54 protein-coding genes and 2 riboswitches (1 of these 56 only partly in view) are annotated in these 57,671 nt (G+C 34.4%); of the genes, 38 read left to right on the forward strand and 16 right to left on the reverse strand.

Annotation, left to right across the window (positions count from 1 at the left end):
* The 23 genes from ABJD27_RS22645 to metF all read left to right on the forward strand — a co-directional run.
* Positions 1-1,216, forward strand: the 3' portion of a protein-coding gene (locus tag ABJD27_RS22645; protein WP_348169279.1) for a pyridoxal-dependent decarboxylase. The gene continues 182 nt to the left of window position 1, outside the view; 1,216 of the gene's 1,398 nt are visible here — the last part of the coding sequence; its start codon lies beyond the left edge, outside the window; it ends in the stop codon at positions 1,214-1,216.
* 740 nt (positions 1,217-1,956) lie between these two features.
* Positions 1,957-2,154 carry a hypothetical protein gene (locus ABJD27_RS22650; protein ID WP_348169276.1) on the forward strand — a complete coding sequence of 66 codons (198 nt, stop codon included), beginning with the start codon at positions 1,957-1,959 and terminating at the stop codon, positions 2,152-2,154.
* Positions 2,155-2,321: 167 nt separating this feature from the next.
* The gene (locus ABJD27_RS22655; RefSeq protein WP_348169273.1) at positions 2,322-2,498 is read left to right on the forward strand and encodes a hypothetical protein; all 177 of its coding nucleotides are present in this window, start codon (positions 2,322-2,324) and stop codon (positions 2,496-2,498) included.
* Positions 2,499-3,068: 570 nt separating this feature from the next.
* On the forward strand, positions 3,069-4,022 hold the full coding sequence (locus ABJD27_RS22660) for a hypothetical protein (protein ID WP_348169270.1): 954 nt from the start codon (positions 3,069-3,071) through the stop codon (positions 4,020-4,022).
* A 327-nt stretch (positions 4,023-4,349) separates the two neighbouring features.
* A riboswitch (SAM riboswitch) is annotated at positions 4,350-4,474 on the forward strand.
* A 122-nt stretch (positions 4,475-4,596) separates the two neighbouring features.
* Positions 4,597-4,758: a hypothetical protein gene (locus tag ABJD27_RS22665; RefSeq protein ID WP_348169267.1), complete on the forward strand. Its 162-nt coding sequence runs from the start codon at positions 4,597-4,599 to the stop codon at positions 4,756-4,758.
* Positions 4,759-4,764: 6 nt separating this feature from the next.
* Entirely contained in the window at positions 4,765-5,748 is a 984-nt protein-coding gene (locus ABJD27_RS22670) for an alpha/beta fold hydrolase (protein WP_348169264.1), read from the forward strand.
* Entirely contained in the window at positions 5,733-6,800 is a 1,068-nt protein-coding gene (locus ABJD27_RS22675) for an aspartate kinase (RefSeq protein WP_348169261.1), read from the forward strand. The genes ABJD27_RS22670 and ABJD27_RS22675 overlap by 16 nt, the downstream gene beginning before the upstream one ends.
* An 89-nt stretch (positions 6,801-6,889) precedes the next feature.
* Positions 6,890-8,065 carry an aminotransferase class I/II-fold pyridoxal phosphate-dependent enzyme gene (locus ABJD27_RS22680; protein WP_348169258.1) on the forward strand — a complete coding sequence of 392 codons (1,176 nt, stop codon included), beginning with the start codon at positions 6,890-6,892 and terminating at the stop codon, positions 8,063-8,065.
* Positions 8,066-8,184: 119 nt separating this feature from the next.
* On the forward strand, positions 8,185-8,451 hold the full coding sequence (locus tag ABJD27_RS22685; RefSeq protein ID WP_348169255.1) for a DUF2061 domain-containing protein: 267 nt from the start codon (positions 8,185-8,187) through the stop codon (positions 8,449-8,451).
* Between the two features lie 20 nt (positions 8,452-8,471).
* Entirely contained in the window at positions 8,472-9,092 is a 621-nt protein-coding gene (locus ABJD27_RS22690; RefSeq protein ID WP_348169252.1) for a phosphoadenosine phosphosulfate reductase family protein, read from the forward strand.
* 34 nt (positions 9,093-9,126) lie between these two features.
* Positions 9,127-10,059 carry a sulfate adenylyltransferase subunit CysD gene (gene cysD, locus ABJD27_RS22695; protein WP_348169249.1) on the forward strand — a complete coding sequence of 311 codons (933 nt, stop codon included), beginning with the start codon at positions 9,127-9,129 and terminating at the stop codon, positions 10,057-10,059.
* 62 nt (positions 10,060-10,121) lie between these two features.
* Positions 10,122-11,369 (forward strand): GTP-binding protein, encoded by a 1,248-nt coding sequence (locus ABJD27_RS22700; RefSeq protein WP_348169246.1) that lies wholly within the window; start codon positions 10,122-10,124, stop codon positions 11,367-11,369.
* 81 nt (positions 11,370-11,450) lie between these two features.
* Complete coding sequence (locus tag ABJD27_RS22705) at positions 11,451-13,538, forward strand: HEPN domain-containing protein (protein WP_348169243.1); 2,088 nt, start codon at positions 11,451-11,453, stop codon at positions 13,536-13,538.
* Positions 13,539-13,709: 171 nt separating this feature from the next.
* A complete protein-coding gene (gene cobA, locus ABJD27_RS22710) occupies positions 13,710-14,489 on the forward strand; it encodes a uroporphyrinogen-III C-methyltransferase (protein ID WP_348169240.1) in 780 nt (259 codons plus the stop codon).
* Complete coding sequence (locus ABJD27_RS22715) at positions 14,482-15,099, forward strand: bifunctional precorrin-2 dehydrogenase/sirohydrochlorin ferrochelatase (RefSeq protein WP_348169236.1); 618 nt, start codon at positions 14,482-14,484, stop codon at positions 15,097-15,099. The genes cobA and ABJD27_RS22715 overlap by 8 nt, the downstream gene beginning before the upstream one ends.
* A gap of 2 nt (positions 15,100-15,101) precedes the next feature.
* The gene (locus ABJD27_RS22720) at positions 15,102-16,157 is read left to right on the forward strand and encodes an NAD(P)/FAD-dependent oxidoreductase (RefSeq protein WP_348169233.1); all 1,056 of its coding nucleotides are present in this window, start codon (positions 15,102-15,104) and stop codon (positions 16,155-16,157) included.
* Between the two features lie 11 nt (positions 16,158-16,168).
* Positions 16,169-16,498 (forward strand): 2Fe-2S iron-sulfur cluster-binding protein, encoded by a 330-nt coding sequence (locus ABJD27_RS22725; protein ID WP_348169231.1) that lies wholly within the window; start codon positions 16,169-16,171, stop codon positions 16,496-16,498.
* 24 nt (positions 16,499-16,522) lie between these two features.
* A complete protein-coding gene (gene epsC / locus ABJD27_RS22730; RefSeq protein ID WP_348169228.1) occupies positions 16,523-17,269 on the forward strand; it encodes a serine O-acetyltransferase EpsC in 747 nt (248 codons plus the stop codon).
* A complete protein-coding gene (cysM, locus tag ABJD27_RS22735) occupies positions 17,259-18,149 on the forward strand; it encodes a cysteine synthase CysM (protein ID WP_348169225.1) in 891 nt (296 codons plus the stop codon). The genes epsC and cysM overlap by 11 nt, the downstream gene beginning before the upstream one ends.
* A gap of 342 nt (positions 18,150-18,491) precedes the next feature.
* Positions 18,492-19,256, forward strand: coding sequence for a GDSL-type esterase/lipase family protein (locus ABJD27_RS22740; protein WP_348169222.1), 765 nt, complete (start codon positions 18,492-18,494; stop codon positions 19,254-19,256).
* 208 nt (positions 19,257-19,464) lie between these two features.
* Positions 19,465-19,567: riboswitch (SAM riboswitch) on the forward strand.
* 130 nt (positions 19,568-19,697) lie between these two features.
* Positions 19,698-20,693: a homocysteine S-methyltransferase family protein gene (locus ABJD27_RS22745; protein ID WP_348169219.1), complete on the forward strand. Its 996-nt coding sequence runs from the start codon at positions 19,698-19,700 to the stop codon at positions 20,691-20,693.
* The gene (metH, locus tag ABJD27_RS22750; protein ID WP_348169216.1) at positions 20,690-23,413 is read left to right on the forward strand and encodes a methionine synthase; all 2,724 of its coding nucleotides are present in this window, start codon (positions 20,690-20,692) and stop codon (positions 23,411-23,413) included. Before ABJD27_RS22745 ends, metH begins: the two co-directional genes overlap by 4 nt.
* Positions 23,414-23,459: 46 nt before the next feature.
* Entirely contained in the window at positions 23,460-24,422 is a 963-nt protein-coding gene (gene metF / locus ABJD27_RS22755) for a methylenetetrahydrofolate reductase [NAD(P)H] (protein ID WP_348169213.1), read from the forward strand.
* Here the strand turns inward: metF and ABJD27_RS22760 are convergent, their stop codons facing one another.
* Complete coding sequence (locus tag ABJD27_RS22760; protein ID WP_348169210.1) at positions 24,423-25,061, reverse strand: carboxypeptidase-like regulatory domain-containing protein; 639 nt, start codon at positions 25,059-25,061, stop codon at positions 24,423-24,425.
* 178 nt (positions 25,062-25,239) lie between these two features.
* Here ABJD27_RS22760 and ABJD27_RS22765 point away from each other — a divergent pair, with 178 nt between their 5' ends.
* On the forward strand, positions 25,240-26,853 hold the full coding sequence (locus ABJD27_RS22765; RefSeq protein ID WP_348169207.1) for a class I SAM-dependent methyltransferase: 1,614 nt from the start codon (positions 25,240-25,242) through the stop codon (positions 26,851-26,853).
* A 236-nt stretch (positions 26,854-27,089) separates the two neighbouring features.
* Positions 27,090-28,508 (forward strand): hypothetical protein, encoded by a 1,419-nt coding sequence (locus ABJD27_RS22770; RefSeq protein ID WP_348169204.1) that lies wholly within the window; start codon positions 27,090-27,092, stop codon positions 28,506-28,508.
* 170 nt (positions 28,509-28,678) lie between these two features.
* Here ABJD27_RS22770 and pruA read toward each other — a convergent pair whose 3' ends face one another.
* Positions 28,679-30,304, reverse strand: a complete 1,626-nt coding sequence (gene pruA / locus ABJD27_RS22775) for an L-glutamate gamma-semialdehyde dehydrogenase (protein ID WP_348169201.1) — start codon at positions 30,302-30,304, stop codon at positions 28,679-28,681.
* Positions 30,305-30,456: 152 nt separating this feature from the next.
* Here pruA and ABJD27_RS22780 point away from each other — a divergent pair, with 152 nt between their 5' ends.
* The gene (locus ABJD27_RS22780) at positions 30,457-31,173 is read left to right on the forward strand and encodes an NRDE family protein (protein WP_348169198.1); all 717 of its coding nucleotides are present in this window, start codon (positions 30,457-30,459) and stop codon (positions 31,171-31,173) included.
* A complete protein-coding gene (locus tag ABJD27_RS22785; RefSeq protein ID WP_348169196.1) occupies positions 31,170-32,180 on the forward strand; it encodes a DUF6695 family protein in 1,011 nt (336 codons plus the stop codon). Before ABJD27_RS22780 ends, ABJD27_RS22785 begins: the two co-directional genes overlap by 4 nt.
* Here the strand turns inward: ABJD27_RS22785 and apaG are convergent.
* The 3 genes from apaG to ABJD27_RS22800 all read right to left on the reverse strand — a co-directional run bounded on the left by apaG (position 32,149) and on the right by ABJD27_RS22800 (position 35,031).
* Complete coding sequence (gene apaG / locus ABJD27_RS22790) at positions 32,149-32,535, reverse strand: Co2+/Mg2+ efflux protein ApaG (protein ID WP_348169193.1); 387 nt, start codon at positions 32,533-32,535, stop codon at positions 32,149-32,151. The two genes, ABJD27_RS22785 and apaG, sit on opposite strands and share 32 nt — an antisense overlap.
* A 4-nt stretch (positions 32,536-32,539) precedes the next feature.
* Positions 32,540-33,694, reverse strand: a complete 1,155-nt coding sequence (locus ABJD27_RS22795; RefSeq protein ID WP_348169190.1) for a DUF3667 domain-containing protein — start codon at positions 33,692-33,694, stop codon at positions 32,540-32,542.
* A 77-nt stretch (positions 33,695-33,771) separates the two neighbouring features.
* Positions 33,772-35,031, reverse strand: coding sequence for a DUF5103 domain-containing protein (locus ABJD27_RS22800; protein ID WP_348169187.1), 1,260 nt, complete (start codon positions 35,029-35,031; stop codon positions 33,772-33,774).
* Between the two features lie 301 nt (positions 35,032-35,332).
* Here ABJD27_RS22800 and ABJD27_RS22805 point away from each other — a divergent pair, with 301 nt between their 5' ends.
* Genes ABJD27_RS22805 through nqrF form a run of 6 tightly spaced genes read left to right on the forward strand, consistent with a single transcriptional unit; the run spans position 35,333 to position 41,394 of the window.
* Entirely contained in the window at positions 35,333-36,679 is a 1,347-nt protein-coding gene (locus ABJD27_RS22805; RefSeq protein ID WP_348169184.1) for a Na(+)-translocating NADH-quinone reductase subunit A, read from the forward strand.
* Positions 36,680-36,682: 3 nt separating this feature from the next.
* Positions 36,683-37,888, forward strand: coding sequence for an NADH:ubiquinone reductase (Na(+)-transporting) subunit B (locus ABJD27_RS22810; RefSeq protein ID WP_348169181.1), 1,206 nt, complete (start codon positions 36,683-36,685; stop codon positions 37,886-37,888).
* A gap of 2 nt (positions 37,889-37,890) precedes the next feature.
* Positions 37,891-38,640 carry a Na(+)-translocating NADH-quinone reductase subunit C gene (locus tag ABJD27_RS22815; protein ID WP_348169178.1) on the forward strand — a complete coding sequence of 250 codons (750 nt, stop codon included), beginning with the start codon at positions 37,891-37,893 and terminating at the stop codon, positions 38,638-38,640.
* Between the two features lie 4 nt (positions 38,641-38,644).
* Positions 38,645-39,307: an NADH:ubiquinone reductase (Na(+)-transporting) subunit D gene (locus ABJD27_RS22820; protein ID WP_348169175.1), complete on the forward strand. Its 663-nt coding sequence runs from the start codon at positions 38,645-38,647 to the stop codon at positions 39,305-39,307.
* Positions 39,308-39,359: 52 nt separating this feature from the next.
* The gene (nqrE, locus tag ABJD27_RS22825; protein WP_348169172.1) at positions 39,360-40,082 is read left to right on the forward strand and encodes an NADH:ubiquinone reductase (Na(+)-transporting) subunit E; all 723 of its coding nucleotides are present in this window, start codon (positions 39,360-39,362) and stop codon (positions 40,080-40,082) included.
* Positions 40,083-40,086: 4 nt separating this feature from the next.
* Positions 40,087-41,394 (forward strand): NADH:ubiquinone reductase (Na(+)-transporting) subunit F, encoded by a 1,308-nt coding sequence (nqrF, locus tag ABJD27_RS22830; RefSeq protein WP_348169170.1) that lies wholly within the window; start codon positions 40,087-40,089, stop codon positions 41,392-41,394.
* A 103-nt stretch (positions 41,395-41,497) separates the two neighbouring features.
* On the opposite strand, the gene ABJD27_RS22835 is transcribed toward nqrF, so the two are convergent.
* The 4 genes from ABJD27_RS22835 to ABJD27_RS22850 form a co-directional block, all read right to left on the reverse strand.
* Positions 41,498-42,667, reverse strand: coding sequence for a hypothetical protein (locus ABJD27_RS22835; RefSeq protein ID WP_348169167.1), 1,170 nt, complete (start codon positions 42,665-42,667; stop codon positions 41,498-41,500).
* A 1-nt stretch (position 42,668) separates the two neighbouring features.
* On the reverse strand, positions 42,669-43,115 hold the full coding sequence (locus tag ABJD27_RS22840; protein WP_348169164.1) for a hypothetical protein: 447 nt from the start codon (positions 43,113-43,115) through the stop codon (positions 42,669-42,671).
* An 88-nt stretch (positions 43,116-43,203) separates the two neighbouring features.
* Positions 43,204-43,818, reverse strand: coding sequence for a hypothetical protein (locus ABJD27_RS22845; RefSeq protein WP_348169161.1), 615 nt, complete (start codon positions 43,816-43,818; stop codon positions 43,204-43,206).
* A 211-nt stretch (positions 43,819-44,029) separates the two neighbouring features.
* Entirely contained in the window at positions 44,030-44,665 is a 636-nt protein-coding gene (locus tag ABJD27_RS22850; RefSeq protein WP_348169159.1) for a hypothetical protein, read from the reverse strand.
* A gap of 269 nt (positions 44,666-44,934) precedes the next feature.
* Between ABJD27_RS22850 and ABJD27_RS22855 the strand changes: the two genes are divergently transcribed.
* The 5 genes from ABJD27_RS22855 (at position 44,935) to ABJD27_RS22875 (ending at position 49,460) form a co-directional block, all read left to right on the forward strand.
* The gene (locus ABJD27_RS22855) at positions 44,935-46,641 is read left to right on the forward strand and encodes a helix-turn-helix domain-containing protein (RefSeq protein WP_348169156.1); all 1,707 of its coding nucleotides are present in this window, start codon (positions 44,935-44,937) and stop codon (positions 46,639-46,641) included.
* Positions 46,642-46,760: 119 nt separating this feature from the next.
* Positions 46,761-46,949 carry a class I lanthipeptide gene (locus tag ABJD27_RS22860; protein ID WP_348169153.1) on the forward strand — a complete coding sequence of 63 codons (189 nt, stop codon included), beginning with the start codon at positions 46,761-46,763 and terminating at the stop codon, positions 46,947-46,949.
* A 136-nt stretch (positions 46,950-47,085) separates the two neighbouring features.
* The gene (locus ABJD27_RS22865; protein ID WP_348169150.1) at positions 47,086-47,958 is read left to right on the forward strand and encodes a DUF4846 domain-containing protein; all 873 of its coding nucleotides are present in this window, start codon (positions 47,086-47,088) and stop codon (positions 47,956-47,958) included.
* Positions 47,959-48,028: 70 nt separating this feature from the next.
* On the forward strand, positions 48,029-48,391 hold the full coding sequence (locus ABJD27_RS22870; protein ID WP_348169147.1) for a Na(+)-translocating NADH-quinone reductase subunit F: 363 nt from the start codon (positions 48,029-48,031) through the stop codon (positions 48,389-48,391).
* 58 nt (positions 48,392-48,449) lie between these two features.
* Entirely contained in the window at positions 48,450-49,460 is a 1,011-nt protein-coding gene (locus ABJD27_RS22875; protein WP_348169144.1) for an FAD:protein FMN transferase, read from the forward strand.
* A gap of 6 nt (positions 49,461-49,466) precedes the next feature.
* Here the strand turns inward: ABJD27_RS22875 and ABJD27_RS22880 are convergent, their stop codons facing one another.
* The 7 genes from ABJD27_RS22880 to gpmI all read right to left on the reverse strand — a co-directional run bounded on the left by ABJD27_RS22880 (position 49,467) and on the right by gpmI (position 57,619).
* A complete protein-coding gene (locus tag ABJD27_RS22880; protein ID WP_348169141.1) occupies positions 49,467-49,931 on the reverse strand; it encodes a hypothetical protein in 465 nt (154 codons plus the stop codon).
* 68 nt (positions 49,932-49,999) lie between these two features.
* Positions 50,000-53,248 (reverse strand): PDZ domain-containing protein, encoded by a 3,249-nt coding sequence (locus ABJD27_RS22885; RefSeq protein ID WP_348169138.1) that lies wholly within the window; start codon positions 53,246-53,248, stop codon positions 50,000-50,002.
* A 125-nt stretch (positions 53,249-53,373) separates the two neighbouring features.
* Positions 53,374-54,138 carry a methyltransferase domain-containing protein gene (locus ABJD27_RS22890; RefSeq protein WP_348169135.1) on the reverse strand — a complete coding sequence of 255 codons (765 nt, stop codon included), beginning with the start codon at positions 54,136-54,138 and terminating at the stop codon, positions 53,374-53,376.
* Positions 54,139-54,141: 3 nt separating this feature from the next.
* On the reverse strand, positions 54,142-54,960 hold the full coding sequence (gene map / locus ABJD27_RS22895) for a type I methionyl aminopeptidase (RefSeq protein ID WP_348169132.1): 819 nt from the start codon (positions 54,958-54,960) through the stop codon (positions 54,142-54,144).
* The gene (locus tag ABJD27_RS22900) at positions 54,957-55,400 is read right to left on the reverse strand and encodes a hydrolase (RefSeq protein ID WP_348169129.1); all 444 of its coding nucleotides are present in this window, start codon (positions 55,398-55,400) and stop codon (positions 54,957-54,959) included. The genes map and ABJD27_RS22900 overlap by 4 nt, the downstream gene beginning before the upstream one ends.
* Positions 55,401-55,496: 96 nt before the next feature.
* Entirely contained in the window at positions 55,497-56,093 is a 597-nt protein-coding gene (locus ABJD27_RS22905; RefSeq protein WP_348169126.1) for a thioredoxin family protein, read from the reverse strand.
* Positions 56,094-56,104: 11 nt separating this feature from the next.
* Positions 56,105-57,619, reverse strand: coding sequence for a 2,3-bisphosphoglycerate-independent phosphoglycerate mutase (gene gpmI / locus ABJD27_RS22910; RefSeq protein WP_348169123.1), 1,515 nt, complete (start codon positions 57,617-57,619; stop codon positions 56,105-56,107).
* Positions 57,620-57,671: the final 52 nt, after the last annotated feature.

A 57,671-nucleotide genomic window follows, 5' to 3' on the forward strand; every position in this document is an offset into this window, starting at 1 on the left:
GCTTATTTCTACTCCAAAAACAGCTACCAATTTATTTTTCAATCAACTTTTTGGAGGAAGACAAGGCAAAGCAGTTATAGGAGACTTACTTGCTGTACTACTTAATAATAGTATGTATACCTACAAAGTTGCAGGACCACAAGTTGGGATTGAACAAGAAATCATCAGACAATCTTGTGATTTAGTCGGTTATGGACCACAAAGTAATGGTACATTTCCAACAGGAGGCTCCATGAGTAACTATATGGCATTGGTTATGGGACGTGATGCAAAAGATCCTAGTTGTAGGTTAAACGGAATGTCTAAACCAATGGTAATTTATACATCCAAAGAATCGCATTATTCAAATGCAAAGAATGCTAGTTTTGCTGGTATTGGAAGAAAAAATATCCGCTACATACAAGCCGATTCAAAAGGAAGAATGATTCCAGAAAAATTGGAAGAACAAGTTCTCGATGATATTAGTAATGGGTTTATTCCTACCTATGTAAATGCGACCGCGGGAACAACCGTTTTAGGAGCCTTTGATCCAATTGATAAAATTGCCGATATTACCGAGAAGTATGCCATGTGGCTTCATGTTGATGGCGCATATTGCGGAAGTGTCATTTTCAGCGATACCTATAAACACCTTATAAAAGGAGTTGAAAGATCAAATTCATTTAGTTATAATGCACACAAAATGCTTGGAACACCTTTAACCTGCTCCATCATTTTAGTGAATGATAAAAAACAATTGCACGATTCGTTTAGTAATGATGCAGATTATTTATATCAAACAGATGGAGATGACTTTAACTTAGGTAAAACGTCATTCCAATGTGGAAGAAGAAATGATGCCTTAAAATTTTGGACACTATGGAAATCTGTAGGAACAACTGGTTTAAAGGAGATTGTAGATCAGCAATTTGAATTGGCAAATGTTGCTCTTGATTACGTAAGAGCCCATCCAGATTACACTTTGTATAGTTTTGATGATTCAATTTCTATTTGTTTCAATTATAAGGATATTGACCCAACGACACTTTGTACTGCATTGTATGAACACCAAATTACGGTGGTAGGATTTGGATCTTTTAATGAAGATACATTTATCAGATTGGTCACAATTAATGCAAATAATGAAAAACAAGACATCTTAAATTTCTTTAAAGTCCTAGAAGAATTTGTAGAGAAGACACCCAACTTAACAAAAATAAAGGAACTGAGTATTTAGATATATAAGAGCTTCTGAGAGGAAACTGTTACATCATACATATAATGTCTTTTTACGCTTTCGCGAAAAATAATACAATGACATTATGACTAAATACAAAAAGCCGAACGTAATATACGTTCGGCTTTTTATATTTTCACTCCTAGCGGTATCAACCAAAGATAATCACTAGTAGGAAATTTTAATCACAATTAAAGTTTGTATTGCATTCGCATGCGGAATTTCTTGGATCGCAAGTTTCCCCATCGTCAGTTAAAAAAATTGGACCATCAGAATCTGTACCTGGACTTATAGGCCCGGCTCCTTTGATATATAATGCATTTAAACGTGAAATAGCATACTTATTTAAGGATAATTTTTTCATTGATTTTTTCATGATTATTTAAATATTAAGATTGATTATTCTTAGAGAATTAGTTGATTGAAAATTTTATATGTAATAGTATATAAACAATTTTAGGACGAGATATGATCCGATAAACATTTACCAATTTGCTTATTAATAGTTGTTTATGGCGAGTTGTGAAAATGCTTTAAATAAAAGCGATACATAGTATAACGTATATCTTTTATCTATAATTAGATTCTACTCTTAACAACGTCTGTTACAAACTAGTGCTAACAGAAAGTTTATTGACATTTTAAACTATTAATTATTTAGAATTACGGTTTCACCGTAACATGCTGATAATCAACTATTTTTATTAACTTAGACATATTATTAATTTAAAAATAAAACTATGTTAAAAAACATTTTAAGTTTAGGTACGACTCTAAACAAAACGGAACAAAAATCTATTCAAGGAGGATTTGGACCTACTGAATATTTAGAACATTGCGGTCCAGGAACAAACGGCTATGCTTGTTTGACTGGATTACCACACTGCCCAACTGGTCATTGCTCAGGCGGTATTTGCTCACCAGATACAAATGGTTAATTTGAGTAGATGTTGAAATTCTTTGACATCTATCTTTTTAAGCTTAATATTCAAAATTTAGCAAAAGAGATGAACCTTTCAAATAATGATATTTTGTGGAGATAGACACAAACCATGAGTGTCTTTAAATGATCAAGGATTTTATTATTTTTTAAATATTATTTATTATGGAAAAATTAATTTTAAATATTGGAAAAGTTAGAATTTTAAATAATGTAGAACAAAAATCAATTAATGGGGCAAGTCAGTGCTATTTTGGTTGCCATGAAAGTTGTTTAGCTAGTTCTAATGGATGTCGATCACATTATGCCGCTTGTATGGATATTTGCACTCTTGATTGTTAAGGTAATTTGTATAGTAATAGATCAGAATAGAACTTTTAAAAGTAATGACGCTCATTTACAATGGGTATTATACATATAACTTGTTTTATATAATCCTATATAATCATACAGATTTAAAATAATTTTAAAAAGCTCAAAGATGATATCATCTTTGAGCTTTTTTGATGCATAGGTTTTGTTTGACAACATATTCAATACAATAGCAGAAACAGCCGAAGACAAATGCAAGCGAAAATATAACCTCTTGTATACGAAATAATAATAGTGTTTTATTATATGTCGTCTTGGAACACTTATAAAACCTTTAGTAGTCTCAACCCAAATGCTACTCCTTTCTTGTGAAAACTTAATGAGTAGAAATTAATACCATCAAGATATACTTGATTTGAAGAAGAATTTTGAATTCATCTATCGAAGCTTTTATAATAACAGATTTGAATCTTAAAAAAATAGTGTTTTAACTTGCTAATTAATAGTGTTTTAACTCATTTGTTCTTGATATTAACGTACTATATTAGACTAGATATTAAGTTGAAAACGATTAGAACTGTATCATTAAAAACATATATTATGGAAGCAAATAGACAAAAGGTAGAGACACTTTTACAGTATTTCAATCAACCTTCACTAACTCCAAAAATGATTGATGAAGAATTTGAGCGACAAGGTCGAGATATTGGTATCAAGACAGCCAAGAATATTATAATGACTAGAGATCAGTTGTTAAATCAAAATGGAGTGGGATTTACTGACCTTGATGAGATTGATCAGGTTTCTGGAGTTGGATTAGTCAAATTTCAATTGATTCTGGAACATTTTAACCTAGGAGAACCATCATCAAGTGACTCTCAAAGCCCTAACAATGCTATTTGTATTAATCCAGATGATCTTCGTTATGAGATTAAAGACGTTCTGAGAACTGAACTTAATAATTTCCAATATTTACAAGGACAAGGACAAGGACAAGGACAAGGACAAGGACAAGGACAAGGACAAGGACAAGGACAAGGATCCTTAGGTTCTGGACCTGATTTTGGAGATTCGCTTTTTACACATCAAGCAAATCTAATAGGAATACAAGTTCCTATTCTTGCTGATGCAAGAGCAGAAGCCGCAAAGTGGATTCTAGATCAAATCATAGAAAATCTTAAAGATAAAGGAGGTGATGATGGGAAAACCACTGCCGATTCGAGTGTGACCTTTCCATGTGAAGCTAAGTATTCGGCTTCGGTAAATGGAATGGGCTTTAATAAAGAAAAATTCTATTGGAACGTGACTACTGCAGAGCGGAATAAATATGATCCCGTACAAAAAAAAGCAGCAAAGAAAGCAGCCGAAGCAGCACTCGAAGTACGGTTAAGAATGTTAAAAGCCTTTAATTGTGAACCTAAATGCAAGAAGTTTTTTGAGGTTACTTATGGAGAGCCAACGTACTCTCCTTTTGTATGGAAGGGGAACTTTAATACTTATGTCACTTGGAAATGTGTTATCAAGGCTACCGTAAAATATGGTTGCAAACTTTAAGTTGTAAAGTAAATACATTGCCCATTATGAGTATTCGCTTATAACGAATATTTACAGGACCTCTTAAAAACACAAAAGCCATGCGTAATAATATGTGTGGCTTTTTGTATTAAATACAATATCATTTATTGTAGACCAGTAGTAACAGAGTGATATATTAAGTAAAAATACAACTGTAAATATTTCTTAAATAATCAGTTTATAAAGAAAATAATATGGTAAAAATTGAAATAATTAATTTTTATAGAAAATTTTTCATAAAAAATTTGGATACTAATATTTTCTGTTGCAATATTTGCACTCAGAAAGTTCAATGATTTATTGAAAATGTTATCAAGAAAGGCTGAGGGATTAGACCCATTGAAGCCTTAGCAACCCTTTCACTTAGAAAGTAGGTGCTACGTTCTACCCTGAGTATGTTAGTCATTTTTGACATCAAGGATAGATAACATCGAGTACATACAGCAGTATGTAGGCATGTAATTTCTTATAATATTTTTCTTTTAGATATTTCGCGCAAGCGAAGTGTTTGACTTTTGTTTTTAATCTTTTATTAAACTCAAAAATTAGAAAAATGAGTACACAAAATCTAGTAACCTATAAGTTACACACAAGGGAAGCAGTAGCCATAGGGCAAAATAGTTTAGATCCTATATTGCAATCTATAGTCTATCAGCCAGAAAGTAGAAGCACTTTAAAGCAGTTGTTTACGATATCCAATATCTCAAACTCGTAAAAAGAAATGCTTACTACGTACACCATCCAAGATTTTACAACCCGATCAGGATACACCTGTGATCTGGAAGTTACTTATCAGCTCTTTGGAAAACCACTGGGAACTGCTCCCGTAGTATTGGTTACCCACGCACTTACAGGAAATTCTTCTGTGACTGGACCAGAAGGATGGTGGAATGCTTTGATAGGACCAGAAAAAGCAATCGACACTCAAGAGTATACAGTACTGGCTATTGATATTCCAGGAAATGGATATGATAATCATCTAGATCATTTAGTTACAGATTATAAAGAGTTTCATAATCGAGATATTGCAATAATACATTATAAAGTAATTCAAGAATTAGAAATTACAACGCTCTTTGCAGCAATAGGAGGTTCATTAGGCGGGCAGATTATTTGGGAATTAGCGATAGAACAACCAGACCTTATAGAACATTTGATCCCAGTAGCCACCGATTGGAAAGCGACCGATTGGGTCATCGCACAATGTAGTGTACAAGAACAAATCCTGACACATTCAGATCGCCCTATCCATGATGCGCGTATGCATGCAATGACATTTTACCGCACAGCAGCCTCTTTTACTGCAAAGTTTAATAGGTCAAAAAACAGCGAGAAGGAAATCTATAATGTCCAGAGTTGGCTGTTACATCACGGAGAGCGTCTAGAAGAACGTTTTGAACTTGCTACCTATAAACTGATGAATCATTTACTAGGATCTGCTTCTATTATAGAGGGAAGAGATGAGATTCATACAGTTTTTAAAACCATAAAAAGTACGGTACATCTTGTCGCAATAGATTCTGATGGATTGTTTTATCCAGAACCTATACATAACACGCATCAATTATTAAAAAGTGTTGGTGTACAAAGTCATTACCATGAGATACATTCTATTCATGGGCATGATGCTTTTCTAATAGAATACGATCAATTATCAGCTATTGTTAAACCTATATTTTCAAACATATTATGTCATCAACTATAAATATTGCCATTTTTGGTATTGGTAATGTAGGGAGTACGCTCATTGCACAAATCGCCGATTTTAATACTAAAACAAAAGGCACAAAAATCAATCTTTTTGCTATTGCAAACTCTAAACAGGTCTTGTTAGATCATGACATTGCAAGTTTTTCTTGGGAAGATCAATTTAAAGCAAAAGCAACTTCATATGAGATAGATGATGTATTCGCTTTCGCGAAAGCGAACTCCTTAGAAAACCTATTGGTTGTAGATGTGACAGCAAGTGCCATTTTTGTAGAGAATTACCTGCTGTTTATTCAGGAAGGGTTTCATATCGTGACGGCAAATAAAATAGCCAATACATTGTCTTTTGATTTTTATCAAGAACTACGTAACTCACTTATCACGCATAAGAAACAGTTTTATTACGAGACCAATGTTGGTGCTGGATTACCTGTGATAGAAACAATTAAAAACCTACACCATAGTGGTGAAGAGATATATAAAATACGTGGAGTATTTTCAGGTTCTTTGAGTTACCTGTTTAATACTTTTTCAAAAGAAGAAAAAGCTTTTTCAGAAATCCTACTAGAAGCAGATGCCTTAGGGCTTACAGAGCCAGATGCGCGTGAAGATCTTTCAGGGAAAGATGTAGCGCGCAAATTGCTCATTTTAGGAAGAGAGTTAGGTCTTGATAAAGAAGTGCAGGATGTAAAAGTACAATCACTCGTCCCAGCTACTTTAAACGGAAAAACGACAGTAAAAGAATTTCGTCAAAACATAAAAAAGTTAGATCCCGTTTTTAAAACGAGTAAAGATGAGCTAGGAAAAGGAGAAGTACTGCGTCACGTGGGAGAGTTAGATTTGAAGACCCGTAATCTTGAAGTAAAACTTATTCAAGAACCTAGAACGACAGCTCTTGGTCAAACAAAAGGAGCCGATGCCATTTTTGAAATTTATACCAAGTCTTATGGAGAACATCCACTAGTTATTCAAGGAGCTGGTGCAGGAAAATCAGTAACCGCCAGAGGTGTCTTAAGTGATATTTTAAAGGTAGCACAAAGCTTGAATTAATACTATATACAAATACATACAAGGAGAAGATATAACTTCTCTTAGAGAGTGATAGAATCAAATAAATTAATGTTGAAAAGGAAATAATAATGAGTTATAATAACCCAGAAACCCAAGCGATACGACTGCAAACAGAACGCTCGCAACATAGAGAACACTCTACGGCAGTGTACCTCACATCAAGTTTTGTTTTTGATGATGCAGAGGAGATGAGAGCTTCATTTGCAGAGGAGAAACAACGTAATATTTACAGTAGATATACCAATCCTAATAATCATGAACTCGTACAAAAGATATGCGCCTTAGAGGGAGCAGAAGCAGGACATGCATTTGCTACAGGAATGTCCGCAATCTTTAGCACATTTGCAGGGTTGCTAGATAGTGGAGATCATGTACTCTCGGCGCGATCTATTTTTGGAAATACACACACCTTATTTACAAAATATCTCCCTAAATGGAATATCACGCATACCTATTTTGATGTCAATGACCTAGATACTTTAGAGGCGCTTGTACAGCCAGAAACAAAGATTTTATATATCGAGTCCCCTACAAATCCTGCTACCGATATTGTAGATCTAGCGTTGTTGAGTACGTTTTCGCGTAAGCATAACCTTATTTTTATTGTAGATAATTGTTTTGCAACACCATATTTACAGCAACCTATAAAATTTGGAGCCGACATTGTGATCCACTCAGCTACAAAATTGTTGGATGGACAAGGACGTGTGATGGGAGGAATTGCTGTGGGAAATGCAGACTTGATAGATACGGTGTACCGTTTTGCTAGAATTACAGGACCCGCATTATCACCTTTTAATGCTTGGACGTTGTCTAAAAGTTTGGAAACATTGGCTGTACGTGTAGAAAAACATTGCGAAAATGCACATAAACTTGCCACATGGTTAGAAAAACACCCAAAAATACGGCAAGTGAGGTATCCATTTTTAGAATCGCATCCGCACTATGAACTTGCAAAAAAACAAATGAAATTGGGAGGAAATATCGTAACGATAGAAGTAGAAGGAGGATTGCAAAGTGGGCGTGTATTTTTAGACAATGTTAGGATGTGTTCATTAACAGCAAACCTAGGAGATACAAGGACTATCGTGAGTCATCCTGCGAGTACTACACACGGAAAATTGAGTGCCGAAGAGCGTCTGGATGTAGGGATTACTGATGGCCTTATTCGTATTTCTGTAGGGCTTGAACATATAGATGATATCATTCAAGATCTGGAGAATTCTTTAGAGGCAATTCAATAAATTTTTAAACTTTAACATAAAAATCGCAAGTTTTAAGATAGACGTATGACTATAAATTTTAAATTTGCTGTTCTATTATCCTAGTAATCCTATAGGATAATAGGTTATTAAAATAAATTATGATTTTAGATCAACTTATTCTTACAAAAAGTAAAGCAAAAGAGACTTCATATAAAGAAGTGAAGTCTTCAGAAAAACCTATTCGTAGTGTTGTAAAGGCATTGAGTTGGAGGTTAATAGGGACGTTAGATACACTTATTGTGTCTTATGTATTTACAGGAGAAATTGGGATAGCGACCTCTATCGCGTCTATTGATTTTGTAACAAAAATGATCCTATACTTTTTTCATGAACGCATCTGGAATATCGTAAAATGGGGAAAATAAACACATGTAAAGACACAGGTATGACACAAGAAGAAATACTAAAAATAAATAAAGAACTGAGTGATAAAACACCGCTAGAGATTTGCAAATGGGCTGTTGCTTATGGTAAGAACCCTATCGTGACAACAAATTTTAGACCCTATGAAGCGGCCATTTTATATGCGTGTGTGAGTGCAAGTACAACAATTCCTGTTGTCTGGTGTGATTCTGGATATAATACTGCAGCTACGTATACACATGCAGAAGAGTTAATACAAAAACTAGACTTGCAAGTGCAATTATATGTTCCTAAACAAACGGTAGCACATCGTGCTGTTACTCTAGGAATTCCAAATATAGATGATCCTGCGCATGCTGTTTTTACAGAGCAAGTAAAACTAGAGCCCTTTAAAAGAGCGATGAAAGAATTACAACCTGATGTATGGTTTACAAATCTAAGACAAGGACAAACGGCGCTTAGAAATACATTAGATATTGTAAGTCAAGATAAAAATGGTGTGCTTAAAGTAAGCCCATTTTATTACTACAGTGATACAGAACTTGACGTATATCTAGAAGAAAATGCACTCCCTAATGAGTTTGACTATGTAGATCCTACCAAGGTGTTAGAGCATCGTGAATGTGGATTACATAGTAATTAAATAAAAATTGAAGGAAATTAATAATCATACGAACATGATTGATACTTTAGGAACAAATACAATTCTTGATCAAGCAGCACTACAGGTAAATCCCTTAGAGAGTGAAGCGATATATATATTTAGAGAAGTAGTCGCACAATTTGAAAAACCAGTGTTACTCTTTTCTGGAGGCAAAGACTCTATAACACTTGTGAGACTTGCTCAAAAAGCATTTTATCCAGGTAAAATACCATTCCCATTACTACATGTAGATACGGGACATAATTTTCCTGAGACGATTGCTTTTAGAGATAAACTTGTAAAAGAATTAGGTGTAGAACTCATTGTGCGTTATGTACAAGACGCTATAGATCAAGGAAAAGTAATCGAAGAAAAAGGGAAGTATGCAAGTCGTAATAGTTTGCAAACAACAACACTTCTTGATGCTTTAGAAGAATTCAAATTTGATGCAGCTATTGGAGGTGCTCGTAGAGATGAAGAAAAAGCCAGAGCCAAAGAACGTATTTTTTCTGTACGTGATGATTTTGGACAATGGGATGAAAAAAACCAACGTCCAGAGCTTTTTGATCACCTTAATGGGAGGATTAGTTTGGGGCAGAATGTACGTGTATTTCCTATAAGTAACTGGACAGAACTTGATGTTTGGAGTTATATCGCAAAGGAGAAAATCGAAATTCCTTCTATTTATTTTGCTCATAAACGTGAGACATTTATACGTGATGGTATGATCTGGTCATCAGATGATGCAGTATATAGAGAAGAAGATGAGGTAGTAGAAGAACGTCTGGTACGATTTAGAACCGTAGGAGATATGTCGTGTACAGCAGCCGTACTTTCTGATGCAGCAACATTAGAAAAAGTGGTAGAGGAGATAAGAGCTTCTACAATTTCAGAACGAGGCGCACGTATCGATGATAAACGATCGGAAGCTGCGATGGAAAAAAGAAAACAACAAGGGTATTTTTAGAAGTACGCTTTCGCGAAAGCGTATAACATCAAAAATAACGTCATAATTATATACAATTTATAATGGAGGTATTAAAAATAGCAACAGCAGGAAGTGTAGACGATGGGAAAAGTACCTTAATCGGGAGAATCCTTTACGATACACAATCGTTAACGACAGATAAGTTAGAAGCAATCGAAGCAAAAAGCAAGGCAAATGGTTTTGATTACTTGGATTTTTCACTAGCAACCGATGGACTTATTGCCGAAAGAGAACAAGGAATCACTATTGATGTGGCTCATATTTATTTTTCGTCAAAAACAAAAAGTTACATCGTAGCAGATACACCAGGACATGTAGAGTATACCCGTAATATGGTGACTGGGGCATCTACTTCACAAGCATCTATTATTCTTGTAGATGCACGTAAAGGTGTTATCGAACAAACATATCGTCACTTCTTTATTAATAATCTACTACGCGTCAAAGACATTATTGTAGCAATTAATAAAATGGATTTGGTTGATTTTTCAGAGTCTGTATTTGAAGAAATCAAAGCAGATTTTCAAACGATGATTGATAAAAGTGCCTATAAAGGGCAGAATATCACTTTTATCCCTGTAAGTGCATTATTGGGAGATAATGTAGTAGCATCTTCAGAAAATACACCTTGGTATCAAGGCAATACGTTGCTAGATCACCTAGAGCAATTGGAAGCACAAGATGTGTATGAGCAATCTCATATGCGCTTTCCTGTACAAATGGTGATACGTCCTAAACAAGCAGATTTTCATGACTTTAGAGGATATGCTGGGAAGATTTATGGAGATGACCTTTCTGTAGGGGATGAAGTTACTGTGTTACCGTCGTTAACCACCTCAAAAGTAAAAGAGATTTACTTCTTTGATGAAAAATTTAACAAAGCTGGAAGAGGAAGTTCGTGTACAATTACACTGGAAGATGAACTTAATATAAGTAGAGGGGATATGCTTGTCAAAACAGAAGAAAGACCTTCTGTAGGAAAACAAATAGAAGCAAAAATATGTTGGATGGATACCAAAGAATTACAAGCAGGTACCCAGTATTATTTACAAAGTGGAAGCAACAGAATACTGGCTAAGATCAAAGAAGTGTCAAGCGTAATTCATACGGACTTTTCTGGTCAAGATGATACGGCACAAACTTTAAAACTCAATGAAGTAGGAAAAGTACACCTCCTTTTGAGTAGACCTCTAGCATATGACTCCTATACTAGAAACAAAATTTCAGGATCATTTATCCTTATTGATGCACAAACGTATGCGACTTCGGGCGTAGGGTTTGTAGAATAATACTATATATAAAAAGACTTCTAATGCTATGAGAAGCAATACACGTTTTTGGGAAAGAAAACGCTATAAAAAAGAAAAAGAATGCAAAGTTTTAGAACAGAAATAGAAAACCCAATTGTCGAAAAAGACATTATCGAACTAGCAGATAAGATCGAACTTTTCCATACTGGGAAGATAGATGAGGAGCGTTTTAGAAGCCTTCGTCTGGCGCGAGGAGTATATGGACAACGTCAAGCTGGTGTGCAAATGATCCGTATTAAATTACCGTATGGTAAAGTATCAAGTGCTCAGTTGCATAGAATAAGTGAAGTGTCTGATGAGTATTCTAGAGGGAGATTACACATTACCACACGTCAAGATATCCAGATACATTATGTAGATCTTGATCGTACTCCAGAGTTGTGGGCGCAATTAGAAAAAGATGATATCACGCTAAGGGAAGCCTGCGGAAATGCAGTCCGTAATGTCACTGCTTCAGAACTTGCAGGGATCGATCCAGAAGAGCCTTTTGATGTGTCTCCATATGCCGATGCCATTTTTAAATTCTTTCTAAGAAACCCTATTGGTCAGGAATTAGGGCGTAAGTTCAAAGTGTCTTTTTCTTCGTCAGATAGAGATACTGGACTATCCTATATGCATGATCTTGGCTTTATTGCAAAGATTGAAAATGGAGTTCGGGGTTTTAAGATACTTCTAGCTGGAGGACTTGGATCACAACCTAGACATGCAGATGTTTTATATGACTTCTTACCGTCAGATAAAATCATTCCTTTAATGGAAGGAGTGATCCGTATTTTTGATCGTTATGGAGAGCGTAGAAGTAGAGCAAAAGCACGCTTAAAATTCTTGCTAAAGGATATCGGCTTAGATGCCTTTAAAACACTTGTTGAAGAAGAGCAAAAAGCGATCTCTCAGCATACCGTTCCTATTGATGTGTCTACATATCCAGTAACAATTCCTGTAATAGTAGAAACACCAAAAGTAATAATAGAAGATCAAACTGCCTTTGATACTTGGAAATCTACCAATGTCATTCCTCAAAAACAAGAAGGATATGTCGCTTTAGGAATTAAAGTATTACTAGGAGATTTTTATACAGATAAAGCACGTCTACTAGCAGATCTTGTACAACAATATGCGGCTGGAGAAGTGCGATTAACACTGCGTCAAAATATCGTGATCCCTTATGTAAAAGAAGACCTCATACCCTTCTTTTATCAAGAGCTTAAAAAACTTGGTTTTACAGAAGCTGGATATAATAAAGCGGTAGATATTACGGCATGCCCAGGAACAGATACCTGTAATTTAGGAATTTCAAGTAGTACCGGAATTGCCGAAGAATTAGAGCGTGTACTTAAGGCAGAATTCCCACATTATTCAAAAAATGAAGACCTCGTTATTAAGATAAGTGGATGTATGAATGCTTGTGGACAGCATAATATGGCAAACATAGGCTTCCAAGGAATGTCTGTTCGTACAAAAGATAAATTAACAGCACCTGCATTACAAGTGCTATTAGGTGGAGGAAATAACGGAAATGGAGAAGGTGTCTTTGCAGATAAAGTGGTGAAAATACCGAGTAGACGAGGACCCGAAGCCTTACGTAGAATTCTTCATGATTATGAAGCCAATGCAGGAGGTATAACATTTCAAAAATATTATGCTGCTCAAGGCGAAAAATATTTCTACGCACTTTTAACTGATTTGTCTAGTGTAGATAACCTTACACAAGAAGATTTTATAGACTGGGGAGAAGAAGAAAAATATGTAAAAGCAATTGGAGTAGGAGAGTGTGCAGGCGTTGTTATCGATCTTATTGAAACTTTGTTTTTAGAGTGTGAAGAGAAAATAGAAAATGCAAAGCAAGCGGTACAAGATCAAGTATATTCTAATGCAATATACTATGCCTATAGTTCCTTGATTAATGCGGCAAAAGCCATTCTTATATCCGATGGACAACGTACCAATACACAGGCAGGTATTGTAAAACAATTTGATGAATTATTTGTGACCACTGGTAAAATTGAATTAGGGAATTCTTATAGTGATGTCATTTATCAAATACAGGTACATGCGCCTAGTAAAGATTTTGCAACCAGTTATATACAAAGCGCCGAGCAGTTTTTGCAAAAAGCAAGAGCTTATCGTGTAGCCGAATTAGTATCATAAAACGATCATTGTATGAAATGAGCATAAACAAAATTAATTTTTTGTTTACCAACCGGAATAATTCATTTTTTTATGTGAACCTGCCTGACGGTAGGCAGGAGCGTAGCGGTTGATTTAAGCAGAAAATTTTTTATTTGTTTCATTTTCAATGAAATAAAAATTTTCAAATAAATGAAAACAGCAAGATTAACAGTTGTAGGAGCTGGTCCAGGCGACCCAGATCTCATTACACTTAAAGCAATAAAAATCCTTGCTTTGGCAGATGTTATTTTATATGATGCCTTGGTAAATCCAGTATTATTAGAACATGCACCTACCGCAGAAAAAATATTTGTAGGAAAGCGTAAAGGATGTTATGTGTATCAGCAAGAACAAATCAATGATCTTATTGTAAGCAGAGCACTAAGTCATGGGCATGTTGTGAGGCTTAAAGGAGGCGATCCATTTATTTTTGGAAGAGGATCAGAAGAATTAGATTTTGTAAAGGAATATGGTATAGAAACAGCCATGGTTCCAGGAATTTCATCGGCATTGGCAGTGCCTGCATACCAAGGGATTCCACTTACAAAACGAGGAAGTGCAGAGAGTTTTTGGGTGATCACAGGAACAACAAAAAGACATACACTCTCTACAGATGTTGCCTTGGCTGCACAATCTAATGCGACCGTTGCGATCCTTATGGGGATGAGTAAATTGAGTGAGATTGTTTCCGCTTTCGCGAAAGCGGGGAAAGAAAAAATACCCGTAGCCATCATCCAAAACGGAACGCGAGAAGATGAGAAAACAGGTTTTGGAACCATTGATACCATCGAAAAAGTAGTGGAAGAAAATCAATTAACATCTCCAGCAATCATTGTGATAGGAAAAGTAGTAGAAAATAGAAGTGTTCTTTCTAAAAATATAACGCATCTGCAAGAACAACCATCTTATAAAGAAGTACGTTATGCCTAATAATCAAAACCTAAAGCCGATAGGAGAAGAACGCAATACGTTATATCCTGTGTTCTTAAAAGTACGCCACCTACAAGTACTTATTGTAGGGGGAGGACATGTTGCTGAAGAAAAACTGCGATTCTTATTAAAATCTAGCCCAGATGCAAGAGTTACCATGATCTCGCCCATGTATCGAGGAGAAACCATCAAACTTGCAAAAGAACATCAAGTAACCATGCTTGATGGAAAATATAAAAAGAAACTCCTTAAGGGAAAACATATTGTTATAGCCACAACGGATAAACCAAAGGTGAATATCAAGGTATATAACCATTGCAGAAAGAAAGATAAACTTGTAAACGTAGCAGATAATCCTCCGTATTGTGATTTTTATATGGGAGGTATTGTGACCAAAGGACATGTGAAAGTGGCAATTTCTACCAATGGGCAGTCTCCTACAACAGCAAAACGATTACGTCAATTTTTTGAAGAAGTGATACCAGACAGTATAGATGATTTGGTTCAAAATTTAAATGAATATAGGAAAACCATCAAAGGTGATTTTGAAGAAAAGGTCGAAACCTTAAATGAGTTTACCAGAGGATTAGTAGAAAAAAAAGAAGCATAAAAATGATTAAAACAGATATATTAATAATTGGCGCAGGACCTACAGGATTGTTTACAGTTTTTGAAGCAGGATTGTTAAAATTAAAATGCCATCTCATAGATGCATTACCTATTCCAGGAGGTCAGTGTGCAGAGATTTACCCTAAGAAACCCATTTACGATATCCCAGGTTTTCCAGATGTATTGGCTGGAGATTTGGTAGATAACTTGATGAAACAAATTGAGCCTTTTGAGCCTCAATTTACATTAGGAGAGCGTGCAGAAACCATACAGAAATTAGACGATGGGACTTTTATCGTCACCACAAATAAAGGAACACAACATCATGCGCCTATTGTTGCTATTGCAGGTGGTCTCGGTAGTTTTGAACCTCGTAAACCACAACTGGAAGAGCTTTCAAAGTTTGAAGACAAAGGAGTTGAGTATATCATTAAAGATCCAGAAATCTATAGAAATAAAAAAGTAGTGATTGCTGGAGGCGGTGACTCTGCATTAGATTGGAGTATTTTTTTAACAGATGTCGCTAGTGAAGTGACATTAGTACATAGACGTAATGAGTTTAGAGGAGCTTTGGATTCTGTAGAGAAAGTACAGGAACTTAAAAACCTAGGGAAAATCAATCTTATTACTCCTGCTGAAATTAAAGGAGTTTTAGGAGAAGATCAGGTAACTGGTGTCGTAATCGAAAAGAAAGGAGAAGATCCATTTATTTTAGATACAGATCACTTTATTCCATTATTCGGGCTTTCCCCTAAGCTAGGACCTATTGGGGATTGGGGACTGGAAATAGAAAAAAATGCCATCAAAGTTGATAATACACTAGATTACCAGACAAACATTCCAGGCATATATGCTATAGGAGATGTCAATACCTATCCAGGAAAATTAAAATTAATCCTTTGCGGTTTTCATGAGGCTACACTGATGTGTCAGAGTGCTTATAAGCGTATTTTTCCAGATAAAAGATATGTCATGAAATACACAACAGTAGGAGGTGTAGAAGGTTTTGATGGAACAAAAAAAGAAGCGCCGAAAGCTATTGTAAAAGCAATCGTCTAAGTTCTCGAAATATGCAAGATGTAAAGGTATATATCACAGATAGAGAAGGAGTAAAACATGAAGTGCTAGCTCCTACAGATATGGCTATGAACCTAATGGAGGTAGTCCGTTCTTATGAATTAGCTCCAGAGGGAACTATAGGTGTTTGTGGAGGAATGGCCATGTGTGCTTCTTGTCAATGTTATGTCACTTCGGATCATCAACTTAATGATATGGAATACGATGAAGATGCGATGCTTGCCGAAGCATTTCATGTACAAGAAAACAGTAGGTTAAGTTGTCAAATACCTATAACAGAAAACCTCCATGGATTAGAATTAACGCTAGCTCAAGAAATTTAAAATACGATACTTAAATCAATAGATATGATACATAACTGGCCTTTGCGACTCAAATGTAAAGTAGAAGAATTCACAAAAGAATTGTTTTACAGTTTATATGAAATAACAAATGTAGAAAGTGATCGATCTAAGAAGGTTAGAAAACAGTTTATTGATATTCTAGAACAATTAGAAATAACAAATGCACATATAATTTGGGAAGCTTTTGTTAAGCAATTTTCTAAAATTCAAAAAAAATTAGAGCTTGATGCGCAAGCGGCTTTTGATAAAGATCCAGCAGCATCTAGTATTAAAGAGGTATATCTTGCATACCCAGGTTTTTATGCAATTGCTATTTATAGAATGAGTCATGTGTTACTCACCATGGGAGTAGAGATTTTACCTCGAATGATGAGCGAGTATACACATGGAATCACAGGAACAGATATCCATCCAGGAGCTCAGATAGGCGATTCATTTTTTATTGATCATGCGACTGGAATTGTAATAGGACAAACCTCGATAATTAAGAATAATGTATCTATTTATCAAGGAGTAACTCTTGGAGGTGTTCAGGTAAGTAAAGAACTTGTAAATGTAAAAAGACATCCTACAATCGAAAATAATGTGACTATTTATGCAAATGCCACTATTTTGGGTGGTGATATTACCATAGGTGAAAATTGTATCATAGGCGCTAATGTTTGGATTACAGAATCTATTCCTCCTAATACCATTGTGAGCCACCAAAGCTCTATCAAAACTAAAATAAGAAATAGCTATGCAAGTTAATCCGATTACTGGACAAATAGGAAATACACCACTTGTTGCTCCGCAACGATTATTACACAAAGAAGGCGTACAGCTTTTTTTAAAATTAGAAGGTAATAACCCTGGCGGAAGTGTAAAAGATAGGGCTGCTTTTAATATGATTTCAAAAGCACTAGAGCGAGGTGATATTAAAAAGGGAGATCACTTAGTGGAAGCCACAAGTGGTAATACTGGGATTGCTCTGGCTATGGTTGCAGCTACGATGGATTTAAAAATCACTTTGGTTATGCCAGAAACTGCTACAGGAGAACGTGTACAAACAATGGCTGCTTATGGTGCAGAAATAATACTTACGGGAGGTGATAGAGGTATTGAAGGGTCACGCGATGTGGCTTATCAATATAGAGATGAGAAAGGATATTTCTTACTCAACCAGTTTGGGAATGATGACAATTGGAAAGCGCATTATGCTACAACTGGTCCAGAAATATGGGAAGCAACTCAAGGGAAAATTACACATTTCGTATCGGCAATGGGGACTACAGGAACCATTATGGGAACTTCTACTTATCTAAAAGAGAAAAACCCAACAATTACAATTGTAGGAGGACAACCCACAGACGGTTCTAAAATTCCAGGAATTAGAAAATGGTCTCCAGAATATGTACCTAGTATTTTTAACCCCAGTAAAGTTGATCAAGTGATTGAAGTAAGTCAGAAAGAAGCAACAGCAATGACGCAACGATTAGCTAGAGAAGAAGGTATTTTTGCAGGAATGAGTAGTGGAGGTTCTGTAGCAGTCGCTTTAAAGCTAGCGGCACAAATAGATACAGGCGTTATTGTAGCTGTTATCTGTGATAGAGGAGATCGATATCTTTCATCAGGAATTTATAATTTGTAATGATTAAATATTTGCAAAAAAATTAACTAGTATTTTTTTGTGTTTTCGTTTTCAAGTATAATCTTTGTAAAAAAAATATCGTGAATTATACAATAAAACGATAATGAGAATTGAATGGTTAATCCCTAAAGACCATACTATATTCTTTTTATTAAAACACAAAATTTATGTGTCGTTTTAATTATTAGTATAATGCTATAGAGACCCCTGCTTTATTAACACATTAGATATTTATTGTTTTAAAATGATGCTTAACTTTTCTCCCCTAGTGAAGTGAGTATTCAATAATTGTGTTATTAATTTTACTAACTATTATTTAAGTTAGATTAGACCTACGTTTTAATGAAAATTTTATCGAAAAAGAATTTAAGGCCAATATTTGTGCGCCGTTATGTGATATTACTAATTGCTAGTTTTATATTCTTAAGCTGTAGTAATGAGGATGATTTACCTGAAAAAATAGAATTTTTTCAAATATTATCAATTGGAGACTCTAGAGTTGAAGGTCACGAAACAGATTTTGTAAGTTATAGGTACGAATTATGGAAGCTTTTAAAAAGTGAAGATAAGGATGTAGATTTTTTAGGAACTAGAATTGATGAAAGAATATATCCGAATTTTCAAGATACGCCATTTGATACTAATCATGAAGGAAAAGGTGGAGATAAAACCAATGAAGTCTTAGGCAGGCTAGATAGTTTGATTGTTAATAACCCAGATATGATAGGGAATGTAGCTCTTCTCGGAATAGGTGGAAATGATTTAGTACAAGGAGTTCCTGTTGATAATTCTTTGAGATACTTGAACCTTATTATAGATAAACTACAGGAAACTAATGCTTCTATGACAATCTTTATAGAAAAAATAGCTCCAGGAACAACAAGTTTTCAAGAAAGTAGTGATTTAGATCAAGCTAGGTATATTGCTTTTAATAATGCGATCTCTGATATTGCTATTAATAAAACTACATTACTATCAAGAGTGGTGGTAGTAGATATGTCTGCAATTTTAACAGATGAGGATTATGCAGATAATGTTCATTACAATCAGTTAGGTGCTCAGAAAGTTGCAAATCAATATTTTGACGCCATGCAAATTTTATTTTAGTATTGTATTTTGAAATATTCCGTTAGTTTGTTTCTGAGAGGTTTATAGTAATAACTGATTAATATAATCTACAGTTTGCAAGAATTATAGATTTTTTTTCTATAAAACAGGATTAATTCGATAATAGAGGAAAATTTATCTAATAAAGCTTGCGTATTCCAATTTTCTATCGCAATATTTGCAAGTAAGAAGTTCATTACATATTGAAAAGTTATCAAGAAAGGTGGAGGGATTAGACCCTGTGAAACCTTAGCAACCCTTTCTCTTGAAAGAAGGTGCTACGTTCTATCCGTTTTAGGTATAGATAACACAAAACAAGGCATTGCCTTGCATCCATTCTTGATATATAATTGTTAATGTGTAAATCGTAAAATTTACGCATATACATATTTCTTTTTGATAATTCAATGTTCTGAAAATGAATAGATTAGAGAAGAAAAAATGAATACACTATATAAAGCGCTTAGAGAGCGCATCCTTGTTCTTGATGGTGCCATGGGAACGATGTTACAAGCCTATAAATTTTCTGAAGAAGATTTTAGAGGAGAACGTTTTAAAGATTTTCATATTCCCCTTAAAGGAAATAATGATTTATTGAGTATCACGCAACCTGAGGCGATTGCAGAAGTACATCGTAAATACTTTGCCGCAGGAGCAGATATTGTAGAAACCAATACATTTTCTGGCACCACGATTGCTATGGCAGATTATGAATTGGAAGATATCGTATATGAATTGAATTACGCTTCTGCAAAAATTGCCAAAGAAGTCGCACAATCATTTACCAAGAAAGAACCACATAAACCGCGTTTTGTTGCAGGAAGTATTGGTCCTACCAATAAGACAGCAAGCATGTCTCCAGATGTAAATGACCCAGGATATCGAGCAATCTCTTTTGATGAACTCCGTATTGCTTATAAACAACAAGTAGAAGCTCTAATAGATGGAGGAGCAGACATACTATTGGTAGAAACCGTTTTTGATACGCTTAATGCAAAGGCGGCACTGTTTGCGATAGAAGAAGTAAAAGAAGAACGCAATAGTGATATTCCTGTGATGATTAGCGGTACGATTACCGATGCATCAGGAAGAACACTTTCTGGACAAACTGCCGAAGCATTCTTAATTTCTATTCAGCATATTCCTTTACTATCTGTAGGATTTAATTGCGCACTAGGGGCAAAGCAATTACAACCACATCTAGAAGCCATTGCATCAAGAACACAAGTAGGAATCTCTGCACATCCTAATGCAGGATTGCCTAATGCTTTTGGAGAATATGACGAGACTCCAAAAGAAATGGCAATTCAAATTAAAAATTATGTAGATAAGAATTTAGTAAATATTGTAGGAGGGTGTTGTGGTACAACACCAGCACATATTCAAGCAATTACTACTCTTGTAGAAGGAGTTACTCCAAGACCTATAGTACTATGATAAAAGAAACTCCAAAATACCTTAAACTGTCAGGACTAGAACCATTAATTATTACACCAGAAAGTAATTTTATAAATGTTGGTGAACGTACAAATGTTGCTGGTTCAAGAAAATTTTTACGTCTTGTTAAAGAAGAAAAATTTGATGAAGCACTCGCAGTTGCACGTGATCAAGTAGAAAATGGAGCCCAGATTATAGACATTAATATGGATGATGGTCTCATAGATGGAAAAGAAGCCATGGTCCGTTTTTTAAATCTTGTTATTGCAGAACCTGACATCTCCCGTGTTCCTATTATGATAGATAGTTCAAAATGGGACATTATAGAAGCTGGCTTACAAGTTGTACAAGGGAAATGTGTCGTAAATTCTATTAGCCTTAAAGAAGGAGAAGAACAATTTATACAACAAGCAAAACTTATTAAAAGATATGGAGCAGCTGTTATTGTTATGGCTTTTGATGAAGTAGGACAGGCAGATACCTATGAACGACGTATAGAGATAGCAAAACGGTCGTATGATGTTTTGGTAAATGAAGTCAATTTTGCACCAGAAGATATCATTTTTGACCTCAATATATTTCCTGTAGCAACAGGGATGGATGAACACAAACTTAATGCTATTGATTTTATAGAAGGAACTCGTTGGGTGCGTAATAATTTACCACATTGTAGTGTAAGTGGAGGAGTGAGTAATGTTTCTTTTAGCTTTCGCGGAAACAATACAGTGCGGGAAGCCATGCACTCTGTCTTTTTATATCATGCGATTGAAGCAGGAATGAATATGGGAATTGTAAACCCATCAATGTTGGAAGTATATGACGATATTCCTAAAGATTTACTAGCACATGTAGAAGATGTTATTCTCAATAAACGAGAAGATGCTACAGAACGATTGCTAGACTTTGCAGAGACTGTTGGGCAAAAAGCAGTTACAGAAAAAGAAACCGAAGCTTGGCGAGAAGAAGGTATTCAGAACAGAATTACAAGAGCTTTAGTAAAAGGAATAGACAAGTATATTGTAGAAGATGTAGAAGAAGCTCGCTTATCAGTTACAACCCCTATTCAGGTGATTGAAGGACATTTGATGACAGGAATGAATGTGGTAGGAGATCTTTTTGGGAGTGGAAAAATGTTTTTACCTCAAGTAGTAAAGAGTGCTAGGGTTATGAAAAAAGCAGTAGCCTATCTATTGCCATTTATCGAAGAAGAAAAACGCAAGAACGGTACATCAGGAATAAGTGAATCTGCAGGTCGTGTGTTAATGGCAACTGTAAAAGGAGACGTACACGATATTGGGAAGAATATTGTTTCGGTAGTCTTAGCATGTAATAATTATGAAATTATTGACTTAGGTGTGATGGTGCCTCCAGAAAAGATAATTGAATCTGCGCTGGAAAATCAAGTAGATGTGATTGGATTAAGCGGATTGATTACACCATCTCTAGATGAAATGGTGTATCTGGCTAAAGAACTACAACGACAAGATATTAAAATCCCTATCTTGATAGGAGGAGCAACAACTAGTAAAGCTCATACTGCTGTAAAAATTGACCCAGAATATAAAAATGCTGTTGTACACGTAAATGATGCATCGCGGGCTGTAACTGTGGTGGGAGATTTATTAACCAAAGAAAAAGACATATCAAACCCAACAAGCAGTAAAAAAGATATTTATAAACAAGATCTTAAAGAAGAGTATGCACGCTTTCGCGAAAACTTTAACAACAGACAACGCATTAAGAAATATATTTCGATAGAAAAAGCGCGTAATAATAAATTTCCAATTACTTGGAATGCCAAGGATATCGTAAAACCAAAACAATTAGGAATACAAACCATAGAAAATTTTGATTTGCGATTGCTTGAAGACTATATAGATTGGTCTCCATTTTTTAGAAGTTGGGATTTACACGGACGATACCCAAATATCTTAACAGATGATGTCGTAGGAGAACAAGCGACTGAGCTGTTTGCAGATGCTCAAGAAATGCTACAACAAATTTTTGATGAAAAATGGCTCACTGCCAAAGCGACTTTTGGACTCTTTGAAGCAAATACGATAGATGACGATGATATTGAAGTTGTCTCTGCAACTCCCAAAGAACAGAGAGAAATTTTCAGAACCCTCAGACAACAATCTCAAAAAGCTACAGGAAAACCTAATATAGCGCTAGCAGATTTTATTGCTCCTAAGGAAAGCGGATTACAAGATTATATGGGTGCTTTTTGTGTGACAACAGGTTTTGGAACAGCCCAGAAAGCAGTGCAGTTTGAAGAAGCATTAGATGATTACAATGCTATTATGATCAAAGCATTAGCCGACCGTCTAGCCGAAGCTTTTGCAGAATATCTTCACAGAGAAGTGCGTACAAATCATTGGGGATATGCAAACGATGAGATACTAGAAAATGACGAACTCATTAAAGAAAAATATAGAGGAATTAGACCAGCGCCAGGATATCCAGCGTGTCCAGATCATTTAGAAAAAGAAACGATATGGAGACTTTTAGAAGTAGAAGAAAGTATAGGAGTAGTCCTTACAGATAGCTTAGCTATGTGGCCAGCTGCGAGTGTGAGTGGATATTATTTTGCACATCCAGAAGCACGTTATTTTGGATTAGGGAAAATAAGAGAAGATCAAGTGCATGACTTTGCAAATCGTAAAGAGATCGCTTTCGCGAAAGCGGAAAAATGGCTAGCACCAAACATAGCAGATTAAATAAAGAATTATCATTAAAAGATACTCATGTATGTGAGCATAAATTATGAAAGTAAAAGATCATATAGCAAACGCTATAAAAACCAAAAAAACAGAATTTTCTTTTGAAATATTACCACCTCTTAAAGGGCAGAATATAGAAACTATTTTTTCACATATAGATCCATTGATGGAGTTTAATCCTCCGTTTATTGATGTGACCTACCATAGAGAAGAGTACATTTATAAAGAGCGTCCTGACGGATTACTTGAAAAGAAGATCGTGCGTAAACGCCCTGGTACAGTCGGTATTTGTACGGCAATCCAAAACAAGTATCAAGTAGATGCAGTACCTCATGTATTATGTGGAGGATTTACAAAAGAAGATACAGAAAATTTTTTGATAGATATGGATTTTCTAGGAATAGAAAATGTAATGGCATTACGAGGAGATGCGGTTAAGAGTGAGACGTACTTTAAGCCAAATAAGGACGGAAATGCATATGCTCAAGATCTTGTAGAGCAAATCATGGATTTAAATCAAGGAAAATACTTAGATGAAGATTTGCTCAATAGTGCAAAGACAAGTTTTTGTGTAGGTGTCGCTGGTTATCCAGAAAAACACTTGGAGGCTCCAAGCATAGAAAGTGATCTTCATTTTTTAAAGAAAAAACTAGATGCAGGTGCTGAGTATGTGGTGACGCAAATGTTTTTTGATAATCAGAAATATTTTGATTTTGTTGCTAGATGCCGTAAAGCAGGTATTACAAAACCAATTATTCCAGGATTAAAACCACTTGCGACAAAAAAACAATTAAATCTTATCCCGCAACGTTTTAGTGTAGATATGCCTGATACGCTTGTAAAAGAAGTGATCAAGTGTAAAACTACAGAAGCCATACGTCAAGTAGGAATAGAATGGAGCATTGCTCAAAGTAAAGAACTCATTAAAGCAGGAGTACCTGTGTTGCATTATTATTCTATGGGAAAGAGTGATAATATTAAAAAGATTGCAGCCACTGTTTTTTAACTATCCTCTAATGGCTTTTTGCGTAGGTAATTGCTCACCATCTGCTATGAAATTAATTAAATAAACTCCTGTTCGGAAAGGTGATAAATCTAAAGAAATGACACCTTGCGTCTTTTGATACGTACGTGATTGTATCTGTTGTCCTAATATAGTAGTCACAAAAACTTGTACTTCTTTGTAAGAATTTGCCATCTTGAGGTTGAATATTCCATCTGAAGATGGATTGGGGTAGAGTGATGGAGTATTTTTTGCTCTTGAAGCATTTGTAGTTTCTTCGGTGATCTCTATTATTGTATAACACGTAATTCCACAAGAAATCCTTCTCGGTGCCCAAGCTGTTACTACTACTTCATCCAATGATTCATTTTCTAACATAACTGCTATTGATTCTTGATGATCAATCACAACTTCTTTGGTTTGATATCCTGTATACGAAATAGAGAGTGTGTCACCTTTCTTTGCTTCTAATGTGAAATTTCCTTTTTCATCAGAAATGGCACCTATAGTGCTATTTTTTATATGAATATTTGCCCAAGGTAATGGTGTTATTCTATCAGATACCGAACCTTCGATAGTAGATTGTGCCGATGTAAGTCCAAAGAAATGAAATGCGATAAAGAGAAGTGTAATTTGTTTCATAAGATGAATGCTTGGTTATAGACTTCAAACATAGATGAATGTATTTCTTTAAAAAATGATGAATGAGTGAATGATCCTTTTGAGTGAGGTATTGAACTTAAATGGTAATAAAAACATTTGTATTTCTCTTAAGGTTTATGCCATTTTGGTGTGCTGTAATTTTACTATATTTAGAAATATGACTGCAAAAAATAATTATTCTATATATCGTTCGGATTTATTTAGACATCTGGATGGAATTGTAACAGCTCCAGTTGCTTACACCTTACACACAAAAGGCATTACAAATCAATTACTTAAAGAAGGGAAGTGTACTCTGTCTGAGTTAACAAAATCTTTTGACGCTAATGAAGGGTATCTTAATGTTGCTTTAAGAATATTATGTTCTCAAGGATGGCTTACTCAAGACCTTGATAGCGATGGGGGAGATATCACTTATAGTATTATTTCATCTAGTAAAATAGCTTTTGAGCTGTTTTGGGTGTATGAAGATGTAGTTAATTTACAGAAATATTCAGAAAAATTTCATGACAGAAAGTTTGAGACAGCTCCTTTCCAGATGTTGAAAGACATTTTTAATAAGTTTAAGGAAAGGTATGGACTGACTGCTTCTGAAGATATTGTTGAAGGAGAGATTCAACATCAGATTTTAAAGCATTTAGAAGGAATCATTTTAGGACCCACGCTAGTGCATCTGGCAATGGGTGGCATGTTTCATAAGTATTTTATGCAAGCTAGTTTTAAACCAGAAGAATTCCATCAAGATGCCGATAACTTTAAAGGCTTATTAGATATTTTATGCCATTTTGGTTTGTTTACATCTCATAATGGAACCTATCAATTTACAGAGAAAGGCCTCTTCTATGCAAAACGTGCTAGTGCATATGGGGTTACAGTTTCTTATATACCAACGTTGCGCAAATTAGACGAATTGCTTTTTGGGAACCCTAGAGCTGCAAAAGAAGCTGGAGACGGAAATAAAGAGGGACATGTAGATCGTGCGATGAATGTATGGGGAAGTGGGGGGGCACATGCCAGTTATTTTAAAGTAGTAGATGAGATTATTATTCATTTATTTAATAAACCTATTGAGCAACAACCTAAAGGAATACTCGATATGGGTTGTGGTAATGGCGCTTTTTTGATTCATCTTTTTAATGTGATCGAAAAACAAACCTTGCGAGGAAGTATGCTAGATGAACATCCTCTTATTTTGGTAGGAGCAGATTATAATGAAGCCGCTTTAAATATTACCAAAGGAAATTTGGTGCAAGCAGAAATCTGGGCAAAAGTCGTTTGGGGAGACATAGGAGATCCAGATCAATTGGCACAAGATCTTCAAGATAATTATGGTGTTGCTTTAGGAGAACTATTAAATGTGCGTTCTTTCCTAGATCACAATCGCATTTGGAATGCACCTCAGCCTAAAATTGAGAATCGGATAAGTGACTCTACAGGAGCGTATGCATATGAAGGTGCGCGGATCCCAAACCACTTGGTAGAAGATTCTTTATTAGAGCACTTTGAGCGATGGGAGCCTTATGTGTCTAAATTTGGACTATTGGTTATTGAATTACATACGGTACCGCCAGAGATTACTGCACAACATATTGGAAAAACAGCAGTAACTGCATATGATGCTACCCACGGTTTTTCTGATCAGTATATTTTGGAAGTCCCTGTATTTCGTAAAATTTTAGGAGAAGCAGGATTGCATCCTGATAAGCGTTTGGGACAGAAATTCCCAAATTCTGACTTGGCTTCGGTGACAGTGAATTTGTTTACGAAGTAGTAGTTAATAAGTTATAATTATTACAGGAATAGTGAAGATTATTATTTCTTACACTAAAATTAGTTGGGGTAATGTTGATCTATAAATAAGTATTTTCAATTTGTCTACTTTTTTATTTTAATTATGGTATTAATTGTTAAAAACGATACGTATGTTAGATTTAAATAAATTAGTAAAATAAAAATTAATAATTTCATTAAAACTCTTATTAACCAAATCTCCTGCGTATATAAATTATGAGAAAATTCGTATTCATTTTAATTACTATTGTTTTGTATAGTTGTTCACAAGAAGATAATCTTACAGAAGAAAATATTACTGTTGATTTTACTTCTTCTGCTTGTGATTTTTTTATTCGATCTAATGCTTTATTTCCAGATAATATCATCGATATAGAAGAAGGTGATGATTTATTGTCAATAATAGGTGGGCTGAATCCTGCAGAAGAAGTAACACTATACTTTAAGTCTGGTGTACACCTTGTGCCAACGATTGCTCTTGCAAATGGTAATCTTACACCATATTCTGTGCTTGATTTTAGAAATTTTGCTGGTATAGAGATAGTTGGGGATGGGGCTTGTTCAGAAATAAGACAGGCTGATTCGAATGATGCCTGTAGCGTGAGATTAATACATATAAAAGACTCCAAGAATATTAAAATTCATAATTTGTTTTTAAATGGAAATAGAGATAATTTATGTGAAACACTCCCAGGAGAGCAAGGTAATAATATTAGAATTAGAGATTCTGAGGATATATTAATTAGAAACATTAGTTCTCTTGATGCTAATGGAGATGCATTAAATATAGGGTGTTCGGATAATATTATTGTTGAAAACAGTTTTTTTGATTCTGTAAATAGAAACACGTTAACTTTAGGTTGGAATGGAGATGATGCCGATGGCATTCCCGACTTATGTGTGAGTAATAATATAATTATTAGAAATAATACTTTTTCTAATGCAGATACACAATATATAGATTTTGAACACGGTGATTCATACAAAGGAGTGCAAATTATAAATAATGATTTTCTTCCACGTTCTATTTTTGTTCCAACTGATGTTAATGATGTTAATGATCAATATGCAATTGCTTTCACAAATGTTGAACAGCATAATTCTGTAAGTAATGTACTTGCACTAAATACATTTCATGGGAATAGATTAACCTTTATATCGAGTGAAAATATTTCTATCAGGTTTAATGATAGCATTGGGAAAACTCGCATACTTGGAAACGTACAAAATATGATTTTTAGAGGAAATTCATTTAAAATAGAACCAACTCAATTTTATGCAGATGATCATATATTCAATCAAGGTGTTTTAATTAGAAAAATAAATTCATTACAAGAAACTGAAAATATCCAATTTAATAACAATGAATTTTATATATCAAATTTTGAAAGAGGAATTGAAATAAGGAATGCAAAAAACATTCAAGTTAAAAATAATAACATTGTTAATGTTAATGCTGTACAAAAACCAAACATAAATACAAATGTTTTATATGGTATAAGATTAATGGCAGAATTTAATGATGAAGCTTCAGCATATATAAACGGTAATACATTTACTAATTGGCCAGATGATTATACTGGAATCTCAACTAATAATAGTCTTATTGACTGTACGGGAAATAACTGTGATTAAAATTTATAGGTAATGAAGATAGTTTAGTGGGAAAAGGGAAAATGACTTTGTTAAGAAGTAGATTTAAATAAATGAAAATTGGTGTTAGTTATTATATTCATTTACACTATAAAAAAACACCGCCTTCAGGCGGTGTTTTTTTATGCATTTTCGCGAAAGCGAAAAAATTATTATCCTAAAAATGGATATCTGTAATTAGTAGGAGTTACAAATGTTTCTTTAATCATACGAGGACTTACCCAACGTAATAAGTTTAAAGCAGAACCTGCTTTGTCATTTGTTCCAGAAGCTCTAGCTCCTCCAAAAGGCTGTTGTCCTACAACAGCTCCTGTTGGCTTATCATTAATGTAGAAGTTACCTGCGGCATTTTGAAGGGCTTTGGTAGCTTCCTGTATTGCATAACGATCAGTAGAAAGGATGGCGCCTGTTAATGCGTACTCACTTGTTTCATCTACAAGTTTTAGCGTAGCACTCCAATCTGCATCATCATAAACATATATAGTAATGACAGGGCCAAAAAGCTCTGTACACATAGTCGTGTATTTTGGATCTTCTGCTACAATAACAGTAGGTTCAATAAAATATCCTTTTGATTTATCATGTCCACCACCTACGATGATATCTGCTCCAGCATCTACTTTTGCTTGATCTATAAAAGAAGCAAGTTTGTCAAAAGAACCTTCGTGAATCACAGCAGTAATATAGTTACCCATATCTTCTGGAGATCCTATTTTGAAAGAGTTCACATCGTTAATTACTTGCTCTTTAACTGCTGGCCATAAACTAGCAGGAACGTATGCGCGACTTGCAGCACTACATTTCTGTCCTTGAAATTCAAAAGCACCACGTACAATAGCAGTAGCTACTTGATTTGCAGGAGCAGATGGATGAGCGACGATAAAGTCTTTTCCTCCTGTTTCTCCAACAATACGAGGATACGTTTTGTAATTATGGATATTGGTTCCAATTTTTGCCCAAAGATCTTTAAATACATGAGTAGATCCAGTAAAGTGTAATCCAGAGAAATCTGGACTTGCGATAACAGTATCAGTAATCATCACAGGGTCTCCGTGTACAACTTGGATAACTCCATCTGGAACTCCCGCTTCACGAAAAATATCTAAAATGATTTTTGCAGAAAGCATTTGACTATCCGATGGCTTCCATACGACAACATTTCCCATCATTGCACAACTAGCTGGCAAATTGGCAGCGATTGCTGTGAAGTTAAAAGGAGTGATTGCATAGATAAAACCTTCTAAAGGACGATATTCTAAACGATTCCAAGCATCAGAAGAAGACTCAGGTTGCTCGTTATATATATCTGTCATAAACTGAACGTTAAAACGCAAGAAATCTATAAGTTCACAGGCAGCATCTATTTCTGCTTGATGTACTGTTTTAGACTGAGCAATCATTGTTGCTGCATTAATGCGAGCGCGGTATGGTCCAGCAATAAGCTCAGCAGCTTTTAAGAAAATACCTGCGCGTTGCTCCCAAGGAAGCTCTGCCCATGCAGTTCTAGCTTCTAATGCTCCAGCTATGGCATCATCTATATGTGATTTTTCAGCAATATGATATTCTCCTACAATATGTTTGTGATCGTGAGGAGGAGACATTGTTCTTGTGTTTCCTGTACGTACTTCTTTACCGTTAATGTACATTGGTACTTCTGTATGAGCATTAAATAGTGTTTTGTATGCACTAGCAACATCTGCACGTTCTGGCGATCCAGGAGCGTACCCTTTTACAGGTTCATTGACAGCAATTGGTACTTGAAAAAATCCTTTTCCCATAGGTGTTTTATTTTTTAATTTTAAGAGATGCAAAGGTACGAAATTGTTTACGCTTTCGCGAAAGCAAATACATCCCCAATCTATTATGGTTTTGTGACATTCATTCGTAGAATTTTTTGTAAGTTGCGTGTTAATTTTCGGACTATCCGCGTATGTGTACAGTAACATTTATTCCTACAGGGGATTCTAATTTTATTATCACTTCAAATAGAGATGAAGCCGTTAGTAGGGTTACGTTAAGACCTGATTTTTATGATGTAGATGGAGTAAAGATGTTATTCCCGAAAGATGCAGTTGCAGGTGGATCATGGATTGGAATTTCTGAAAAAAATACATTAATTTGTTTACTTAACGGAGGGTTTGAAAATCATATACGAGTAGAAAATTATAAAATGAGTCGTGGTATTGTTGTAAAAGAACTTCTTAAAGCCGAAGATTTAAGCAATGCAATAGAAACTTTTAATTATAAAGGAATCGAGCCTTTTACAATTATAGCTGTAAATTGGAGTTTACAATTAAGAGTAACAGAACTAGTATGGGATGGACAAGAAGTATATGTCACAGTGCTACCAAACGAACCTAAAATTTGGTCTTCTTCTATGCTTTATACTACGACGATGAAGAATAAACGTAAAGAATGGTTTAAAGCATTTTCAAATGAAAATACTTTAAAAGGAGATGATATGTATCGTTTTCATACAACCGCAGGAGAAGGAGATAAAAGTACAGATGTATGTATGGATAGAGGTTTCTTAAAGACGGTGAGTATTACTCAAGTAGAAAAAACAGATAAAAACTGTACTATGACCTATTTTGATTTGCAAAAAGATGAGGAACATCGTACTGAATTTTATACAGTAACTGCGTGAAATACAATGGTAAAATAATTGTTCTAGCTTTTCCAGACACTTTTGTAAAAATGTCTGATGAGCTTATGTGTAAACTACTTCCTTTAGTAGGATTAGGCACGCGTACACATATAAAGGCCGGACATGCAGCACTTGTTCTTATCGAAAATGCGACAGGATATGCGATGTATTATGACTTTGGGCGTTATATAACTCCAGAAGGGTTAGGAAGAGTACGAGGGGCAAATACAGATGCAGAATTAGAAATTCCTTTTAAAGCACAAATCGTAAATAATACTTTAGAAAACCTAGAAGAGTTTTTGTTGTGGCTAGATGCGCATCCTGAGAAAACACATGGATCAGGACGGTTAGTCGCATCATTAAATGAATCTGTAAACTACGAAAAAGCACTTGCTTATATTGAAAATTTACAAGGTCAAGGCAGTATTCCTTATAAAGCTTTTGGAAATGTGGGGAGCAATTGCGCACGTTTTGTAACAGAAACAATTCTTTCTTCTACAGAAGAAAAACATGTTATAAAAAGGCTTAATCATAATAAAAAATTTACACCCAGTACAGTAGGGAATGTTGAAAAAAGTGCCTCTAGCGAAGTTTTTCAAGTAGAGAACGGTGTTATTTCAGAATATAACTCTACTGCTTTACGAGAAAACTTAACCAATTATTTTGATAAAAAAGTTCCTAATTCCTATTTTCAAGAAGAGAAAAAGGAGATTGTGTTTCCAGAAGAAGCTCAACTTTTAACAGGTATAGGAAGTAGTGCTTGGTTTCATCTAGAAAAAGAGAATGATACTCATGTAGTCATTACTCGATATACAGAAGCTGGCATTCCTGACTGTAAAGGAATCTCTATTATTCCTAATGGGTTTATTGTAGAAGAGCAATATGCTTTTGTGTATGATAGTAACTGTGCATTTTGCACAATTAAACAAGGCGAAACATTATTTCGTTTTGATTTAATAAGAAAAGAGATTTCTTCTAATTCAGAGCAAAAGGAGTACTTAGTTTAAATGTGGGTATTTTTACTCTAAACTTTTTTGTCGTTGTAAAGTTTACCATATGATAGTATCCTTTCATAGCTCCAAATGGAGAGGTAAGTAAACATCCAGAACTGTATGTATGTTTTTCTCCAGGTTTTAGAACTGGTTTTTTCCCTATAACGCCTTCACCATCTACAATTTCTGGAGTGTTCAAAGAATCATAGATTTTCCAGTGACGTGCCATAAGTTGTACAGAATCTTTGCTTTGATTTTCAATAGTTACACGATATCCAAAGGCAAAGTGCATTTTATAGTTTTTATAAAATGTGCCTTCAAAGGTAGTTTCTACCGAAATTTTAATCCCTCTTGTAACCTGTTGTACCATCTTATTAGTAAAAAGCTGCTGTTAATACAAAAAATATCAAGGCAAATAAAGATGTTGATATTAAGAAAACAACATTTAAAAATACAAATTTTATTAATGTAATAACACGGTTTTGCTTATAAAAATTTCTCAAGGCCTTATAAAAATAAAATGGACCTATAAGTATAAGTAGTATGCCTGCGACTATATTGTGCTCCCCAAGTAGTTGATCTGGTATTAATGAAATTAATAAAACGACAAAAATCCAACTAAAAATATGGAAGATAAAAACTAAATGTTCCATATAGTTCGCTCTTTTTCTAGAATAGATAAGCCAGAAAAAAAGAGCAAAAATTGGAGAGAAAAAGAATAGAAAAAAAGGTGTCTTAGATGCTAGATAATTTGCAAATCGAAGAGGATTTTTTTCAATTCTTTCGAGAACTTCATTCTTACTATATAACCATACATTCGTTTTGGTTTTTTCATACTTAAGGCTATCAAGAGCTTTGCTAGCACTTGTTATATCAGTGATTTCGTAAAAATCTCTAAATAATTCAAATTTTCTAAAAAATCCATTTACCTTATTTAAGGTGTCTACATCTTTTTGAGCGATATAGTCATACCCTAAGGTGTCGTTTGCTTTTGCTATTCTCTTCCTTTCTGTTTCTTTTTTAGCATCTTCAATAGCTGTTTTTATTTGATCATTAAATTGTACAGGAATTCCTTCTATTTGCGGTATAGAATCTTGTAAAGCCTGATCTATTACTTGAACAGTTTGGTCATTAATTGGATTGATATTTATATTTCCTGGAGTGACATCATTCTCATTAAAAAAAGAGAGTGCTCCTATAATGATAAAATAAAAAATACTTGCACTTAAAAAGAATCGAAAGGGATTTGCATAATGAAAGCGTTTTCCATCTACATAATAACGTGTTATCGTTCCGGGTTTAAAAAGTAAATCTTTTAAAGTGTGTCTAAAACGAGAGTCATATGTAAAAACACTTAAGACAAATTCATTAAGAAAATCTTTAAGTGTAAGTCGCTTTGTGGAGTTAAGCTGTCCACAATAAGCACAAAATCGATCAGTAAGATCAAGAGGATGACTACAGTTAGGGCATTCTACCCCACGGTACTTTATGGCTTTGCGACTATTTGGTTTTATCGAAGTCTCCTTCATTCGATAAATATAGTAGTTTTATACTATTTCTACTTCAAATACATAGAAAGTAAATCCAAATTGTATAAGAGTATATTCTAATTTGTTATTACAGAGGAGTTACTGCTTCCTACTCCTACGAGCTCATCAAAACGACCTCCGGGACGACGATAATACACAAGTATTTGATATTCATTTTCTGTTTGCCAGTAGTTCCCGCTTACAGCTTGCGATTCATCTATAGTTCCATCTGCCTTTACAAGAACATATTTGTAATTGTAAAAACCTTGTTTGAGTAACATAGGTAATTCATATCTAGAAGTCCTTGGGTTATAGGTCAATGCAGTAGATTCATTAATAGTATAATTATTAAAATTACCATATACGTGTAGCTTTTCACCTTCCCCTATTTGTGGGTGTTTCAAACCAAAATGAATCCATGCATACTCAGCTTCAGACCTAGGGGTTCTCCCTTGTAGTGTAGTGATGATAAAATTTCCATTAATATCTGGATTATAGGTGTATGGAATGTCATAACGAGCAATATTTGTATATAGGTAGTTATGGTATAGACTTTTGAGTTCTATATATTGAATGGCTGCTGTAGAACCTCGAATATCTTTATTTTCAAAATTGAAAAATTCATTACCCGCCCAAAAGGCAGTCTCTTGGTCATAACGATATTCTAGTTTGTTGCCTATTGTATATTGAGGAGTGATTCCAGTAATGGCAGTTTTAAGATTGTTGTTCTGTATAATAACAGTTTTGATGTTTTGTTTTGGATTAATAATGATTTGTTCTCCACCGTCAATAAAAAAACGAACCACTTGTTTTGTTTCTATATAATTAAAGTCTCTAGAACGTTTAATTTGAACACCTACGGCAAACATAGGGTTGTAGATCATAAACTTCCTAGAAAATATAAGCTCCTGTTCTTCGTCATAAATAGTCAGTAGGTAATTACCTGTTTTGGTAAGACGTTGTGTAAATTTATTAGGAATGTTTAATTGGTAATTAGAGTATAGTTGTAACGTTGCGACAGAATTTTCAATATCTAGAATACGCACATTATCCATTCCTACCATAAACTCAGAGCGAGCTAGTTTACTTGGTGTCCAGTCTGCATCATAATGTGTAATTCTATAATAATAATCACGTTCGTCTCCTATAATATCATCAAAACTTAATTGTAATGGCTCTCCTAATTTTACGGTAGGGAGTTGTCCTAAAAATGTATCTCCTCTAAATTGTACAGATTTAATATAATTAGGTTCAGGAACTTCTTCTGCAACTTGACCAATTAATGGAATACTAGAAAAAACAGTTAAAAAATATAATAATATAATAGGCGCCTTCATAGGTGATAGTTATTAGTCAAATATAATCAAAATCTATACCGAGATAGTTTTTGAAGTTTTTTACGCTTTCGCGAAAGCGTACTCTTAAACAAACCCTTCTTAATTTGCTCAATATCTTTGGTATAAACGCTCTAAAATAGACTTTATGGCTGCTATTTGTTTAAGATACGTAGAATCTTGTTATTTAGAATCTTTATAAATAATATCATCCCCTTTTAACGAGGTGTAAAAACGTATAGAAATTTGTAAATTTGCACACCTTAAAATAGTAAGGTTTTAGATAACAAAAATCTACTGACATATGTCAAAAGACATCAGAATTAAAAAAGGTCTTGATATACGATTAGTAGGCGAAGCAGAAAAAAGTATTTCTGAGGGCCCACGATCGAGAACTATAACCATCAGACCTTCAGATTTTCATCTGGTTACTCCTAAAATGGTTGTCAAAGAAGGAGCAAAACTTCAAGTTGGCGACGAATTATTCTATTCCAAATCACAAGAACAAATACGTTTTGTATCTCCAGTAGCAGGAACGCTTAAAGAGATCAAGCGTGGTGCGCGACGTGTGATTACAGATCTTGTCATTGAGGCAGATTATGGAGGAGGAGTAAGAGATTTTGGAAAAATGAAATCTTCTGCATCACCAGAAGAAATTAAAGAAAAACTACTTTCTAGTGGATTATGGCCGTTTATAAAACAACGTCCGTATGATGTAATTGCAAATCCAGATAATGAGCCAAAAGCGATATTTATCTCAGGAAACAATACAGCACCACTTGCTCCAGACTTAGATTTTGTTCTTTCTGGTAAAGAAAAAGAAATCCAAGTAGCAGTAAGTGCATTACATGCCCTTACATCTGGAGGAGTACACGTATCTATAGGATCAAGTAATTCTCTTTTTGCAGGACTTAACGATGTGGTAACGCATACGGTTTCTGGACCACACCCAGCTGGAAATGTAGGAACTCTTATCAATAAAATAAATCCTGTGAATAAAGGAGAAACTGTTTGGACAGTTTCTGCAAATGACCTAGTTATTATAGGAGAGTTGTTACTTACAGGAACATTTAATGCTACACGTATTATATCTGTTGCAGGATCTGGAGTTAAGAAGCCATCTTACTATAAAACGATTATAGGAGCAGAGGTGTCTACATTTGCATATGATGCTGGAGTAGATGGAGATACAAACCGTTTTATATCGGGTAATGTATTAACTGGAACCCAGATAAAACCAGATGGAGCTTTAGGATACTATGCAAATGAGTTTGTAGCAATTCCAGAAGGAGATGATTACGAACTTTTTGGGTGGAATAAACCTGTCTTTAATAAGATATCGCCATCAAGAGCATTAACTTTTTCTTGGATGCAACCTAAGAAAAAGTACGATCTTGATACTAATACAAATGGTGAACACCGTGCTTTTGTAGTTACTGGTAACTATGAAGAAGTATTCCCACTAGATATTTACCCACTACAGATCTTAAAATCGTGTATGGTAAATGACCTAGATGAAATGGAAGCTTTAGGAATGTATGAAGTAGCACCAGAAGATTTTGCATTAACAGAGTTTATCTGTGTATCAAAACAACCACATCAAGATATTATCAGAAAAGGTCTTGACTTGATGTATAATGAAATAGGATAAGTGATGGGATTAAAACAAAACTTACACAAAATAAAAATGAAGTATGAGGGCAAGAAAATGGCCCCTGCATTTAATGCAATACATACTTTTTTATACAGCCCTAATGAGACTACCCATAACGGAAGTCACATTAGAGCAGTAGATGATTTAAAGCGTACGATGAATACCGTAATTATGGCATTAGTGCCATGTTTGATTTTCGGTATTTTTAATGCAGGATACCAACATTATCTTGCTGTAGGTGACATAGAACAAGTAACTAGTTTCTTTAGCGGAGATTTCTGGAGTTTCCAAAACTTTAGCAAAGGAGCTTGGAAAGTATTACCACTTGTAGTTATCTCTTACGGAGTTGGACTTGGTGTTGAATTTATCTTTGCTGTTATTAAAGGACACGAAGTAGAAGAAGGGTACCTTGTAACAGGAATGCTTGTGCCACTTATCGTACCAGTAGATACGCCATTATGGATGCTTACAGTAGCAGTTATTTTTGGAGTTGTTATAGGTAAAGAAGTGTTTGGAGGTACTGGGATGAATATCTTAAATCCAGCACTTACAATACGTGCTTTCTTATTCTTTGCATATCCTACCTGGATGTCTGGAGATAAAGTATGGGTAACAGAAGCTGTAGAAAGAACTGGTCAGCCTGATGCTATTTCTGGAGAAACAATCTTAGGAAGTCTTGCGCAAAATAAAGCATTTGATTATGATGTGTCAGATATGTTCTTAGGATTTATTCCTGGTTCTATCGGAGAGACATCAACCATACTTATACTATTAGGAGCACTATTCTTAATCTTTTCAAAAATTGGAAGTTGGAGAATTATGTTATCTATGGCACTTGGAGGTTTAGCAATGGGATTGATCTTTAATGGCGTTATATCTCAAGGATGGATTTCAGAAAGTAGTAAGTTTTATAGTTTGATGAGTACAGAATTCTGGCATCACCTTATTATAGGAGGGTTTGCTTTTGGAACGGTGTTTATGGCAACAGACCCAGTAACAGCATCTCAAACTAATAAAGGAAAATGGATATACGGATTCTTAGCAGGATTTATATCAATAATGATTCGTGTATTTAACCCTGCATACCCAGAAGGAGTTATGTTAGCCATTCTATTAATGAATGTGTTTGCACCTACGATTGACCATTATGTGGTACAAGGAAATGTAAAGAAAAGAATGAAACGTCTAAAAGTAAAAACAGCTTAATTATGGCAAATACAGACGGAAACGGATATACAATAGGTTTTGCAACAGTCATGGTATTTGTTGTAGGAGGTATTTTAGCGGCACTCGCAACGGGACTTAAGCCAGCTATTAAAGAAAATGAACGTTTTGAAAAGCAACAGAGTATTCTGTATGCTATGGGTGTAAACGAAAATACAGATGAAGAAGGGAAAGATAAAGGCTCTGTAAATTTTGTACCTACTGATAAAGTAGAAGAAGCATACACAAACTATATTAAAGAGAGTTTTGTGATCCAAAACGGAAAAATTCTTGAAGGAGAAGATGCTTTTAAAGTAGACATGAAGAAGCAAAGCAAACTCCCTAAAAGTGAACGTAAATTACCTTTATATGTAGGAGAACGTGATGGTAAGAAATTCTACGTGATCCCTTTATATGGTAAAGGTCTTTGGGATGCTATCTGGGGATATGTTTCTTTAGATGATAAACTTATTGTTCAAGGAGCTACTTTTGATCATAAAGGAGAAACACCTGGATTAGGAGCAAATATTAAGGAACGTTATTTTATGGATGATTTCATAGGAGAACAAATTATGAACAATGGTAAATATGCTGGGATAACAGTAGCCAAAGGAAATAATGATCCTATAAATAAAACAAAAGATGATAATGAAGTAGATGCTATGGCAGGAGCAACCATCACAGGTGATGGTGTGACAGTTATGATCAAAAGCACATTAAAATCATATATTCCTCATATTCAAAAATTGAAATAATATTATGGGATTACTATCAAAAAAAGATCAAAAGTTAATTCTTGATCCACTAGCAGACGATAATCCAATTACAATTCAAGTATTAGGTATCTGTTCTGCACTAGCAATTACAGCACAACTTAAGGCATCTATCGTGATGGCAATATCTGTACTCTTTGTACTAGGTCTTGGAAATGTTGTGATCTCGCTTATGCGAAATATCATACCATCAAAAATTAGAATTATTGTACAATTAATTGTTGTTGCAACCCTTGTAATTATAGTTGACCAAGTATTAAAAGCATATGCATATTCTTTAAGTAAAGAACTTTCAGTATTTGTAGGTCTTATTATTACAAACTGTATCATTATGGGACGTTTTGAAGCTTTTGCTTTGGCAAACAAACCTTGGCGTTCTTTCCTTGATGGAATAGGAAATGCATTAGGATATGGTGTGATATTAATTATGGTTGGGTTTTTTAGAGAGCTTTTTGGTTCAGGTACATTACTTGGATTTAAAATATTTGGAGATCCAATAGGAAATGCAGAGACGGGACCAACAGGTCTTTATGCTTTAGGATATGAGAATAACGGATTTATGTTATTATCTCCAATGGCATTGATTGTGGTTGGATTAATTATCTGGGTACAACGTAGCCGTAATAAAGCATTAATAGAAGAAAACTAGGAGTATTTATAAGTACGCTTTCGCGAAAGCGTATGCATTCAAAATATACATTATGTTAGAACACATAGAATTATTTTTTAAATCAATATTTATAGATAACATGGTATTTGCAACATTCCTAGGAATGTGTTCGTACCTTGCTGTATCTAAAAAGGTAAGTACTGCTGTTGGACTAGGAGCCGCTGTTATATTTGTACTTGCTGTGACAGTACCTTTAAACTGGTTATTAGATCAGTATATCTTACGTGATGGAGCACTTGCTTGGTTAGGCCCAGAATATGCAGATTATGACTTAAGCTTCTTATCATTTATTCTCTTTATTGCTACCATTGCAACGATGGTACAATTAGTAGAAATTGTCGTAGAAAAATTCTCACCCTCATTATATAACTCATTAGGTATTTTCTTACCACTTATTGCTGTAAACTGTGCAATCCTTGGAGGATCACTTTTTATGCAATCTAGAGATATCCAGTCATTAGGACTTGCCCTTAACTACGGAGTAGGATCTGGGATAGGATGGTTTTTAGCAATCGTAGCTATTGCAGCAATTAGAGAGAAAATAAGATATTCTAATGTGCCACCACCTCTTCGCGGATTAGGAATTACATTTATCATCACAGGACTTATGGCTATTGGGTTTATGAGTTTTGGAGGGATGTTAACAGGAGGTGAAGAAGAAGAAGAAACTACACCTGTAGCAGAGGTTGCTCCAGTAGAAATGACAAAAGAAACTAGCGAAGAACTAGTTTCAACTATAAACGAAAAAGAATAATCATATGTTATTAGTTGCTAGTATGTCTGGCGTTGTAATCGCCACGATTGTTGCCTTTTTAGTACTTACACTTTTATTAGTAAGCCTACTATTATTTACAAAACAAAAGCTATCTCCTTCTGGACCTGTTAAGATTACCATTAATGGAGAGAGAGAAGTAGAAGTTGCTTCAGGAAGCACGTTATTATCTACCTTAGGTAATAATAAAATTTTCTTACCATCTGCATGTGGTGGTGGTGGAACCTGTATCCAATGTGAATGTCACGTCCTTGAAGGAGGTGGAGAGGCATTGCCTACAGAGACTCCTCACTTTAGCCGTAAAGAACTTGCTCATGGAGCTCGTCTTGCCTGTCAGGTAAAAGTAAAGCAGGATATGAATATCACCATTCCAGAAGAAGTATTTGGAATTAAAAAATGGGATGCAACTGTTGTACGTAATTATAATGTAGCTTCTTTTATTAAGGAGTTTGTCGTTGAGATTCCTGAAGATATGGGATATAAAGCAGGAGGATATATTCAAATTGAAATTCCTGAATGCGAGATCAAATACTCAGATATTGATATTACAGCACATCCAGAAGAGCATGATACTCCAGATAAGTTCCAAGCAGAATGGGATAAGTTTGGTCTATGGCCTCTTTCTATGAAAAATAACGAAACTGTAGAGCGCGCATATTCTATGGCCTCTTTTCCAGCAGAAGGACGTGAGATTATGCTTAATGTACGTATAGCTACACCACCTTGGGATAGAGCTAAGAATCAATGGATGGATGTAAATCCAGGTGTTGCTTCTTCATATATATTTGCTCAAAAACCAGGAGATAAAGTAGTGATTTCTGGCCCTTATGGTGAATTCTTTATCAATGAGTCCGAATCAGAAATGTTATATGTAGGTGGTGGAGCAGGAATGGCACCTATGCGTTCTCACTTATATCACCTATTTAAAACACTTAAGACTGGACGTACTGTTACTTATTGGTATGGTGGTCGTTCTAAGCGTGAGCTGTTTTACTTAGAGCATTTCCGTGAGTTAGAAAGAGAGTTTCCAAATTTCAAATTCTATCTAGCACTTTCTGAACCTATGGAAGAAGATAACTGGAAAGTAAAAGAAAGTACTGAAGGTGAAGGAGATGGTTTTGTCGGGTTTATTCATCAAGTAGTGATAGATCAATATTTAAATAAACATGATGCGCCAGAAGATATCGAACTGTATTTCTGTGGTCCTCCATTAATGAACAACGCTGTTCAAAAAATGGGAGAAGATTTCGGAATTCCAGATGAAAATATCAGATTTGATGACTTTGGAGGATAATCTAGTTTCCGCGTAGACGGAAATCTTATATACAAAAAGCCCGATACAATACTAATTGTATCGGGCTTTTTGTTGAGTACGCTTTCGCGAAAGCATATGCATTTTAATCATACTCACTTATACCATATAAAATCTCTTTCATTTTACTACCATTAATCTCGACAGGTTTATATGCCGTATTAAATTTTTCTATAGCGATGGTGATATTCTCTTTTAATTTTCTGTACTCTATAGGGATCTGAGTATTGCATTGTTGCTCATTTTCATAACTATTGAGCATAATACCAAACTTCTCATAGAACTTCCCTCCTTGATCAATAAAGCTATTGTATTGTGTAATGAATTGCAAAAGTCTATCTATAGGGAACTCTAAATTAACTTGCATTTTATGTGCTTTATAACGCTTGCTTTCGTCTACAATAGCTTCATTAAGTGCTTCTATATAGGTGTTAAGATCATCATGAATACTTGACCAATCATCTGTATTTCTACATTCCTTAAGAGGTACTCGATATTTAATAGGCTTTGTAAAATCTACAAACAATTGTTCTAGTTGTTCAATAATATTGTTATTACTCTCCTGTAAAAATGCAGTTTCAAAATAAATGGTTTTTAAGTCACTATGCATTCGTAATGTAAAGTCTAAAATACATTCGACCTCTTTTATGTTAGTTTCCTTTTCATGCCTTGGAGCGCTACTTGTAAATAAAGACACCAGTGAATATACGACAGAGGTATAAATATTATCGTTTAAGATACTTGATAAATTAAAGCCTTGCTTTTTGCCTTCGTTACTTCTAAGCGCCTCCTTATGTTTGACAAATTGTGGATAGTTGTTGGGATTACTCAGATTATTTATTTCATTAAAAGTTGCCACAGATGCAAAATGATGATCTAATGATAGCATTTTCTCATAGAGTAGTTTGATAATTTGTAGTCCTTTGAGATATCTAATTTTACTTACATCAGATATTTCTGATAAATTAATAAATTCTAATTGTTCTTGAAGTTGGCTTTTTAAAATCAATAATGCTACTTGATCATCTATAGATGAAGTGGTTTTTAAAGATGAAGAAACGTTCAATAATTTAGTGTGAATTTTATATCTGTTATTTTCATAATGCACTAAAACTTCGTTTACTTCATGCGACCATTCAAGGAGTATTTTGTTTATTTTTTCTTGTGGGTCATTTTCGCTCATACTAGCGCAATACATATTACCAGCTATAAATACAAATAATAGTAAGATCGTATGTTTTATATATAGTACCATATCATTCTAAATTAAAGGTGATAGTAATCGTGTCTTCAGTAATAGTTAATGGATACATTCCATGAAGTATTCTGACGTTTTCTCTGTGTATCTGAAGTTGCTGAGAAATACCATTTGGAATGATAAAATCATCTTCCATCAGGTAGTATATTGGTGTGTTATCTGTATAATTCTGAGGATCTTCTCTTAGTATTAGAGATTGTTCGTCTTGACTTAGTTTTGTGCGCTCGATTTGTATTACAATCAGATTGTTTTCCTCATTATACGTTATAATACTATTAGAGTCTATATCTCTTGCGGCATCGTCAAAATTACATAACCCGTGAGTACCTCTACAATGTCTACCATTAAAACTGGTTTTTGCTGTTATGCTATAATCAAGAGTTTCAGATTGTGAGAAAACAAGACTTGATGTGAAGGATAAAAAGAGAAGAAGTAGATATTTCATGATGATTTTTTTATAAAAGGTGTCTTAGTAAATACAAAATCTCTAAGACACCTTTATTGTTATACATTAATGCATAGCATTTGTAATATTAGTTTCTGCAAGCATGAACACATTGAGCGGCAGTTGTATTACATTGATGAGAAACAGCTGCTTGCGTTGCAGCAACTGCAGCATGGCAAGCGATGCCTAATATGATAGTCGTATCTGCAGCAAGACAAGCCACGTGTCCTGCTGTTGCCGCTGCCGCCGCTGCCGCAATACAAGCGATACGAGAATTTTCACAAAGTCGTTCACATTCACTTGTGTCACCACCAGTATCCCCATCTATTATTGTTGGCATAACTGCTTTAAAACTTCGGCTATTCATCGTTGTTAAGCTTATTTGAGTTAATTGTTCTTTAGAATATTTACTTAGATTATAATCTTTTTCAAGTGCCTTTATAACAGTTACTTTACTTTTAACAGCGCTTTCATATGCTGCTCTACTTTTATATCCTAAAAGCGTTGAAATCTTATTAATGTCAGCATTACTTAAGTTTTCTTTGGAATCATAACTTGCTAATGTTTTTAAATCTTTGGCGTTATTTACCAATTGAAGTTGATCTTGTAATAGTCCAATAAAACGTGAGTCAGAGTTTAACTCTTGAATAGGTCTATATGTTTCTTCCTTTTCATTATTTGTAGTAAATGAAAAGCTTAACATACTTAAAATGATTACGAATAATGTTTTTAAAATATTTTTCATGATTTTTGATTTTTGCAGAGATGGTTATAATCTCTAATGGTTATTTAATTATTTATGGTGTATAGTAATAGATTGCCAGTTTGACATTTAAATATGGGAGAGTCAGTCCTTTATGACTACATATATGTATTGTATAAAGATGATTATGAAAGAAGAATTTCTGTTTAGATTAGCATCCCTCAAGACAGAGATCTACAGATATTTCACAGGCTAATACGCAAGCGGTAAATACCCCTACTGCTATAACATCATAAATGTCAGGAAAAATAGTGCCTTGTGTAGCAATAGTAATTCCAGTGACGCCGCATCCGATCATACATCCAACATATCCTGTCCAACAGATTGTTTCACATATATCTATTCCTGAATCTTCAACACTATTTATTTTGCTTATGAACCCAGATTGAACTTTTTCAAAATCGGGCATTAATCTTTTTGAGTCTGTATCATAGACTCTTGGTACTATGAATTGTTGATTTGTTTTAAGATCTTTCTGTATAATAGCATGGTCTGTAATTGAGGTAACAAGTTTCCTTCCATCAATGTCTATGTAATAACTTTGTAGCGTTTCATCATTTTGTATTTCGTATGCTTCAACACTAACGATTCCTTTATTTGGAATATTGATGCTATACGTTTGATATGTACTTAGCTCAATTTGGTTGTATATGTCTGGGAAGTTATTTCTTAATGTTTTTACGTGTTGTGTGTCTTCTAGGGGTAGTTCATTTACATCGTCACTACAACTTATAAATAGTAGTACTAATAAAACAATGCTCCTTGTGATAAAAAATTGAATTTTCATGATAATTAGATTTTTTGGTTAACAATATGAATTTGATTAGTTAGTTCTGACACATCAAATATTTCTATTTTCTATCTGCTAACAAAGAGTTGTATATGAGTCATTTATAAAAAAAGAGTCGCGCTTTATAAAAAACGACTTCATTTTACTTGTTGTAACATAATGACAATCAGTTATTTATGTTTTTGCATAACTAACTTCAAAGAACTATCTTTAAGTACCTCATTTCCAGTAGTACATAGTATCCTTTATATAGAAATACAATACATATGTGTTTTAGAGATTATATATTTCAATTAATATTAGGAGTATTTGCGTTGCCATTTTTATATGGACAAGCGATCTCAGACTCTCTTAATCAAAAAGCATATGAAGAATTACAGAAAGGGTTTTTTACTCATTATCTTCAAAAAGATACTGTTCAAGCCAAATTATATGCTCAGGTATATTTTAATAAAGCCGGAAAAGATAAGGATCAAACCTACTTGGTAAATGGATACTATTATAAATCATTGTTAGAAAATAATGATGAAAAGAGACTTAATCTCTTAGATTCTATAATTGATATTTCTAAAGGGTTTACAAATAAAAATTTCCCTACAATTAGTTACTATGATAAAGGTGCATATTACCATAAACATGGTCAATTTAAATTGGCGCTTGATAATTTTCTAAAAGCATTGACGTATAATAAAGGCACTAATAAAGAATATTTGGAATTTTTATTAAATCAAGCTATTGGGATTTTAAAAATTGAAATTGACGAAAATGAAGAAGCCCTTGTTTTAATTAAAAGTTGTTGGCAATACGTAGTAGATAATAATTTTAGAGAAGAAAACCCTGAAATGTACTTTAACGTATTACATTCTTTAGCCAATTCTTATAGGAAAATAAATTTTTTGGACTCATCTAGAGTATATACTAGATTAGGATTAATAGATGAAAATACAGCTAGAGGAGGCGTAAATTATAATAAATTTTTATTGCTCAATGGTATCCTTGAATCATATGCAAGTAATTATGAAGAGGCAGAAAATCAATTATTGCAAGCAATATCAAAATTTAATAATAAAACAGATAAAAGATTATTATCTGCTGGATATTATTTTTTAGGAAAGACATATCTGTTATCTAATAATGATGAGAAAGCAATTTTATATTATAAAAAAGTAGATAGCCTTTTTGAAGTGAATAATGACATTCTGCCTGAGCATATTGGAGGATACCAGCATATTATAAAATACTATAAAGAAAATAAAAACATAGAAGGAGAACTAGCGTACACTCAAAAGTTAATTACAGTTGATAGTTTTTTAAATAAAAATTATCGAACATTGAATAAAGAAATTATAAAGCGATATGAAATTCCAAAATTGGTAGAAGGTCGTGATATACTTATAGGTAAATTAAAAAACGACAAGAAACAATCAAGGTTTTATAATATAATTGGGTTTGGGATTATATTCTTAATTCTTGGTATTGCGATTTTTCAATACAAAAAAAGGCGTCTTTATAAAAAACGATTTCTAGAGATCATTAATAGAGAAAGTGATAATGAGATAAAAAGGGAATTGCCCAAAAGGAAAGTAAAAGAAGAATCTATAGAAATACCACAAGATACAATAGATGATATATTAGAAAAATTACAAGTTTTTGAAAAAAATGGCGAGTATATAAATGTCAATGTGACTTTACATAGTCTAGCAGATAATTTTGGGACTAATAACAGTTACTTGTCAAAGGTTATAAACCATTATAAAAAAACAAGTTTCTCAACATATATAAAACAATTGCGAGTAGCTTATGCATTTAATAGGTTAAAAATAGATACTACATTTAGAAAATATACTGTAAAAGCAATAGGTCAAACTTGTGGTTTTAAAACAGCAGAGTCCTTTTCTAAAACATTTTTTAGAGTTTATGGTATCTACCCTTCTTATTTTATTAAGCAATTAGAAAAAATAAATAGTGGATAGTCAGTATATATGAGTAAAATTTGGTCGGCTTTTATAAATGCAGACCAACAAGTGTGTAAAGAACCTAGATGGTATGATAATTCTGTATAAATTTATAATGAACTAAAAATCAAACCATCATGAAAAGATTAAATGAATCATCAGGACTATCTCTTAAAAGAATGAAAATTGCTAGATTAAACAATACCCAAATGAAACAAGTTTCTGGAGGAAATCAAGCTAATATCTCATCAGAAGAAATAATTAGATCCTCTTGGAGATGTCTCTTCACTATTATCGCCGATACTGTTAATACTAGTGGAGATTAATTTATTAAAAGGACTCTAAATTATTACAATGTAAAGCTCTATTTATTCAATAGAGCTTTTTTATGTGTCTAAATACGCTTTCGCGAAAGCGTAGGCATCTTTATAAGAAAATCAATTTTTTAGAGTTATAATGAATATGAAAAAGATAATACTCTTTATTATTGTTTTGGTTTTAGGGGCATTATTATTTTTTAATTTTTCTAAAAAAGGAGTTGCTGTAAAAGAAGTAGCAGCAACCTATATATTGCCTACATCTTTAATTCATAAAGAGGGGCGCACTATAAAAACACGTATAAAAGTTCCAGAGAGTTATGTGCGAATTACCTCTTTGGAAGGAAGTTTTTCTCATTATATTCAAAACTATAAACTAAAAGAAGCAAGTGCAGAGGTCATTAATTATGATGGGAACCCTTACATATATCAAGCAGGTCATGTAGGTGTACTGGAAGTGCCAGTGCCTGCAAATGGGTTACAACAATGTGCAGATGCTTTGATTAGATTGCGATCAGAATATTTATGGTCAATAAATAGAAAAAGTGAGATAGGCTTTAAATTTACTAGTGGTCATTATTGCTCTTGGAAAAAATATGCAGATGGATACCGCCCTAAAATTAATGGGAATAAGGTGACCTTTTCTAAAACTGCTGCTGCAAATAATTCTAAAGAAAACTTCTATAAATACCTCAACCTTATTTATACCTATGCTGGGACGTATTCTTTATCCCAAGAACTAAAGAAAGTTCCTCAACTTTCTGAAGTGCAGATAGGTGATCTCTTAATTTATCCTGGTTTTCCAGGCCATGTCATGATGGTAGGAGACATCATAGAAAATGATAAAGGAGAACGACGTTTTGCATTTTTTCAAGGGAATACACCAGCACAAAGTGTACATATTATAAAAAACGCATCGGATACATTAATGAGCCCTTGGTATGATCTTAAAGGGAAAACTTCTTTGAATACCCCTATTTATACATTTACAAGTTTTGAGATGGTTCGATTTAAATAATATGCTTGATTTACACATAAATTTATAAGGTATAATAACATAATTTTATACGAGATCGTATCTTTGCCTTATGGCAGTTTTTCTTACAGAACAGGAGTTACATAACCTCGCAATGAATATTGTAGGCAAAGATCTTGAAGAGCAGGGATATGAGTTTATGGGAGTCAATTCAAAACTTAAAAAAGACCCACAATTTGTAGCACTTAAGGATAAGAAATTACATTTTGTTATTGTGCGAGCAATTACATTTCCAGATAATGCAAATGTATATGATGAAGCTTTTATGCAAAAAATGAAAACCCATGCACTTAAATTTGAAGCACGCACTTTTTATGCGGGAGTTGGTTTAGGACATGGGGATAACTATCAACACCCAGCCGAAAAAGATGTGCCATATACTATGATCTATAATGGACTTCAAGAAATCATATAATGAAAATCCATAATAAGCATTAGGTAAGCAAAAATACACGACTCAAAATTTTTAATAGATGAAATACCTTTTAATACTACTACTTATATGTATTGCATCTTGTTCGAAAGAAACTCAAGATAAGATCACCATTAATGGGGAAGCTTTTGGAACTACCTATGGAGTTACTTATTTTGGAAAAGCAATTGAAGCTCAAAACATTCAAAAAGGAATTGACTCAGTGGTATATGTAGTGAATAAGTCAATGAGTACATATATACACAATAGCGATATTTCTAAGATTAATCGAGGTGACAATACGATTGTAGTAGATACTATGTTTAGGGAGGTGTTTACGCTTTCGCGAAAGCTACACGCACTCACTCAAGGTTATTTTGACCCTACGGTAGGTGGGCTACGTAATGCGTATGGGTTTGGAGACACAAAACCACTGACTGTGATTGATAGTACATCGTTAGATTCTATGATGCAATATGTGGGACTAGATAAAGTGAGACTTTCTACAAATGGGACTATTGAAAAAGAACATCCAGAAATCTATTTTGACTTTAATGCTATTGCAAAAGGATATGGTATAGATAGAATTGCCGTATTTCTACAAGAAGAAAAAAAAGAAAATTTCCTAATAGAATTAGGTGGAGAGTTAAGAGGACAAGGACGTAATATAGGAAAAGATAGTTCTTGGTTTGTAGGGGTAGAGAGTATAGATTCTCAACTTGAAAACAGAAGTGCTGTCACTGTTATAAACCTTAATAATAGATCAATGGCGGGATCTGGGAATTACCGTAAAAATAGAATAGACTCACTTACAGGGAAACAATATGTACATACTATAAACCCTATTACAGGAAGTGCAGAAAAAAGTGATGTTTTGAGTGCAAATGTGATTGCGCCAACTTGTGCAGAGGCAGATGCTTGGGCAACGTCCTTTATGGCGATGGGATTAGAGCGTTCTAAAGCGACACTAGCTACTTTAAAAGATATAGATGCATATCTTGTATTTTCTCAAGGAGAAAATACAACAGGAACGTATGTAACTTCTGGTTTTGAGAAGTTGATTGTTCAGTAATATTGTCTAAAATCGAATACTTTCTTTTTTGTCAAAATCTTTTGCGGTAATAGGATTACCAGCAATGATTGCTGTATCCCAATCTTGCGTGATTTTCCAGTGTCCGTTTATTTTTTCAAGAACGATGTGAAATTGCCCATAGCTATATTGAGTCTCACCACCTTTGGTTGTAAATCCTATACGATAAAATCCAACTTCATACGAAGTAGTCTCATTTGTTTTTCTACTATCAAACCAAAAATCTAAATTGATAGTATCTCCATTTTTGCGATTAGAAGCAAAACGCTCTGCGTTTCCTTTTTTAAATGTGTTTTCTGTGTCAATACCTTGTGGAGTAACACGTAATACTTGATCTGCATAGGTAGCATTTAAAGCATCTCCATCTAATGTTTCAAAAGCATTTTGAAATGGCTTCCATACCGTCTGATCTATTTCTTTTTGAATAGTTTCTGTTTTGTTTTGTGCAGTCATAGAAGTTATTACTAATATGAATATTAAACATAGTGTGCGTAGCATAATATTATTTTTATATCTGTGATTTATTCTTTTTTATAACCGTTAGGGCGTTTCCAACGAATAGGAGCTGCAGGTTCTGATTGTAATTGAAATTCCTGAGTTTGTAATAAACGCATAGCTTCTTCAATACCTTTTTCTAGTTGAGGATCTTTACCTTGTAATACTGATTTTGGATCTTGAATAACTTCTATATCTGGAGAAACGCCTTCTCCTTCTACTGCCCAATTACCATCAGTATCGTAAAAGCCACCTCTAGGAGCTACCATGCGTCCTCCATCTATAAATGGAGGTGTATCCCATGTTCCTACAAGACCTCCCCATGTCCGAGTTCCTACAAGAGGCCCTATCTCTTTTGCATGAAACATATAAGGGAGTAAGTCTCCACCAGAACCAGCACGTTCATTAATGAGCATTACTTTTGGTCCCCAGATACCTGCAATTGGAGTTGTCCAAGGTCTATTGTCGTGTGATTTACTATTAAAATAACCTAATAATTCTCTAGACATAATATCAATCATATAATCAGCAGCAGAACCTCCACCATTATTGCGTTCATCTACAATAACTCCTTTTTTATCTTGTTGTGAAAAATAATATCTATTAAATGATGAAAATCCATTTCCTGAAGTATTTGGTACATATACATAGGCTAATTTACCTCCCGATAACTGATCTACAATCTTACGATTATTTTCAACCCAAGCATTGGTGCGTAACCCTCGTTCGCTACGTATAGGTTTTACTAGAATTTTTCTAGCTCCATTTTCAGATGCATTAGAATTAACAGTAAGTGTGATTTCTCTTCCTGCGGTTTGTTCTAATAAGCTATATGGATTTGTAAGTAGATCTAATTTTTGTCCTTGAATAGCAATGATATAATCTCCTTCTTTTACGTTGATACCAGGTAATGATAAAGGCGCTTCTAAATTAGGATTCCAACGTTCTCCCGTATAGATTTTTTTAATACGATACCCATCATTTTCTACTTCGATATCACAGCCTAACAAACCTACAGGGACTCTGTTTATGTCTGGCATGTCTCCTCCAGACACATAAGAATGCCCTATAGAAATTTCACCACTCATAATATCTACAACATAATTAAGGTCGCTTCTGTGTCTTACGTGTTTAATCCAGGGAGAGTACCATTCGTAAATATCATTCCAAGGTGCTCCGTGTGTATTATCTACATATAAGAAATCTCGCATATATCTCCATCCTTCTTTGAAAATTTGATGATATTCTTCAGTTGGATTTACTTTGAGCCTTACATTCATAGTAAGTTTTCCATCACCAGATTTAGGAGTTGCTTTAGTATCAACAATACTCCAAGATCTGTTTTTATATAATAAGATATTCTTACGATCAAATGATGTGATCATTTGCGAAACTTCAGTAGCAAAAACCTCAGCTTTCATTTTTTCAACATCATATTTATGTAATGTAAGTCCAGGCTGATTAGGGATATTTTCTGCTACGAAAACAACATTTTTCGGGCCTTTTGCTAAGGCCATATATTGACGAGCATCAAGATCTAGTGGAATACTACGATCATAGATGCCTTCTGAGTCAATGGTTACTTTGATAGCGGGTATATTATCTTTTTTCTTGTCCTTGTCATTTTTCTTGTTGTCGTCTTTTTTAGGTGTATCTTCTTCTTCATCTGTCTTGGGCAGGTTAGGTGCAACTCCAGATTTAGAAAGAACAATTGCGTATAAACTTCTATTTATTTCTATGTCATAAGAACTCATATCTAACCAGCCAGATTGTAATCCATAATTAGTACTTGCTAAGAAGTACAAATAATTACCACTTTCATCCCATACAGGACTTATAGCATCAGCGATACCATCTGTTAATTGGATTGTTTTTTTTGTAGTAATGTTATAGGCAAAGATTGCTTTGAAATGACTCTTTAATTGTTTTGGATATGCGATCCATTGGCTATCTGGAGACCACACAGGATTCATAGTTCTATTAGGGTGTGCATAACTGTCAGAATCTACTTTTTGTGCTTTTCCAGTATCAAGATTAATAATCCATATATTATAATCTGTATCAGAATAAGCAATATGTTTCCCATCTGGAGACCAATCGGGTTGAAAATAGAATGTATGGTTTGGTAATGTATATGATTTTTGATTAAAACCATCTTGATCTGCAGTTACAAGTTTATATTCTCCACTAACATCAGAAAACCAAGCAATTTTATCTCCTTTTGGAGACCACACTGGAGCTCGTTCTGCAGAAGTGGGTGAATTAGATATATTACGCCAAGTTCCATTTTCTTTAGGAATACTAAATATTTCTCCTCGATGTTCAAAAATAGCTCGTTTTCCTGTAGGAGAAATATTTGGATTTGATAATTGACCTGCAGTAATGTTTTCCCATCTAGGTCTTGCAAAATTCATATCACCTTGCACGGTTATATCAAGTTGTTTTGTAGTGCCGTTAGGATCTAAAAGATGTAAATATCCTCCTTGCTCATAAATAATTTTATTGGTATTGGCGTCAAGACTTTTGATATCATATTTTTTATGAAAAGTGATTTGTTTTTCTGTTTTTGTATCAACATTGTATGACCAAATATTACTTACATAATCTCGCTCTGATAGATAATAAACTGTATTGTTAATCCAAACGGGATCTAAATGCCTTTCTTTATTTCCTTGAGGTGTTCTTGTGAGTTCTTTTGTTTCTAGATTTACAATCCATATAGGCATGGCTTGTCCTCCTCTATAATTACGCCATTCTAAATCCCAAGATGTAATTGGAACATACGCTACATGTTTTCCGTCTGGAGCTACTTCTCCAGAACCAGCTCTAGGTAAACCAAAGGATAAGGGGAGTCCTCCGTTTTGAGAAACCGTATAAAATGTATTAGTTTGTGTAGGGCGACTTTCTCTTCCTGAACGAAAAAGAATCTCTCCTTTAGGTGTCCAACCTTGTACAATGTCAGCTCCAGGATGCCATGTTAATCGTTTAGGCTCTCCTCCATTTGAAGGAATAGTGTATACATCTGTATTACCATCATATTGTGCTGTAAAAGCAATTGTTTTTCCGTCTTGAGAAAAGTGTGGTGATGACTCAGCTCCTTTATTACTCGTTAACCGTATTGCATTACCGCCTTGAATAGGAACTTTCCATAAATCATTAGCATATACAAATACAATTTCTGTATTAGAGATGGTAGGTTGTCTTAATAATTGGGTTCCTTGAGCAGTAGTAGCAAAACTTATCAAAGTCGCTATCAATAAACATAAATTCCTCATCAAAAGTATTCTTAAGTTTTAGAGAAATGAAGGTATTGAAAAAAGAGAAAAGACCTTGTTTATTTATATTGTAAAATAAGTATTTAACATACTTTTTAGATTAATAACATTTCATGATTGAAGAATTACTTCCTACACACGGGTAAAATTTCGCCTTGAGCGAGTCTATATAGATCAACATCTTCTGGAGAGAGAATAGTTGTGTAATCTACCTCATCTACTGTAAATCCAATACTGCGGAGTTTATCAAAATAATCTCGACCGTAGACACGTACATGGTCGTATTGTCCAAAGATTTTAGCTCTTTCGGCGCGATCTGTAATGGTATCGTCTTCAAAAGTAGTAGCGCGATCTAGTTCTTGTGGTATTTGGAGTATGGCCATTCCTCCCGGCTTAAGTACCCGGTAGAGTTCTTGCATTGCCTTGGTGTCATCTGGAATATGCTCTAATACATGATTACAGAAAATAAGATCGTATTCATTTTCGCCGAAAGGCAAATTACAAATATCTGCTTTTACATCAGCTAAAGGAGAGTTAAGATCTGTCGTTGTATAGTCCAAATGCTTCATCTTCCGAAAGCGTTTATAAAAGGCTTGTTCTGGGGCAAAGTGAAGCACTTTTGAAGGTTTTGTAAAGAAGTCAGTTTCTCTTTGTAGCCATAACCACAATAGCCTGTGTCGTTCTAGCGAAAGGGTAGATGGAGAAAGTATGTTCTCGCGTTGCGTCTCGTATCCGTAGGGTAGAAACTTACGAAATCCTTTTTCGTCTATAGGATCTTTATAACGTGATCCTCTTAAGAAAAATGCAAATAGTGGTCGTACAACATAACTCAATCTAATGAGCAACGGTCTCGGAATTGCATTTAAGAAGAATTTAAATATTTTTTTCACTTGTTATAAAACCAATGCTTGTTGACGAAAAGGAGTTTCTTCATCGCTTTCAATTCCTAATGCTTGGTAGATATAGCCAAAAGTAGATAGTAATTCAGGTTTTCCATCTACAATAGCTACGTCATGTTCAAAATGTGCGCTAGGTTTGTTATCACGAGTTGTGATTGTCCAACCATCACTATGTTGTTTGATACTTTTTGTACCTAGGTTTGTCATAGGTTCTATGGCAACAACCATCCCTTCAATAAATTTTTTGCCACGTCCTCGTTTTCCATAATTTGGCATTTCTGGAGCTTCGTGCATTACTTTTCCTAGGCCGTGACCTACCAGTTCTCGTACAACTCCATACCCATGGTCTTCTGTATATTTCTGTATGGCATATCCTACGTCACCTACGCGATTTCCAATTTTTAATTGTTTAATCCCTTCATATAAGGATTGCTTGGTAACATCCAATAGTTTTTTTACTTCAGGAGTTACTTCACCTACTTCAAAAGTATAGGCGTGATCTCCATAAAAATCATTTTTTATAGCGCCACAATCTATAGAGATAATATCTCCTTCTATGAGAGGTTTGTCATTAGGAATCCCGTGTACTACTTGATCATTGGGACTCATGCATAGTGTGTTTGGGAAATCATATAATCCTAAGAATCCAGGAATAGCACCTTGACTGCGTATATAGTCTTCGGCAAGTTTGTCAAGATATAAAGTAGTGACTCCAGGCTTTACTTCGCTTGCTAACATCCCAAGTGTGCGAGATACAACAAGCGCACTTTCTCTCATTAATTCTATTTCTTCTTTCGTCTTCTGGATAATCATGAATCAATATTGTTTTCGTCTTTAAAAATAGCTTCCATACGAGATAAGAATCCTTTTTTAGATTTTTCCTTTTTTAGGCTAGGTTTTTTAGAATTATCACCAATTAAAAGATGGTAAATTTCCCCCCATCCTAACATACCACCAATGTTTCTGTCATCTATAAATAAGTCTGCATTTATCTTCCTGCTTATAGCGTCACTCATCTCTTCTTCAGGATAACTTTTATTGACAGCATAAAATGTAATTCCATTTTTTTTGCAAAAATCTACGGCTTCATCTAGTTTTTTTCCAGAACGATATGTCCACAAAATAAGGAGATGTCCTTCATTTTGTAATTTTTTTAAGGTGTCAAAAGCAAATAGCATAGGTTTTCCTATACCTGGATATGCATTTGTTACAATGGTCCCGTCAAAATCTACAGCGATCGTTTTTGTGTCCAATGAGAATTAATTTACTGCAAAGTTACTAATAAGTTTAAGAGGTTTTAGGTAAAGAACAATAAGTTAAATATATACTACTTAAATTTTTATCAAACCTTATTCAGCATATGGATGTTTGTAATCTTCTCCTTTAAGAATTTTAGCCATGTCTTTTTCTATGCTAAAAATAGAATACTCTACAATACGTCCTAATTCATTCCCTTCTTTTTCGAAGATAATAGTAGGTACATATTCAACATTTTTTCCCTCCAGAAGATCTTCAGGAGCTTCTTTATCTTCCGAAATAGTGATGAGGTTTATAGTAGAAGCATCTATTCCAGCAAGATCAAGCGCTTTAAAAAAGGCAGGTACTTCTCTCTGACTATCTTCACACCATGTTCCCATAAATACAGTAATATCTGTATTTGCAAGGTCTTCTTTTATACTATTCATTGTTATAGTATCTAATGTATGTTCTTTATAACTTACATCAAACCATTTTTTATAAGGATCACTTTCTAAAGTGGCACGTTTTTGTTTGCCAATGATAATAGGGTCTCCATTATCATCTATAAGGTCGTCTTCAGTATTTTCTCCTATTACATTTTCTACAGGTGTTTCTACAACGTCTGTTTGTTCTTTCTTTTTATTACAAGAGGAAAGAATAAAAAGAGACGATATAAAAAGGGCAATAAGGGTATTATTTGATTTCATGTATATTATTTTTATATGAGAGGAGTACAATCCATTACTCCAGGTTGTGGTACTCCTATTAGTTTTAACACAGTAGGAGCGATGTCTGACAAAATACCATTTTTTATTGTTTTTATGTCTTTGTCTACCAAGATTACAGGGACAGGGTTTGTGGTATGTGCTGTGTTAGGCGTTCCATCTGGATTGATCATCGTTTCTGCGTTGCCATGATCTGCTATGATAATAACAGTATAGTTGTTTTTTTGAGCTTCTGTAACAATTGCTTCTGTACAGCTATCTACCGTTTCGCAAGCTTTTATTGCTGCTTCCATCACACCAGTGTGACCAACCATGTCAGGGTTTGCAAAATTTAAACATACAAAGTCAACATCACCTTTTTTTATTTCAGGAATGATTTTATCTCGTATTTCATAGGCACTCATTTCTGGTTGTAAGTCATATGTAGCAACTTTAGGGGAGGGACAGAGTAACCGGGACTCTCCTTTAAAAGGAGTTTCTCTACCTCCATTAAAGAAAAATGTTACGTGAGGATACTTTTCTGTTTCGGCAATACGGATTTGTGTTTTTCCTGCCTTAGCTAGAGTCTCTCCTAAAGTATCTATTAGGTTGTCTTTGTCATAGACTACATGAATCCTAGAATAGGTGTCATCATAATTAGTCATAGTGACGTAGTACAGGTCTAATTTTTGGGTATTTTGTTCTTGAAAATCTTGTTGAGATAACATTTCTGTGAGCTCTCGTCCGCGGTCTGTTCTAAAATTGAAGAAGATAACAACATCTCCATTGTTAAGTATTGCAGCTGGTTTTCCATTTTTAGTAACAACAAGTGGTTTTAGAAACTCATCTGTCACATCTTGTTCATAGCTATGTTGGATACTAGAGACAACATCTTCTGTAGGAGTTCCTTTTCCGCGAGTGATAAGATCGTATGCCATTTGCACGCGTTCCCAGCGCTTGTCTCGGTCCATTGCATAATAACGGCCTATTACTGATGCGAGTGTTGCATTATTTGCTTTCGCGAAAGCGGATATATCCTCCACAAAACCTTTTCCGGATTTGGGATCTACATCACGTCCATCTGTGAATGCATGAATGTAAGATTGCTGTACTCCAGCATTATTTGCTGCTTGTATAAGTCCTTTTAAATGATTGATATGTGAGTGTACACCACCGTTTGATAAAAGCCCCATAAAATGAATAGGTTTGTTATGCTCTTTTGCATACCCAAATGCATCTACAAGTGCTTTTTCATTTTTGAGTGTATCGTTTTTTAATGCAAGATTTATTTTTGCAAAATCTTGATAAATGATACGACCAGCACCTAGGTTCATGTGACCTACTTCACTATTTCCCATTTGCCCATCAGGAAGACCTACATTTGCTCCATGGGTGAGTAATTGTGCGTGTGGGTATTTCTTGTATAAACGATCTATATACGGAGTTTGCGCATGATCTACAGCCGATACTTTTTTGTCTGGAGCCATGCCCCATCCGTCGAGTATCATCAAGATTGTTTTTTTATTCATTGGTCTCGGTTTGTACGATGTAAAGATAAAAAACAAAACCCCGCTAATGCGA

It is taken from the genome of Dokdonia sp. (assembly GCF_039945015.1).
In the GTDB taxonomy this organism is placed as follows: Bacteria; Bacteroidota; Bacteroidia; order Flavobacteriales; family Flavobacteriaceae; genus Dokdonia.

Excerpts from the sequence above, each read along its gene's own strand:
- ABJD27_RS22880 (WP_348169141.1), bottom strand. The coding sequence starts at position 49,931 with ATGACTGCACAAAACAAAACAGAAACTATTCAAAAAGAAATAGATCAG.
- ABJD27_RS22650 (WP_348169276.1), top strand. The coding sequence starts at position 1,957 with ATGTTAAAAAACATTTTAAGTTTAGGTACGACTCTAAACAAAACGGAA.
- ABJD27_RS22795 (WP_348169190.1), bottom strand. The coding sequence starts at position 33,694 with ATGAAGGAGACTTCGATAAAACCAAATAGTCGCAAAGCCATAAAGTAC.
- ABJD27_RS22855 (WP_348169156.1), top strand. The coding sequence starts at position 44,935 with ATGTGTTTTAGAGATTATATATTTCAATTAATATTAGGAGTATTTGCG.
- ABJD27_RS22865 (WP_348169150.1), top strand. The coding sequence starts at position 47,086 with ATGAAAAAGATAATACTCTTTATTATTGTTTTGGTTTTAGGGGCATTA.
- nqrF (WP_348169170.1), top strand. The coding sequence starts at position 40,087 with ATGTTATTAGTTGCTAGTATGTCTGGCGTTGTAATCGCCACGATTGTT.
- ABJD27_RS22885 (WP_348169138.1), bottom strand. The coding sequence starts at position 53,248 with ATGAGGAATTTATGTTTATTGATAGCGACTTTGATAAGTTTTGCTACT.
- ABJD27_RS22745 (WP_348169219.1), top strand. The coding sequence starts at position 19,698 with ATGAATACACTATATAAAGCGCTTAGAGAGCGCATCCTTGTTCTTGAT.
- ABJD27_RS22765 (WP_348169207.1), top strand. The coding sequence starts at position 25,240 with ATGACTGCAAAAAATAATTATTCTATATATCGTTCGGATTTATTTAGA.
- map (WP_348169132.1), bottom strand. The coding sequence starts at position 54,960 with ATGATTATCCAGAAGACGAAAGAAGAAATAGAATTAATGAGAGAAAGT.
- nqrE (WP_348169172.1), top strand. The coding sequence starts at position 39,360 with ATGTTAGAACACATAGAATTATTTTTTAAATCAATATTTATAGATAAC.
- ABJD27_RS22780 (WP_348169198.1), top strand. The coding sequence starts at position 30,457 with ATGTGTACAGTAACATTTATTCCTACAGGGGATTCTAATTTTATTATC.
- ABJD27_RS22805 (WP_348169184.1), top strand. The coding sequence starts at position 35,333 with ATGTCAAAAGACATCAGAATTAAAAAAGGTCTTGATATACGATTAGTA.
- cysD (WP_348169249.1), top strand. The coding sequence starts at position 9,127 with ATGATTGATACTTTAGGAACAAATACAATTCTTGATCAAGCAGCACTA.
- ABJD27_RS22875 (WP_348169144.1), top strand. The coding sequence starts at position 48,450 with ATGAAATACCTTTTAATACTACTACTTATATGTATTGCATCTTGTTCG.
- pruA (WP_348169201.1), bottom strand. The coding sequence starts at position 30,304 with ATGGGAAAAGGATTTTTTCAAGTACCAATTGCTGTCAATGAACCTGTA.
- ABJD27_RS22810 (WP_348169181.1), top strand. The coding sequence starts at position 36,683 with ATGGGATTAAAACAAAACTTACACAAAATAAAAATGAAGTATGAGGGC.
- ABJD27_RS22720 (WP_348169233.1), top strand. The coding sequence starts at position 15,102 with ATGATTAAAACAGATATATTAATAATTGGCGCAGGACCTACAGGATTG.
- ABJD27_RS22675 (WP_348169261.1), top strand. The coding sequence starts at position 5,733 with ATGTCATCAACTATAAATATTGCCATTTTTGGTATTGGTAATGTAGGG.
- ABJD27_RS22740 (WP_348169222.1), top strand. The coding sequence starts at position 18,492 with ATGAAAATTTTATCGAAAAAGAATTTAAGGCCAATATTTGTGCGCCGT.
- ABJD27_RS22680 (WP_348169258.1), top strand. The coding sequence starts at position 6,890 with ATGAGTTATAATAACCCAGAAACCCAAGCGATACGACTGCAAACAGAA.
- ABJD27_RS22690 (WP_348169252.1), top strand. The coding sequence starts at position 8,472 with ATGACACAAGAAGAAATACTAAAAATAAATAAAGAACTGAGTGATAAA.
- ABJD27_RS22815 (WP_348169178.1), top strand. The coding sequence starts at position 37,891 with ATGGCAAATACAGACGGAAACGGATATACAATAGGTTTTGCAACAGTC.
- apaG (WP_348169193.1), bottom strand. The coding sequence starts at position 32,535 with ATGGTACAACAGGTTACAAGAGGGATTAAAATTTCGGTAGAAACTACC.
- ABJD27_RS22665 (WP_348169267.1), top strand. The coding sequence starts at position 4,597 with ATGAGTACACAAAATCTAGTAACCTATAAGTTACACACAAGGGAAGCA.
- ABJD27_RS22905 (WP_348169126.1), bottom strand. The coding sequence starts at position 56,093 with ATGAAATCAAATAATACCCTTATTGCCCTTTTTATATCGTCTCTTTTT.
- ABJD27_RS22850 (WP_348169159.1), bottom strand. The coding sequence starts at position 44,665 with ATGAAAATTCAATTTTTTATCACAAGGAGCATTGTTTTATTAGTACTA.
- ABJD27_RS22840 (WP_348169164.1), bottom strand. The coding sequence starts at position 43,115 with ATGAAATATCTACTTCTTCTCTTTTTATCCTTCACATCAAGTCTTGTT.
- ABJD27_RS22685 (WP_348169255.1), top strand. The coding sequence starts at position 8,185 with ATGATTTTAGATCAACTTATTCTTACAAAAAGTAAAGCAAAAGAGACT.
- ABJD27_RS22760 (WP_348169210.1), bottom strand. The coding sequence starts at position 25,061 with ATGAAACAAATTACACTTCTCTTTATCGCATTTCATTTCTTTGGACTT.
- epsC (WP_348169228.1), top strand. The coding sequence starts at position 16,523 with ATGATACATAACTGGCCTTTGCGACTCAAATGTAAAGTAGAAGAATTC.
- ABJD27_RS22770 (WP_348169204.1), top strand. The coding sequence starts at position 27,090 with ATGAGAAAATTCGTATTCATTTTAATTACTATTGTTTTGTATAGTTGT.
- ABJD27_RS22820 (WP_348169175.1), top strand. The coding sequence starts at position 38,645 with ATGGGATTACTATCAAAAAAAGATCAAAAGTTAATTCTTGATCCACTA.
- ABJD27_RS22845 (WP_348169161.1), bottom strand. The coding sequence starts at position 43,818 with ATGTTAAGCTTTTCATTTACTACAAATAATGAAAAGGAAGAAACATAT.
- ABJD27_RS22715 (WP_348169236.1), top strand. The coding sequence starts at position 14,482 with ATGCCTAATAATCAAAACCTAAAGCCGATAGGAGAAGAACGCAATACG.
- ABJD27_RS22655 (WP_348169273.1), top strand. The coding sequence starts at position 2,322 with ATGGAAAAATTAATTTTAAATATTGGAAAAGTTAGAATTTTAAATAAT.
- ABJD27_RS22670 (WP_348169264.1), top strand. The coding sequence starts at position 4,765 with ATGCTTACTACGTACACCATCCAAGATTTTACAACCCGATCAGGATAC.
- ABJD27_RS22800 (WP_348169187.1), bottom strand. The coding sequence starts at position 35,031 with ATGAAGGCGCCTATTATATTATTATATTTTTTAACTGTTTTTTCTAGT.
- ABJD27_RS22725 (WP_348169231.1), top strand. The coding sequence starts at position 16,169 with ATGCAAGATGTAAAGGTATATATCACAGATAGAGAAGGAGTAAAACAT.
- cobA (WP_348169240.1), top strand. The coding sequence starts at position 13,710 with ATGAAAACAGCAAGATTAACAGTTGTAGGAGCTGGTCCAGGCGACCCA.
- ABJD27_RS22705 (WP_348169243.1), top strand. The coding sequence starts at position 11,451 with ATGCAAAGTTTTAGAACAGAAATAGAAAACCCAATTGTCGAAAAAGAC.
- gpmI (WP_348169123.1), bottom strand. The coding sequence starts at position 57,619 with ATGAATAAAAAAACAATCTTGATGATACTCGACGGATGGGGCATGGCT.
- cysM (WP_348169225.1), top strand. The coding sequence starts at position 17,259 with ATGCAAGTTAATCCGATTACTGGACAAATAGGAAATACACCACTTGTT.
- ABJD27_RS22860 (WP_348169153.1), top strand. The coding sequence starts at position 46,761 with ATGAAAAGATTAAATGAATCATCAGGACTATCTCTTAAAAGAATGAAA.
- ABJD27_RS22870 (WP_348169147.1), top strand. The coding sequence starts at position 48,029 with ATGGCAGTTTTTCTTACAGAACAGGAGTTACATAACCTCGCAATGAAT.
- metH (WP_348169216.1), top strand. The coding sequence starts at position 20,690 with ATGATAAAAGAAACTCCAAAATACCTTAAACTGTCAGGACTAGAACCA.
- ABJD27_RS22835 (WP_348169167.1), bottom strand. The coding sequence starts at position 42,667 with ATGGTACTATATATAAAACATACGATCTTACTATTATTTGTATTTATA.
- ABJD27_RS22660 (WP_348169270.1), top strand. The coding sequence starts at position 3,069 with ATGGAAGCAAATAGACAAAAGGTAGAGACACTTTTACAGTATTTCAAT.
- metF (WP_348169213.1), top strand. The coding sequence starts at position 23,460 with ATGAAAGTAAAAGATCATATAGCAAACGCTATAAAAACCAAAAAAACA.
- ABJD27_RS22700 (WP_348169246.1), top strand. The coding sequence starts at position 10,122 with ATGGAGGTATTAAAAATAGCAACAGCAGGAAGTGTAGACGATGGGAAA.